This window comes from Archangium sp. (assembly GCF_045802675.1).
Lineage (GTDB): Bacteria > Myxococcota > Myxococcia > Myxococcales > Myxococcaceae > Archangium.
Genome location: NZ_JBJMQO010000006.1, coordinates 1 through 57,671 on the forward strand (window position 1 = coordinate 1; position 57,671 = coordinate 57,671).

The 57,671-nt window shown below is 70.7% G+C and carries 32 protein-coding genes (1 of these 32 running past the window's edge); 15 read left to right on the top strand and 17 right to left on the bottom strand.

The features are described from left to right. The 14 genes from ACJ8AN_RS01505 to ACJ8AN_RS01570 all read right to left on the bottom strand — a co-directional run. On the bottom strand, positions 1-9,284 hold a 9,284-nt coding region (locus tag ACJ8AN_RS01505), incomplete at its 3' end, for an amino acid adenylation domain-containing protein (protein ID WP_407753384.1). Between the two features lie 143 nt (positions 9,285-9,427). After that, positions 9,428-11,869 (bottom strand): penicillin acylase family protein, encoded by a 2,442-nt coding sequence (locus tag ACJ8AN_RS01510; protein ID WP_407753385.1) that lies wholly within the window; start codon positions 11,867-11,869, stop codon positions 9,428-9,430. Next, complete coding sequence (locus ACJ8AN_RS01515; protein WP_407753386.1) at positions 11,866-13,293, bottom strand: MFS transporter; 1,428 nt, start codon at positions 13,291-13,293, stop codon at positions 11,866-11,868. Before ACJ8AN_RS01515 ends, ACJ8AN_RS01510 begins: the two co-directional genes overlap by 4 nt. After that, positions 13,290-14,681: an acyltransferase domain-containing protein gene (locus tag ACJ8AN_RS01520; protein WP_407753387.1), complete on the bottom strand. Its 1,392-nt coding sequence runs from the start codon at positions 14,679-14,681 to the stop codon at positions 13,290-13,292. Before ACJ8AN_RS01520 ends, ACJ8AN_RS01515 begins: the two co-directional genes overlap by 4 nt. Before the next feature lie 3 nt (positions 14,682-14,684). After that, a complete protein-coding gene (locus tag ACJ8AN_RS01525; protein WP_407753388.1) occupies positions 14,685-20,252 on the bottom strand; it encodes an SDR family NAD(P)-dependent oxidoreductase in 5,568 nt (1,855 codons plus the stop codon). A 39-nt stretch (positions 20,253-20,291) separates the two neighbouring features. After that, on the bottom strand, positions 20,292-24,953 hold the full coding sequence (locus tag ACJ8AN_RS01530) for an SDR family oxidoreductase (RefSeq protein ID WP_407753389.1): 4,662 nt from the start codon (positions 24,951-24,953) through the stop codon (positions 20,292-20,294). 45 nt (positions 24,954-24,998) lie between these two features. After that, a complete protein-coding gene (locus tag ACJ8AN_RS01535) occupies positions 24,999-30,443 on the bottom strand; it encodes an amino acid adenylation domain-containing protein (RefSeq protein WP_407753390.1) in 5,445 nt (1,814 codons plus the stop codon). A gap of 76 nt (positions 30,444-30,519) precedes the next feature. After that, positions 30,520-31,071 (bottom strand): hypothetical protein, encoded by a 552-nt coding sequence (locus ACJ8AN_RS01540; protein WP_407753391.1) that lies wholly within the window; start codon positions 31,069-31,071, stop codon positions 30,520-30,522. After that, positions 31,068-32,108 carry a M28 family peptidase gene (locus ACJ8AN_RS01545; protein WP_407753392.1) on the bottom strand — a complete coding sequence of 347 codons (1,041 nt, stop codon included), beginning with the start codon at positions 32,106-32,108 and terminating at the stop codon, positions 31,068-31,070. The genes ACJ8AN_RS01540 and ACJ8AN_RS01545 overlap by 4 nt, the downstream gene beginning before the upstream one ends. Beyond that, the gene (locus tag ACJ8AN_RS01550; RefSeq protein WP_407753393.1) at positions 32,105-32,680 is read right to left on the bottom strand and encodes a hypothetical protein; all 576 of its coding nucleotides are present in this window, start codon (positions 32,678-32,680) and stop codon (positions 32,105-32,107) included. Before ACJ8AN_RS01550 ends, ACJ8AN_RS01545 begins: the two co-directional genes overlap by 4 nt. A 60-nt stretch (positions 32,681-32,740) precedes the next feature. Continuing rightward, positions 32,741-33,301, bottom strand: coding sequence for an adenylyl-sulfate kinase (gene cysC, locus ACJ8AN_RS01555; protein WP_407753413.1), 561 nt, complete (start codon positions 33,299-33,301; stop codon positions 32,741-32,743). Positions 33,302-33,398: 97 nt separating this feature from the next. Continuing rightward, complete coding sequence (gene cysN / locus ACJ8AN_RS01560) at positions 33,399-34,664, bottom strand: sulfate adenylyltransferase subunit CysN (protein ID WP_407753394.1); 1,266 nt, start codon at positions 34,662-34,664, stop codon at positions 33,399-33,401. After that, complete coding sequence (cysD, locus tag ACJ8AN_RS01565; protein WP_407753395.1) at positions 34,664-35,569, bottom strand: sulfate adenylyltransferase subunit CysD; 906 nt, start codon at positions 35,567-35,569, stop codon at positions 34,664-34,666. Before cysD ends, cysN begins: the two co-directional genes overlap by 1 nt. A gap of 91 nt (positions 35,570-35,660) precedes the next feature. After that, positions 35,661-35,873: a hypothetical protein gene (locus tag ACJ8AN_RS01570; protein ID WP_407753396.1), complete on the bottom strand. Its 213-nt coding sequence runs from the start codon at positions 35,871-35,873 to the stop codon at positions 35,661-35,663. Positions 35,874-35,993: 120 nt separating this feature from the next. Here ACJ8AN_RS01570 and ACJ8AN_RS01575 point away from each other — a divergent pair, with 120 nt between their 5' ends. From ACJ8AN_RS01575 to ACJ8AN_RS01590, 4 genes are all read left to right on the top strand, one after another. After that, positions 35,994-36,632 (top strand): hypothetical protein, encoded by a 639-nt coding sequence (locus ACJ8AN_RS01575; RefSeq protein ID WP_407753397.1) that lies wholly within the window; start codon positions 35,994-35,996, stop codon positions 36,630-36,632. A 48-nt stretch (positions 36,633-36,680) separates the two neighbouring features. Next, a complete protein-coding gene (locus ACJ8AN_RS01580; RefSeq protein WP_407753398.1) occupies positions 36,681-37,211 on the top strand; it encodes an FHA domain-containing protein in 531 nt (176 codons plus the stop codon). Between the two features lie 79 nt (positions 37,212-37,290). After that, positions 37,291-38,553 carry a Stp1/IreP family PP2C-type Ser/Thr phosphatase gene (locus ACJ8AN_RS01585; RefSeq protein WP_407753399.1) on the top strand — a complete coding sequence of 421 codons (1,263 nt, stop codon included), beginning with the start codon at positions 37,291-37,293 and terminating at the stop codon, positions 38,551-38,553. 104 nt (positions 38,554-38,657) lie between these two features. After that, positions 38,658-41,624: a carboxypeptidase regulatory-like domain-containing protein gene (locus ACJ8AN_RS01590; RefSeq protein WP_407753400.1), complete on the top strand. Its 2,967-nt coding sequence runs from the start codon at positions 38,658-38,660 to the stop codon at positions 41,622-41,624. A gap of 21 nt (positions 41,625-41,645) precedes the next feature. On the opposite strand, the gene ACJ8AN_RS01595 is transcribed toward ACJ8AN_RS01590, so the two are convergent. From ACJ8AN_RS01595 to ACJ8AN_RS01605, 3 genes are all read right to left on the bottom strand, one after another. Next, on the bottom strand, positions 41,646-42,320 hold the full coding sequence (locus ACJ8AN_RS01595) for a hypothetical protein (protein WP_407753401.1): 675 nt from the start codon (positions 42,318-42,320) through the stop codon (positions 41,646-41,648). Positions 42,321-42,613: 293 nt separating this feature from the next. Then, positions 42,614-43,897: an MgtC/SapB family protein gene (locus ACJ8AN_RS01600; RefSeq protein ID WP_407753402.1), complete on the bottom strand. Its 1,284-nt coding sequence runs from the start codon at positions 43,895-43,897 to the stop codon at positions 42,614-42,616. Positions 43,898-43,934: 37 nt separating this feature from the next. Next, positions 43,935-44,927 (bottom strand): aquaporin, encoded by a 993-nt coding sequence (locus ACJ8AN_RS01605; RefSeq protein ID WP_407753403.1) that lies wholly within the window; start codon positions 44,925-44,927, stop codon positions 43,935-43,937. Positions 44,928-45,149: 222 nt separating this feature from the next. Here ACJ8AN_RS01605 and coaBC point away from each other — a divergent pair, with 222 nt between their 5' ends. From coaBC to ACJ8AN_RS01660, 11 genes are all read left to right on the top strand, one after another. Then, positions 45,150-46,382 (top strand): bifunctional phosphopantothenoylcysteine decarboxylase/phosphopantothenate--cysteine ligase CoaBC, encoded by a 1,233-nt coding sequence (coaBC, locus tag ACJ8AN_RS01610; protein ID WP_407753404.1) that lies wholly within the window; start codon positions 45,150-45,152, stop codon positions 46,380-46,382. Positions 46,383-46,506: 124 nt separating this feature from the next. Next, positions 46,507-47,481 (top strand): uracil-DNA glycosylase, encoded by a 975-nt coding sequence (locus tag ACJ8AN_RS01615; RefSeq protein ID WP_407753405.1) that lies wholly within the window; start codon positions 46,507-46,509, stop codon positions 47,479-47,481. A 28-nt stretch (positions 47,482-47,509) separates the two neighbouring features. Next, positions 47,510-48,517: an alpha/beta hydrolase gene (locus ACJ8AN_RS01620; RefSeq protein WP_407753406.1), complete on the top strand. Its 1,008-nt coding sequence runs from the start codon at positions 47,510-47,512 to the stop codon at positions 48,515-48,517. Positions 48,518-48,733: 216 nt separating this feature from the next. Next, positions 48,734-49,765 carry an L-erythro-3,5-diaminohexanoate dehydrogenase gene (locus ACJ8AN_RS01625; protein WP_407753407.1) on the top strand — a complete coding sequence of 344 codons (1,032 nt, stop codon included), beginning with the start codon at positions 48,734-48,736 and terminating at the stop codon, positions 49,763-49,765. Between the two features lie 17 nt (positions 49,766-49,782). Further along, the gene (locus ACJ8AN_RS01630) at positions 49,783-51,333 is read left to right on the top strand and encodes a lysine 5,6-aminomutase subunit alpha (protein ID WP_407753408.1); all 1,551 of its coding nucleotides are present in this window, start codon (positions 49,783-49,785) and stop codon (positions 51,331-51,333) included. After that, positions 51,333-51,815 (top strand): hypothetical protein, encoded by a 483-nt coding sequence (locus ACJ8AN_RS01635; RefSeq protein ID WP_407753414.1) that lies wholly within the window; start codon positions 51,333-51,335, stop codon positions 51,813-51,815. The genes ACJ8AN_RS01630 and ACJ8AN_RS01635 overlap by 1 nt, the downstream gene beginning before the upstream one ends. 5 nt (positions 51,816-51,820) lie before the next feature. Then, on the top strand, positions 51,821-52,609 hold the full coding sequence (locus ACJ8AN_RS01640) for an OAM dimerization domain-containing protein (RefSeq protein WP_407753409.1): 789 nt from the start codon (positions 51,821-51,823) through the stop codon (positions 52,607-52,609). Positions 52,610-52,614: 5 nt separating this feature from the next. Further along, on the top strand, positions 52,615-53,001 hold the full coding sequence (locus tag ACJ8AN_RS01645) for a hotdog fold domain-containing protein (RefSeq protein WP_407753415.1): 387 nt from the start codon (positions 52,615-52,617) through the stop codon (positions 52,999-53,001). Beyond that, positions 52,998-53,831, top strand: coding sequence for a 3-keto-5-aminohexanoate cleavage protein (locus tag ACJ8AN_RS01650; protein WP_407753410.1), 834 nt, complete (start codon positions 52,998-53,000; stop codon positions 53,829-53,831). Before ACJ8AN_RS01645 ends, ACJ8AN_RS01650 begins: the two co-directional genes overlap by 4 nt. A gap of 75 nt (positions 53,832-53,906) precedes the next feature. After that, the gene (locus ACJ8AN_RS01655) at positions 53,907-55,016 is read left to right on the top strand and encodes a hypothetical protein (RefSeq protein WP_407753411.1); all 1,110 of its coding nucleotides are present in this window, start codon (positions 53,907-53,909) and stop codon (positions 55,014-55,016) included. Positions 55,017-55,085: 69 nt separating this feature from the next. Next, positions 55,086-57,671, top strand: part of the annotated coding region (locus tag ACJ8AN_RS01660; RefSeq protein ID WP_407753412.1) for a hypothetical protein (this coding region is incomplete at its 3' end). 1,143 nt of the annotated region lie beyond the right edge of the window; 2,586 of its 3,729 annotated nt are in view.

Consider the following 57,671-nt stretch of genomic DNA (forward strand, 5'->3'; position numbering starts at 1 on the left):
ACCGGCAGGGCGCGGCGGTTGACCTTGCCGCTGGGCATGCGCGGCAGGTGGTCCAGCAGCAGGTACGCCGCCGGCACCATGTACTCGGGCAGGTGCTCCTTGAGGAAGGAGCGCAGCTCGGCCGAGGTGGGGGCCTGCGGGGCCGAGGGCACGACATAGGCCACCAGGCGCTTGTCGCCGGGCCTGTCCTCGCGAGCGAGGACGGCGGACTGGCGCACGCCGGGGCACTTGTCGAGCGCGGACTCCACCTCGCCCAGCTCGATGCGGAAGCCGCGCAGCTTCACCTGGGAGTCGAGGCGGCCGAGGAACTCGAGGGTGCCGTCGGCCAGCCAGCGCACCTTGTCACCGGTGCGGTAGAGGCGCTCGCCCGGGACGAGGGCGAAGGGGTTGGGGACGAAGCGCTCGGCGGTGAGCTCCGGGCGGTGGAGGTAGCCCCAGGCCAGGCCGTCGCCGCCGATGTACAGCTCGCCGGGCACGCCGGTGGGCGCGGGACGCAGGTGCGCGTCGAGCACGTACACCTGGGTGTTGGAGATGGGGCGGCCGATGGAGACGTTGTGGCCCACCTGCTCCGGGCGCGTGAGGATGTTGCAGGTGGCGAAGGTGGTGCTCTCGGTGGGGCCGTAAACGTTGGCGAACAGGCCGCCGTGAGCAAGCCGCGCCTTCACGCGCTCGGGGGGGAGCGTGTCGCCTCCCGCGAGCACCAGACGCACGTGCGAGAGGGCCTCCAACTGCGTGGACACCACCTGGTCGAAGAGGGCGGTGGTGATGAACTGCGTGGTGATGCGGTGCTGCTTGAAGGCCTGACCCAGCTCCTCGAGGGAGGGGGGGTGGGGGGGGAGGACGACGAGCTTGCCGCCGTGCAGCAGGCAGCCCCACAGCTCGAAGGTGGAGGCGTCGAAGGAGATGGGTGCCAGCTGCAGCATGACCTCGCTGGGGCCGAGGTCGGCGTAGCGCGCGCCGATGACGAGGCGGACCACGCCCCGGTGCGGAATGCACACGCCCTTGGGTCGGCCGGTGGAGCCCGACGTGTACATGACGTACGCGAGCGCCTCGGGAGGAACGTGGACGTCCGGAGACGTCTCGGCCTCCTGGGAGAAGTCGGAGTCGAGCAGCACCACCCGGGCCTCACCCGAGGGCAGGCGCTCGGCGAGGTGGCGCTGGGCCAGCAGCAGCGGGGCGCCCACGTCCCGGAGCATGAAGTCCAGGCGCTCACGCGGGTAGGCCGGGTCCAGCGGCACGTAGGCGCCGCCGGCCTTGAGGATGGCGAGGGTGGAGACCACCATCTCCAGGGAGCGCTCGGCGCACAACGCGACGCAGAGGCCGGGCCGCATGCCCAGGCGGAGCAGGGCGTGGGCGAGCTGGTTGGAGCGCGCGTCGAGCTGGCGGTAGGTGAGCGACTGGCCCTCGAACTCGACGGCGATGGCGTCGGGCGTGCGAGCGGCCTGGGCCTCGAAGAGCGCGTGGATGGAGGAGTCACGCGGGTAGTCCACGCGCGTGTCGTTCCACTCCACCAACACCTTGCGCCGCTCGGCCTCGGAGAGCAGCGGCAGCTCGGAGAGCCGGGCCTCGGGGTTGGCGACAGCGCCCTCGAGCAGGATGCGCAGGTGCTCCATGGCCCGGGCCACGGTGCCCGGCTCGAAGAGGTCGGTGTTGTACTCGAGGCTTCCCGTGAAGCCGCCCGGCATGTCGGTGAGCGAGAGCGTCCACTCGAACTTGGCCGTGGTGCTCGACTGCTGCAGCGGGCGCAGGGTGAGGTCCGGCAGGCGCAGCGCTTCGACCGGAGCGTTCTGCAGGACGAACGCCACCTGGAAGAAGGGCGAGCGGCTGAGGTCGCGCTGGGGCTGGAGCTGCTCGACGAGCTTCTCGAAGGGGACGTCCTGGTGCTCGTAGGCGGCCAGGGTGGTGTCGCGCACCTGCTCGAGCAGGCCCCGGAAGGACGTGTCGGGCGAGAAGCGCGAGCGCAGGACGAGCGTGTTGACGAAGAAGCCGATGAGGCTTTCGAGCTCGGTGCCACGGCGGCCGGCGATGGGCGAGCCCACCGAGATGTCATCCTGTCCGGAGTAGCGGTGCAGCAGCACCTGCAGGCCGGCCAACAACGTCATGAAGGGCGTGACGCCCAGACGCGTGGAGAGGGCCTTGAGGGACTCGGAGAGCTCCTTGGGGAGGACGACGGGCAGACTGTCACCCCGGAATGTCTGCACGGGAGGACGAGGCTTGTCGGTGGCCAGCTCCAGGTGCGCCGCGCCGGAGAGCTGCTGTTTCCAGTAGCCCAGCTGCGAATCGAGCACCTCGCCCTGGAGCCACTCGCGCTGCCAGACGGCGAAGTCCGCGTACTGGATGGGCAGGGGCGGCAGGGACGGCTGCTGACCCGCGGCGAAGGCGGCATAGAGCGAAGCCACCTCGCGCACGAGCACACCCATGGACCAACCGTCGGAGACGATGTGGTGCAGGGTGACGAGCAGCACATGGTCCTCCGCGCCCAGGCGCAGCAGGGCGGCACGCAGGAGCGGACCCCGCGCCAGGTCGAAGGGGCGCTGCGCCTCCTGACGGGCCAGCTCCTGGGCCCGGGCCTCACGCTCGGCGGCGGGCACGTCCTGGAGGTCCACCACCTCGAGCGGAAGGGTGAGCGAGGGCAGGATGAGCTGCGCGGGCTCGCCGTTGCGGGAGGTGAAGAGGGTGCGCAGGGACTCGTGACGGCGCACGAGCTCATCGAGGGCTCGCCGCAGTGCCTCGGGGTCCGCCTTGCCCGAGAACCGCAAGGCCACGGGCATGTTGTAGACGGAGCTGCCGGGCTCGAGCTGATCGAGGAACCACAGCCGTTGCTGGGAGAAGGACAGCGGCAGGTCCCCCGTGCGCGGCACGGGCCTGAGCGCGGGCGTCTGGGGTCCGTTCCGGGCCTGCCGCGCGAGGGCCTCGTCGACCTTGCGCGCGAGCGCGGAGAGGGTGGTGGCCTCGAAGAAGGCGCGCACGGGCAGCTCCACCTGGAAGGTGGAGCGCAGGCGGGAGATGACCTGGGTGGCCAGCAGCGAGTGGCCGCCCAGCTCGAAGAAGTGGTCCTCGGCGCCGACGCGGGGCACCGAGAGCACCTTGGCCCAGATGGCGGCGAGCTTCTCCTCGGTGGGGGTGCGCGGGGCGATGTACCCGGCGGCGGAGGTGGTGGCCTCGGGCGCTGGGAGGGCGCGGCGCTCGAGCTTGCCGTTGGGGCTGAGGGGCAACTGCTCCAGGCACACGAAGGCCGAGGGCACCATGTGCTCGGGCAGACGCGGCTGGAGGAAGGAGCGCAGCTCGGCGGCGGAGGCCTGCTCGGGCGGGGCCACGACGTAGGCGACCAGGCGCTTGTCGCCGGGCCGGTCCTCGCGAGCCACCACCACCACCTGGCGCACCGCGGGGTGCTGGGCCAGGTGCGCTTCGATTTCACCCAGCTCGATGCGCAGGCCGCGAATCTTCACCTGGAAGTCGGCGCGGCCCATGTATTCGATGTTGCCGTCGGGCAGCCAGCGGGCCACGTCGCCGGTGCGGTACATGCGCGCGCCCGGGGTGGAGCTGAACGGGTCGGGGATGAAGCGCTCGGCGGTGAGGTGGGGACGGGCCCGGTAGCCGCGGCCTACCTGCACGCCACCGATGTAGAGCTCGCCGTGCACGCCCACGGGCACGGGCTGGAGGCGCGCGTCCAAGATGTGAATCTGGGTGTTGGCGACCGGGCGGCCAATGGGGACGGAGCGAAGGGACTGGCCGGGCTTGCACGCGTAGTAGGTGACGTCGACGGCGGCCTCGGTGGGGCCGTAGAGGTTGTGCAGCTCGGCGTGGGGTAGCCGTTGCAGGCACTGGTCCTGGAACTCCACGGGCAGGGCCTCGCCGCTGCACACCACGCGCCGCAGGGAGACGCACCGCTGCTCGAGGTTCGGCTCCTCCAGGAAGACCTTCAACATGGAGGGGACGAAGTGCAGGGTGGTGACGCGCTCCTGGGCGATGAGATTGGCCAGGTAGTTGGGGTCCTGGTGTCCGCCGGGCTTCGCGAGCACCAGCCGCGCGCCCTGCATGAGAGGCCAGAAGAACTCCCAGACGGAGACGTCGAAGCTGAAGGGCGTCTTCTGCAGGACGACGTCCCGCGCCTCCAGCTTGTACTCCTCCTGCATCCACAGCAGACGATTCACCACGGGGTGGTGCTCGTTCATGGCGCCCTTGGGGCGGCCGGTGCTGCCGGAGGTGAAGATGATGTAGGCGAGGCCGTTGGCCGTGGACTGGAGCGGCGGCGTGTGGCTCGGCCGCGAGGCAATCTCATCCCAGCCGGAATCCAGACACACGACGTGGGCGCCTTGAGCGGGCAGACGCGAGAGGAGCCGCTCCTGCACCAGGAGCACGGTGGGGCTGGCGTCCTCGAGCATCCAGCCCAGGCGCTCCTGGGGGTAGGCGGGGTCGAGCGGCACGTAGGCACCACCGGCCTTGAGGGTGGCCAGCAGGGCGACGACCATCTCCGGGGAGCGCTCCAGGCACAGTCCGACGCGGGACTCGGGGCCAACGCCCAGCGAGCGCAGGTGCCAGGCGAGCTGGTTGGCGCGCGAGTCGAGCTCCCGGTAGGTGAGCGACTGGCCCTCGAAGGTGAGGGCCAGGGCGTCGGGGGTGCGTTCCACCTGAGCCTGGATGAGCTGGTGGAGGCACACGTCGCGCGGGTAGTCCGCTCTGGGGCCGTTGAAGCCGGTGAGGAGCTGGTGCTTCTCGGCCCGCGTGAGCAGGGGCAACTCGGAGAGCGGGGTCTCCGGCTGGGCGACAGCGGCCTCGAGCACCACCCGCAGGTGCTCCATGGCCCGCGCCATGGTGTCGCGCTCGAAGAGATCGGTGCTGTACTCCAGGCCTCCCGTGAAGCCGCCAGACGTGTCGCCGAGCGACAGCATCCAGTCGAACTTGGAGACGCTGTTCGTCAGCTCCAGCGGGCGCAGGGTGAGGCCGCCCGGCAGCGTCATCGTCTCGGTCGGCGCGTTGTGCAGGATGAACATCACCTGGAACAAGGGCGTGCGGCTGAGGTCGCGCTGGGGCTGGAGGTGCTCGACGAGCTTCTCGAAGGGGACGTCCTGGTGCTCGTGGGCGGCGAGCGTGGTGTCGCGCACCTGGAGCAGCAGCTCGCGGAAGGAGGCCTTGGAGGAGAGGCGTGAGCGCAGGACGAGCGTGTTGATGAGGAAGCCGACGAGGCCTTCCAGCTCCGTGCCACGGCGGCCGGCGATGGACGTGCCCACCGAGATGTCGTCCTGTCCGGTGTAGCGGTGCAGCACCACCTGGAGGCCCGCCAGCAGCGTCATGAAGGGCGTGACGCCCAGGCGCTTGGAGAGCGTCTTGATGGACTCGGAGAGCTCCCGGGGAATGGCCACGGGCAGGGTGTCACCCCGGAAGGACTGCACGGCGGGGCGCGGCTTGTCGGTGGGCAGCTCCAGGTGCGCGGGCGCTCCGGAGAGCTGCTGCTTCCAGTAACGCAGTTGCGAGTCGAGCACCTCGCCCTGCAGCCACTTGTGCTGCCAGAGGGCGAAGTCGGCGTACTGGATGGGCAGGGGCGGCAGGGACGGCTGCTGGCCAGCGGCGATGGCGGAGTAGAGCGCGGCCATGTCGCGCACGAGCACGCCCATGGACCAGCCATCGGAAATGATGTGGTGGATGACCAGCAGCAGCACGTGGTCATTGGAGTCCAGACGCAGCAGCGTGGCCCTCAGGAGCGGACCACGGGCCAGCTCGAAGGGACGGAGGATCTCCTGGCGTATCAGCTCCTTGGCCCGGGCCTCGCGCGCGGAAGCGGGAGTGTCCCGCACATCCAGCAACTCGAGCGGGAGGGAGAGCGAGGGCGAGATGACCTGGAGGGGCTGGCCATCCCGAGAGGAGTAGGTGGTGCGCAGGGACTCGTGACGGCGCACGAGCTCCTCGAAGGCGCGTCGCAGCGCCTCGGGGTCCACCGGGCCCGAGAGCCTCAGCGCGACGGGGGTGTTGTAGACGGGGTTACCGGGCTCGAGCTGGTCGAGGAACCACAGCCGCTGCTGGGCGAAGGCCAGCGGGATGTCGCCCGTGCGCGGCATGGGCCGCACCGGCGGAGGCCGCGATCCCTCCCGGGCCTGCTTGAGGCTCTCGTCGACCTTGAGTGCGAACGCGGAGAGGGTGGGAGCCTCGAAGAGGGCGCGGACGGACAGCTCCACCTGGAGGGTGGCGCGCAGGCGCGACAGGGCGCGCATGGCCAGCAGCGAGTGGCCGCCCAGCTCGAAGAAATTGTCCTCGGCGCCGACGCGCGGCACCGACAACACCTCGGCCCAGAGGGCGGCGAGCTTCTCCTCGGTGGGGGTGCGCGGGGCGATGTATGCGGCGGAGTCGGTGGGGGCCTCGGGGGCGGGGAGGGCCTTGCGGTTGACCTTGCCGTTGGGCGTGAGCGGCAGCTGCTCGAGCACCATGAAGGCGGAGGGCACCATGTACTCGGGCAGGTGCTGCTTGAGGAATGTACGCAGCTCGGCCGGGGTGGGCGCCTGCTGTCCCGAGGACGTGAGGTAGGCCACCAGCCGCGGGTCGCCGGACTTGCTCTCGCGGGCGAGGACGACGGACTGACGCACGCCCGGGTGCTTGTCGAGTGCGCTCTCGATTTCACCCAGCTCGATGCGGAAGCCGCGCACCTTCACCTGGAAGTCGATGCGGCCCAGGAAGTCCAGGGCACCATCGGAGCGGCGGCGCACCCGGTCTCCCGTGCGGTAGAGCCGGGCACCGGGCGTGGTGCTGAAGGGGTCGGGCACGAAGCGCTCGGCGGTGAGCTCGGGGCGGCCGAGGTAGCCACGCACCACGCCGTCGCCGCCGATGTAGAGCTCGCCAGCGACGCCCAGGAGCACCGGCTGCATCTGCTCATCCAGCACGTGCAGCTGCGTGTTGACGATGGGCGTGCCCAGGGGGACGGGGCCCTCGTGCCCGGCGGGCACGGGGTGGGTGGAGGACCAGACGGTGGTCTCGGTGGGCCCGTACATGTTGAGCAGCGAGGGCACGCGCTGACGCAGCTCGCGCGCCAGCTCGGTGGACATGGCTTCGCCGCCCACGAGCATCTGCTTCAGGGAGCGCAGGGCCTCGCTGGAGGGGGCGTCGAGCAGCAGGGCCCGGGCCATGGAGGGCGTGCACTGCAGGTGGGTGACGGCGTGCTGGCGTACGGCTTCGGGTAGCCAGTTGGTGCCCAGGGTGTCGGACTGCACCACCACGGTGAAGCCGCGCGAGAGTGTCCAGAGCAGCTCCAGCACGGAGATGTCGAAGGAGATGCTGGTGACGGCCAGCCACACGCCGCGCTCGGGCCTCTCCAGGGCCGCGTCCATGGCGGTGAAGAAGTTGGCCACGGTGCGGTGGGGCACCTGCACGCCCTTGGGCCGGCCGGTGCTGCCCGAGGTGTAGATGACGTATGCCACGTTGTCGGACGCGGCCCGGGCGGAGGGGTTGCTCGCCCCCTCGGGCGCCGGGGCCAGCGTGTCCACGTCCAGGCGCGTGACGGAGTCGCCGGGCTGGAGCGGAGCGTCCACGTGGGACTGGGTGACGAGCACGCGTGCGCCCGAGTCGCGCAGCATGTACTCCAGGCGCTCGCGCGGGTAGGCGGGGTCGAGCGGCACGTAGGCGCCGCCGGCCTTGTGGATGCCGAGCAGGGCCACCACCATGTCCAGCGAGCGCGTGGTGCAGACGCCCACGGGGCTGTCGGGCCCCACGCCGCGCTCGCGCAAGGCGTGGGCGAGCTGGTTGGCGCGGGTATTCAGCTCCGCGTAGGTGAGCGAGTGGGTGCCGTTGACGAGCGCGACGGCCTCGGGCGTGCGCTCCACCTGGGCCTGGATGAGCTCGTGAACGCAGGCCTCGCGCGGGTACTGGACCGCGGGCCCGTTGCCCTCGGCGAGCACGGTGCGCCGCTCCGGCTCGGGGAGCAGCGGCAGGTGGGCGATGGGCGACTCGGGGTTCGCCACGATGCCGGCCAGCAGCGTCTGGTAGTGCTCCAGCAGCCGGGACATGGTCGCGGCATCGAAGAGGTCCGTGCTGTACTCGACCACGAGCCGCAGGCCCTCCGGCAGCTCGGCGGCGATGAGCGTCAGGTCGATCTTCGCCGTCCCCGTCTCCGGCTGCTGGTACTCCATCACCAGGCCCGGCGCCTGCAGCGGGGGCATGGGGGCGTTCTGCAGGATGAACATCACCTGGAACAGCGGGCTGTGGCTCAGCCGGCGCTCGGGCTTGAGCGCGTCCACCAGCCGCTCGAAGGGCACCTCCTGGTGGGCGAAGGCCTCCACCGTCGTCTGGTGCACCTGGCCCATCAGCTCGCGGAACCGGAGCGCGCCCGACAGCGGCGTGCGCAGCGCCAGCGTGTTGATGAACAGGCCGATCATCCCCTCGAGCTCCGAGCGGGTGCGGCCGGCGATGGGCGTGCCCACCACGATGTCCTCCTGCCCGCTGTAGCGGTGGAGGAGAACGTTGAAGGCGGACAGGAGGGTGACGAAGAGCGTCTTGCCCTCGTGCTGGCTCAGCGCCTTGAGCGCCTGGGAGAGCGCGGGCGGCAGCACCACCTTCTGGCGCGCGCCGGAGGGGCTGAGCGCCGCGGGACGGGGCCGATCCGTCGGCAGCTCCAGGACGGCGTTGGCATCCAACTGCTCGCGCCACCAGGAGAGTTGCGTCTCGAACCTGTCACCCTGGAGCCACTCGCGCTGCCAGGAGGAGAACTCCGCGTACTGCAGGGGCAGGGGCTTCAGCGGCGAGGGCTCTCCCCGCACGAAGGCCGCGTAGAGCGTCGCCATCTCGTGGATGAACACGCCCTGGGACCAGCCATCCCCGATGATGTGATGCAGGCACAGCACCAGCACGTGCTCGCGCTCGGCCAGCCGCAGCAGCCCGGCGCGCAGCAGGGGGCCCCGGGTCAGGTCGAAGGGCCGCGTCGCCTCGGCGGTGATGTGCTCGCGGACCCGCTGCTCGCGCTGCGCCTCCGGCACGTCCCGCAGGTCCACCAGGGCCAGGGGCAGCTCCAGCGTGGGCGCGACGGTCTGGATCAGGCGCCCGTCCTGCTCCGAGAAGGTGGTGCGCAGCGTCTCGTGGCGGCGCGCGAGCTCCTGCAGGGCCTTCCGCAGCGCCTCCGTGTCGACCTCACCCGACATCCGGACGGCGCCCGGCATGTTGAAGGCCGCGCTGGTGGGGTTCCACTGGTAGAGGAACCACATGCGCTCCTGCGCGAAGGACATGGGCGCCTGCTTCGCCTTCTGGGTCTTGTCGCGAAGCAGTTGTGCCAGCAGGGCGCGCTTGTCGTTGGACGGGGGGGCCATGATTCAGACGTTCTCCTTCTCGGAGGGGAGGGTCGCGCGTGGCGCGGGGGCTTGCTCCTCCGAGAGTGGCTTCGAATTCACGAATAGCTTCTCAGCCCCCTCCGACGAGGGGGCCTTGGAGCGGCGGCGGCTCGAGGTCGGTCCTACTTCGCGAGCGCGCTGGTGGGCTGGAGCGTCAGGGTGTCCTTGGCGTGGGCCTCCACCTGCTGCCGCGTGAACAGCAGCGGGTGGAACTCCACCTTCCGGCTCAGCTCCATCAAATCCAACCGGTGCGGGTGGTACAGGTGCTCGCTCTGGCCCGGGGTGTGGACGCCCATCGACTTCGAGAAGTCGCTCAGGTCGATGATCATCCGCAGCGCCGTGCCGTGCACCACGTCGTACGGCTTGTTCCAGAGGAAGGAAGCGCCGTCCACCGTGTAGTTGTCACCGCGCGCGGGCAGCGTCGGGCTGTTGAAGACGCGCCGGACGAACGCCGGGCCGAGCCTCCCCAGCGGGCCGTTGATGAAGGTCAGCGTGTGCACCCGGCCCCACTGCCAGCCGGCCACGTCCGGCCCGTACTTCGCGCTCAGCCACTTCACGGCCTCGCCGAAGCTGCGGCGCAGGAGGTCGTCCCGCGTCTCCTTCTGGGGCTTCTTCGCGTCGGAGAACCACTCGTGCTCGGGCGTCTCCATCAGGCCGATCACCCAGGGCATGTGCATGCTGCCGTGGCGCTCGTACTCGCTCGCCAGGTAGCGCTCCACCATCTCCTTGCTCAGCTTGTTGCTCAGCAGGTTGCGCAGCACGGTGATGTACCAGGTCTGGAACACCGTCGCGCCGATGCGGTCCGTCTCGTAGCGCAGGTCCCACGACTTCAGCTCCTCGAGCGCCTTCGTCTCCAGCGCATCCGCCGGCTTCGCCGCCGCCAGCAGGTGGGGCCGCAGGGCCTCGGCGGGCAGCGAGTACGTCTCGGACTGGATGCGGCGCATGTCCTCGACGGTGTGCTTCGTGCCCGCCGCCAGCAGATCCGTGATGCGCCGGGCCCGGTAGCCCGGGAACCAGTTGGTCGCGAGCACGTAGGGGTAGTCGTCCGCGGTGACCTTGTTGTTGGCCGTGGCCACGAAGCCCGCGGGCGGGTTGAGCGTGGCCGGGAGATCCTGGAAGGGAATCCAGCCCTGCCACTCGTACTCCCCGGTCCAGCCCGGCACCGGCACCGTTCCCTGGTGCGCCGCGGCGCGAATGGGAATCTTCCCCGTGGCCTGGTAGCCGATGTTCCCCTCGGCGTCCGCGAACACGAAGTTCTGGCCCGGGCTCTCCCACTGCTCGAGCGCCGCGCGGAACTCCTTGCACGAGCCCGCCAGGTTCATCCCCACCAGCGTCTGCATCAGCGGCGCGCTGTCGTGCAGCGCCCAGCGCATCGACAGGGGCGCGGAGTCGGGCTTCACCTGGTTGCCCAGCACCCCATTCATGAGGGGGCCGTGCCGGGTGAGGCGCACCTCGAACGGCACCGGCGCGCTGTCCCGGACGGTGATCTCCTCGCGGATGACTTCCAGGTCGTGCCACTCGCCCTTGAACTCGTAGCGCTTGGGGGCCTTCGGATCGTCCAGCTTCTCGAGGTAGAAGTCCTGGGTGTCGGGGCCCAGGTTGCTCATGCCCCAGGCCACGCGCCCGTTGTGGCCGATGAGCACCATGGGCACGCCCGGCAGCGTGAAGCCCACCACGTCGAACCGGCCGCCGTGCAGGCCGGTCTCGTACCACGTGGAGGGGAGCGTCAGGCCGATGTGCACGTCATTGCACAGCAGCGGCTTGCCGCTCGCCGTGCGCTGGCCGTGCACCACCCAGTTGTTGCTGCCCGAGACGATGTTCGGGTCGCCCATCACCCCGTCCACCGCGTCCAGGCCCTCCAGCTTCGTCACGCCGGCCAGGCCCCGGAGGTTCATGGACTCGGGCGGCACGATGAGCGGCGACTGCGGACCGTGCGAGGGGAGGATCATCGCGGTGAGCTCCTCGCCCACCTCCGCCAGCAGCTGGGCCCGGAACAGCTCCAGCCGGTGGTTGCCGCCCAGCGCGTACGCCAGCATGTTGCCGCGCGTCAGCGTGTCCACGGGCGTCCAGGGCTCCGGGGTGACGCCGAAGATGGAGCACTCGAGCGGCAGCGGCTCGGCCTTCATGCGCGCGTTCACGCCCGCGCAGAAGGCTTCCGCGAAGGCGCGCGCCTCGCCCGTCACCTGGCTCCAGCCGCGCTCGGCGGCCCGGCGCAGGCCCAGGGTGCGCAGGAAGCGATCCACCGGCACCCCGTTGGGACCCAGCATGGTCGCCAGCGTGCCATTGGAGATCTGGCGGCTCAGCTCCATCTGCCAGAGCCGGTCCTGAGCCTGCACGTAGCCCTGGGCGAAGAACAGGTCGCGCTCGTTCTTGGCGAAGATGTGGGGCACGCCCCACGTGTCGCGGATGAGCTCCACGGGCCCCTCGAGGCCCGGAGCCGAGAGCTTCCCCTGGGTGCGCGGCCAGCGGCCACGGGCCAGCCGGGGGCCCACGCCAGGAGTCGCGGCGGCCAGCAGCGGGGGCAGGAGCCTCATCAACTGCTTGAACCGTTGCAGCTTCTTCATGACTTCGAGCCTCCAGAAACAGGGGCGAGCGCCGGCGCGTCCCCGGTGTTGGCGGGGGTCGCGGGCAGCTGGGTGACGTTGTTGGGCGCGGCGTCCGGGAGGGCGTCTGGCAGCTCCTCCTCCGCGTGGCGCACGCGCGGGGACAGCCAGGTGATGAACGTGTTGAGCATCACGACCACCCCCATCACGACGAACAGGAAGCCGATGCCCCGGCCGCGGCCGGTTCCCACCACGAGCCCGACACTCCCGGCGAGCGCGCCGTCCGGCGCCAGCCAGGGCTCGAAGACGCGGTCCGCCAGCGGGCCCGCCAGCAGGGAGGCCACCGGTGTCGAGGCCCGGGCGAGCATCCGCCGCACGGCGAAGACCCGCCCCTGCACGCCCAGGGGCGTCTTGCGCTGCCAGAGACTCTGGCTGGTGCCCATGGAGAGCGGCATGGTGAAGAGGTACATCCCCGCGCACAGCGTGATGACCAGCATGGTGGCGGGCAGGGCTCCTCCGAACAGCGTGAGGCCTCCCAGGATCTGGATGAGGAACATTCCCCGCACCAGGCGCTTGGGGCCGCCCCAGATGCTCATCACCACGCCACCCACCACCATGCCCAGCCCGGAGAGCGACAGGACCAACCCCAGGGTGGCCTCGTCTCCGAAGCTCAGGACCAGCGGGGTGATCAGCACCACCACCAGGCCGAGCACCAGGTTGGGGAGGATGGAGTACAGCAGCAGCCTCATCAACGCCGGCCGCGTCTGGATGAAGCTCCAGCCCAGGGCCATGTCCTGCATCAGCGAGTTGCGGCGCGCGGTCTGCTCGGAGAGGGGCAGGGGAGGGAAGCGGACGAGCAGCAGGCTCCCCACGGCGAAGGCGAAGGTCGCCAGGTCGATCAGCACGATGCCCTGCAGCCCGATATGCAGCACCAGCGCTCCGGCCAGCACGGGGGCGACGAGCTGGCTGGCCCCGTTGGCCAGCTCGATCATTCCATTGGCCCGGCCCAGATGCTGCTTGGGGACGAGCTGCGCCGTGGCCGCCGACAGGGCCGGCGCGCGGAGCGCCGTGAAGAACGAGCTCACCGCGAACGGCAGGTAGAAGTGCCACGTCTCCAGGGGCCAGAGGCCCGCCTGTCCCGCGGCGATCAGCGCCCAGATGAGCAGCGTGCAGACGCCCGCGCCCAGATCGCTCAGCAGGATGGCCGTGCGGCGGTTCCACCGGTCCACCAGCACGCCCGCGACGGGCGTCAGCAGCAGGGCCGGCACGGTGGAGAAGAAGGTCACCAGCGACAGCTTGGTGATGGAGCCGGTGCGCCGGAACACCTCGATGCCGAGCGCGAAGCTCGTCAGCCCCGAGCCGATCAGCGACAGGAGTTGTCCGGCCAGGGTGACGCCGAAGGCGCGCAAAGGATTGCCGGCGGCGTTGGACTGGGGCGCGCTCATGAGGCCTCCTGCCCCGGGGAGAGGGAGTCCGGGAGCTGCACGCGGCGGCGCGGCTCCTGGCCGTACAGCTTCGACAGCTCCACCTTCGCGCCGGCCAGCCACAGGCGCGCGGCGGTCTCCAGGGCGTGCCAGGCGGCGTCCCGGGGCTCCTTGGGCCGGGGCAGCGACGTGAGCACCGTGGGGGGGACACCGGCCGGTGCGTTGCCGCGCATCAGCGTCCCCAGGGCGTTGCCCGGGCCCACCTCCAGGAAGACGCGCTCCGGGTCGCGCAGCAGCACCGTGGCGCCCTCGGCGAAGCGCACCGGCTGGCGCAGGTGCCTCGTCCAGGCCTTGGGGTCCGTGGCCTGCTCGGCCGTCACCCAGGTGCCCGTCAGCGTGGACACGTAGGACAGCTTCGGCGGGGACAGGCGCAGGCGCGACACCTCCTGGGTGAACGTCTCCAGCACCGGATCCATCATCGCCGAGTGCGAGGCGTGCGAGACGAACAGCCGGCGCGTCTCCACTCCGCGCCCGGCGAGCAGCTCCTCCAGGGCCGCCACCGCCTCGCGCGTCCCGGACACCATCTGCAGGGCCGGGCCGTTCATCGCGCCAATGTTGGCCCCGGGCGGCAGCAGCGGCGTGAGCTCCGCCTCCGGCAGGTTCACCGACAGCATCGCCCCCGGCGGCAGCGACTGCATCAGCCTGCCGCGCACCGACACCAGCCTCAGCGCGTCCTCCAGCGGGAACACCCCCGCCAGGCACGCGGCCACGTACTCGCCCAGGCTGTGGCCGATCATCGCCTCGGGCTCCACGCCCAGCGCCATCCACCACTTCGCCAGCGCGTACTCCACCGCGAACTGCGCGGGCTGCGCCCACTCGATCTGGTTGATCAGCGCCTCGGCCTCTTCCTCGCGGCCCGGGGCGGGGTAGATGATCTCGCGCAGGTCCCGGCCGAGGTGCGGCTCGAGCGTGTCCGCGCACGCATCCATGGCCTCGCGGAAGACGGGCGCGGACTCGTACAGGGTCCGGCCCATGCCCACGTGCTGCGTGCCCTGTCCCGAGCACAGGAACACCACCGGCCGCCGCGTGTTCGTCCCCGAGCCGTCGAGCACGCGCGTCTCATCCTTCAGCGCGGCCCGGGCGTCGGCGACATCCCGGCAGATCACGGCGCGGCGGTACTCGTCCGTGCGCCGGTCCGTCCGCAGCGTGTACGCCACGTCCGCGACGTCCACCTCGGGGTGGTGCTCCAGGTACGTGGCCAACCGCGCGGTGGCCTCGTCGAGCTCGGCCTCGCCGCGCGCCGACAGCGTCAGCACGTGCAGGGACGGGGAGGCCGGCTTCGCCTTCTGGGCCTTCTCACGCAGCAGCTGCGCGAGCAGGGCACGCTTGTCATTCGCGGACGACGCCATGGGTCAGGCATTCTCCTTGTCGGCTTCCAGCACGGCCAGCAGCTCCGCGACCTGCTCGTCCGACAGCTGATCGAGGTTCGCCAGCAACCGCTCGGCCTCCTCCTTGGTGGGAGCGGGCTTCGCGGCGGGGGCGGCGGCGGGCTTCACGGCGGCGGCCGACTGCTCCACCTCGTAGCCGAGCCGGGCGACGATCTCCAGCGTGGTGGGATCGAGCGGACGCGGCCACTTGATCTTCTTCCAGCTCTCTCCGAGCCCCTTGTCGATCCCCTTGTGCTGCATGATGTTGGGGTCACCCAGGCCACCCATCATGCGCTCGCGCTTGCCGTCGTACGGCTGGACCACGCGCTCGTCGAAGGGCAGGCCGAGGAAGTCGCACACCCGGGTCATCACCGCGGTGGGATCCTTCACGAGCTGCTCGTACTGCACCCAGTGCACGCGCTCCTTGTCCACGCGGGAGGTGAAGTCGAGCAGGTTGCGGTTGCACAGCGCCCAGACGGTCTCGGCCATCACGTGGGGATCCACGTTGCCGTCACCGAAGAGGCTGGGGCCGAAGAGCCGGTTGAAGCGCAGGCGCACCAGCGACTCCATCACCGTGTACGGGTGGCGGTAGAGGAAGATGTACTTCGGCTGATCGAACATCTCCTCCGAGCGCCAGAGCGTCTCCGGATCCAGCGCGTACGAGGGCGTCTTGTCCACCAGCAGCCGCGGGCCGGACAGCTCCTGGAGCTTCGCGAAGATGTCCTGGGCGGGGGTGTTCTCCGCCACGAAGCGATCGATGAGCGCCTGGCCCGCCGCCGAGTCCAGCCCCAGCAGCTCCATGAAGGCCCACTGCAGGCCGCCCGTGGTCCACTCCATCTCGTTGCCGAAGCCGATGTTCTCGCGCCACTCCTTCATGTTCTCGAAGAAGAGGAGGTTGACCTCGGGCGGGCAGAAGAGCTTCGGGTGCCCGGCGAGCATGACGCGGAAGAGCGTGGAGCCGGCGCGGGGGCTCGAGTGCACGAACACCATGGGCGGGTTCTTGCGCCGACCCTTCGCCGGAGCCGTCCCCTCCACGCGCTGGGGGCGGTAGGGCTTGAGCGGCCAGGCCGACAGCGGCTTGTCGGAGGCCTGCTTCACCGGGTTGGCCAGGCGCTCCATCTCCGACAGCAGGTAGCGGGCCAGCTCGGGGATGGTGGGGAACTCCTGGACCTCGTGCACGTAGAACTGGAACTTGAAGTCCTGCAGCAGGTTGTACGACAGCTCCGCGCCCAGCATCTTCGAATCATGCCCCGCGAGCGAGCCGCCCAGGGGCAGCTGCTCCACCGTGAGGCGCAGCCCCGCGGCGATCTTCCGCCGCAGGTAGTCCTCCATGAGGGACTGGCGCTCGGTGGGGAAGGCGGAGCGCAGCCGCTCGGCGATGGGCTGCTCCGAGGCCTGCGCGCTCTTGCGCAGCTCCTGCTCGATCTTCGCGGCGGTGGCCGCCACGGTGGGCGTCTCGAAGAGGCCGCGCAGCGGCAGGTCCACCTTCAGCTCGGCGTGGATCTGATTGCGCAGCTGCGTGGCCAGCAGCGAGTGGCCGCCCAGCTCGAAGAAGTCGTCGTTGACGCCGATCTTCCCGATGCCCAGCACCTGCTGCCACACCGCGGCGACGCTGCGCTCGAGCTCCGTGCGCGGCTCCACGTACCGGGTGGCCAGCGCGGGCCGGGCGTGGCCCGCCGCGGCCTTCTTCTTCGCGTCACCCGGGGACGTGGAGGACTCGCGCGGGCCCTGGTTGCGGCGGGCCTCCAGGTCGCCCGTGGACAGGACGAGCTGCCCGCCCGGGGCCTGGGTGAGCACGCGGCGGATGACCTCGAGCCCCTCCTGCGGCTGCAGGGCGTAGCGCGCGATCGCCGGGCTCAGCGCCGACAGGTTGGCGCTCTCCTCGAAGCGCATCGCGTCCCAGTCCACGCTGATCCACGGGAAGGAGCCCGCCTCGCTCTGGCGCTCGGCGAAGGTGTCCATGAACTGCGCCGCCGCCGCGTGCGCCACCTGCCCGAAGCCGCCGAGGATGGACGACAGCGACGAGACGATCAGACAGAAAGCGGGGCCCTCCGCCGGGAGCACCTGGCGCAGGACGCACAGCCCCTGCACCTGCGGCGCGAAGTGCGAGGCGCACGCGCTCGCGTCCGTCTCCTGGATGGTGCCCAGCGTGGAGCCCTGGCCCAGCGCTCCCGCGGCGTGGATGACGCCGTCGAGCCGGCCGAAGTGCTCCACCGTCCGGGCCACCACCTGGCGCATGCGCGCCTCGTCCGTCAGGTCCGCGCCGAGCACCAGCACCGAGGCGCCCGCGGCCTCCAGCGCCTGGGCGGCCTTGATCTTCCGGCTCGTGGCGTCCTGCTCGCCCTTGGAGGACAGCCACTGCGTCCACTGCTCGCGGGCGGGGAGCTCCTGGCCCTCCACGAGCACCAGCCGCGCGCGCGACGCACGCGCCAGCTCACCGGCCAGCGCGTGGCCGAGCCCCGTGAGTCCCCCGGTGACGAGGTACACGCCCTGCTCCTTCAGCGTGCGCACGGGGGCGGCCTGGGCCTCCAAGCGCACCGGCTCGAAGGTCTGCACCCAGCGCTGACGGCCGCGCCAGGCGACGACGGCGTCGGACGCACCGGCCTGGAGCTCCGTGAGCAGCCAGGCCGCCACGGCCTCGGCGCCACCCTGGCCCCTCGCCGCCACGTCCACGAAGCGGCAGGTGATGTGCGGGTACTCCTGGGGCACGACGCGGCACGGGCCGAGCAGCATCGCCTTCTCGGGCGAGGGCACGTCCGCGCTCTCCACCTTGCAGGCGCCGTTGGCCGCCACCCACCACGCGAGCGGCTCCGTGCGCCCCTGGGTCCCCAGCGCCCGCGCGAGGAAGAGCTGGCTGTAGAAGCCGGTGTCCAGCGCGCGCTCGAGCGACACGGGCTCGGCCGTCACGCCCCACAGGTGCACCACGCCGTCGAAGGGCTGGCCCTGCGTCTGGAGCGCCTGGAGCAGCGCGGTGTAGTCCTCGCCCCTGCGGGGGTTGAGCGTATAGGTGCCATCGGCGCGGCGGCCGAACGCGTCACCGGCGATGACGCGGATGACGGGCGCGCCCGTCTGGGCGAGCTTCGGCGCGAGCGCCTCGGCCACACCGCCCGCGTCCGCGAAGAGCAGCCAGCCCCGGCCGGGAGCCTTCGCCCCCTGGGCGGCGCGCGGCGGCGTGCGCTTCCACGAGGGCACGTAGAACCAATCGGCGATGTCGCTCTTCTTCTCGGCGGAGGCGGCCGGGCGCGGCGCCGTGCCCGCGGGGCGGGCGTCGAGCCAGTAGCGCTTGCGCTCGAAGGGGTAGGTGGGCAGCGGGACGCGCAGGCGCTTCTCGCGGGCGTAGAAGCCGGACCAGTCGGGGGAGACGCCGTCGAGCCACAGCCGGCCCAACGTGGAGAGCGTGTCACCCGAGCCCACCTCGAGCTGCACCTGCTGCGGCTTCTGCGCGAGCGTCTTCCGCCCGTCTTCGAAGCGCGCGGACTGGCGCGGGAGCGTGGTCCAGTACTCGGCGCGGGTGGCCTGGGAGTCCTCCATCCACGTGCCGGTGACGCTGGAGACGAGGGGAATCCTCGGCGCGTTCAGCTTCAGGCCCGTGGGCTGCCCGCGGCCGGCCACGAGGGTCAGCGCATCGCGCGGCTCGAGCACTCCGGCGAGGCTCGCGGCCACGTACTCCCCGGCGCCGCCACCGAGCAGCGCCTTGGGCTTCACCCCCCAGGACATCCACAGCTGCGCCTGGGCGTACTCGAGGCAGAAGCGCACCGGCCCGGCGAGGGCCTCGCTCGGGGCCGTCCCGGCGTTGAGCAGCTGGCGCACGTCCACCCCGAGCAGCGGCTGCAGCTGCGTGGCGCACGCGTCCAGATGCTCGCGGAAGACGGGCTCGGAGGCGTACAGCGCGCGCGCCAGGTCCAGGGACGGCGCGCCCTGGCCGGAGAACACGAAGGCCACCGGCCGGTCCTGCGCGCCGGGCGAGCCCGTCCACACGCGCTGCGCATCCCGCGTCTTCAGCGCGCGCACGGCCTCGTCGCGCTCACGGCACAGCACCACGCGGCGCACGGCCATGGCCTGCCGTCCCACCTGGAGCGTGTGGGCCACGTCGGCCAGATTCAGCCCGGGGTTCTCCTCGAGGTGCCGCGCCAGGTTGTCCGTGGCCGCCTCGAGCGCCGCCTCGGACTTCGCCGACAGCACGAGCAGCTGCACGGGCCGCGACACGCTCGAGGCCGCCCGGGCGGGCGCCTCCTGGAGCACCACGTGGGCGTTCGTCCCGCCCACGCCGAACGAGCTCACCCCCGCGCGGCGCGGCGCACCCCCGGACGCCTTCCAGTCCTCCAGCGCGGTGTTCACGTAGAAGGGGCTGTTGGCGAAGTCGATCTCCGGGCTCGGCTTCTCGAAGTGCAGGCTGGGCGGCAGCTTCTGGTACTCCAGGGCCATCACGGCCTTGATGAGGCTGGCGACGCCCGAGGCGCCGGACAGGTGGCCGATGTTGCTCTTGAGCGCGCCCACGGCGCAGCGCATCTTCGCCGCGCGCGGGGAGCCGGGCTTGTAGCGGAACGCCTTGGTGAGGGCGCGGATCTCGATCGGGTCTCCCAGGCTCGTGCCGGTGCCATGGGCCTCGATGTAGCCGATGGACTCGGGCTCCACGCCGGCGGCGGCGAGCGCCTCCTCGATGACGGCGGCCTGGCCCTCCACGCTGGGGGCGGTGAAGCCCACCTTGTGCGAGCCGTCGTTGTTGATGGCCGAGCCCTTGATGACGGCATGGATGAAGTCGCCGTCCTTCAGCGCATCCGCGAGCCGCTTGAGCACCACCACGCCCACGCCGCTACCGAAGACGGTGCCCTCCGCCTTCGCGTCGAAGGCGCGGCAGTGGCCGTCGGGAGAGCCGACGCCGCCGGGGACGTAGGTGTAGCCCTCGGGGTGCTTGACCTGGATGGAGATGCCACCGGCCAACGCCATGTCGCACTCCTGGTTGAGGAGGCTCTGGCAGGCCACGTGGGTGGCCACCAGCGACGTGGAGCAGCCGCTGAGCATCGAGTAGCTCGGGCCGCGCAGGTCGAGCTTGTAGGCCACGCGGGTGCTCAGGAAGTCCGTGCCGTTGTTCACGTCCAACTGCATCAGGTCCACCGCGCCGAGCCGGTCCGCGTTGGGCACGATGTTGTAGATGAGGTACGTGTTCGTGGACGCGCCCGCGTACACGCTGATGGCCCCGGGGTAGCGGTCCGGCGCGTAGCCAGCGTGCTCGAGCGCCTCCCAGGCGCACTCCAGGAAGACGCGGTGCTGAGGATCCATCAGCTCCGCCTCGCGGGGCGTGTAGCCGAAGAAGCCCGCGTCGAACAGGTCCGTGCCGTCCATCACCGCGGCGGCCTTCACGTGGCGCGCATCCTCGCGCCGCGCCTTGTCCACCCCGAGCTTCTCCAGCTCGGCGTCACTCACGGGGCGGATGGACTCGACGCCGTTGCACACGTTCTTCCACAGCGCGTCGACGTCTTTCGCGCCGGGGAAGCGGCCGGTCATTCCGATGATGGCGATGTCCTGCTCGTCGATGAAGGTCTCGGGAGGCATGGGTAGGTGTTTCCTGGAACTGGAAAGGAAGGTGGGGGGCTATTCCTCGGAGGCGCCGTCGTCGCGGCGCTGTCTCCGGGCGCGGCGGCGCTCTCCGCGGCCGCGGTTGGCGGAGTCCTCGGACTCCTGCTCCTCGGTGGCACCGGTGGCGGCCTTGAGCAGCTTCGCCAGGGCCTCCACCGTGGGGCCCTCGTAGAGGGTGACGGCGGGCACCGGCACGCCGAACTGCTCACGCACGCGGACGATCAGCTTGATGCCCACGAGCGAGTTGCCACCCAGCTCGAAGAAGTTGTCGTGGACGCCCACCTGGGAGATGCCCAGCATGGACTCCCAGAGCTTCGCGACGGACTCCTCCAGCTCGTCGCGCGGGGCCACGTAGGCGTTCTGCAGCGCCGGGCGGGCCGCGGCCTGCTGGCTCTGCGCGTCGGGCACCACGTGCTCGGCCCGGGCCTGCCCGGCCTGATTCGGGGACTCGGGCCGGGCGGTGCGCTCGAGGCGCGCGGGCAGGGGCGTGGTGGACACGGCCACGTGGGCCACGGGGCCCAGCGCGAGCACGTGCTCGAAGGCCTCGGCGCCCTCGGTGGCGGAGATGGACAGCGCACCGAAGGGCTGGGGCCCCGCGTCGCTCGCCCAGGCGTCCCAGCCCACGCTCAGCCATGGGGTGGGGGACTGCTGCGTCTGACGCAGGGCGAAGGCGTCCATGAAGCTCATGGCGGCGGCGTAGGAAGCGCGTCCGACGCCACCGAGCACCGAGGCCACCGACGAGGCCAGCAGGCAGAAGTCCAGCGGCCGGCCGCGCAGCACCGCCTCGAGCGCGTAGAGCCCGAGCACCCGGCTCTGGAAGAGCAGGTGCGCGTCGGCGGTCGTCACGTCCGCGAGGCTCCGGAAGAGCGAGGCGTCCACGCTACCCGCGGAGAACACCACGCCGTGCAGCGCGCCGAAGCGCGAGAGCGTCTGCTCGACGACGGCCTGGAGCTGCGCCCGGTCGGCCACGTCCGCGTTGGCCACGAGCACCTCGGCGCCGAGCGCCTCGAGCGCCCGCACCTTGCGGATGCGCTGGCCAATGGGCTCCTTCTCCTCGTGGCTCGCGAGCCAGGTGTCCCAGGTGGAGCGCTCGGGCAGGGTGGAGCGGCCCACGAGCACGAGCCGGGCCTTCACGCGCCTGGCGAGCGTCTCGGCGTGGCTGTAGCCGATGGTGCCGAAGCCGCCGAGGACGAGGTAGACGCCCTGCTCACGCAGCGGCGGCCGGCCCGTCGCGTCGGCGGAGACGTCGACGGACTCGAAGACCTGCGCGTGGCGCTGCTGGCCGCGGTACGCGATGACATTCTGGCCGCGCGAGCCGTCGGCGCCCTCGGCGAGGAGCCGCTCGATGAGCTGTGCCTCCTGCCAGCTACCCGGCGCGGGCAGGCTCACGTCCACCGAGCGCGCGGAGAGGTGCGGGTACTCCTGCGGAATGACGCGCACGGGGCCGAGCACGGTGGCCGTCTCGGGGCGGGGGCTCTCCTCGCCGAGCGCCTGCATCCGGTGGGTGACCACGGTGAGCGACACGGGCTTCGCCTCGTGGCGGCCGAGCACCTGGGCGAGGAACAGCAGGCCGTGGAAGCCGTGCTCCTGGGCCGTGTCGAACGAGGCCCCCTGCGCCCCGAAGGTGCTCTCGGGCACCGCGCTCCACAGGTGGAGGATGCGGTCGGGCGCGAGCCCCTGGGCCGTGAGCTGCTCATACAGGGACGCGAAGTCCGCCACCCCGCGGGGGTTGAGGGACCAGTGGCGCTCACCGAGCTGCGCCAGGTGCGAGCCCGGCGAGACGGTGACGACCCGCTGGCCGGCCTCGGCGAGGCGCCGCGCCAGCCGGGCCCCCAGCCCGTCCTGCCCGTGCGCCTCGGGGACGAACAGCCACCAGCACGCCTTCTGCTCGGCCCACGCGCTGGAGGGCGGAAGCGCGCGCTGCCACGAGGGCAGGTAGAACCACCGCGACACGTCCTGCTTCGTGTCCGCGGACGCGCCGTGGGACTTCTTGCCGTGGCCGCCGTCCGCGGGCGGATCCACCCAGTGGCGCTGGCGCTCGAAGGGCGAGGTGGGCAGCGGGATGCGGCGGCGCTTGTCTCCGCCGTGCAGGGCCTCCCAGTCCGGCTCGATACCGGCGAGCCACACGCGGCCGAGCGCGCTGAGCAGGAAGTCGACGTCGTTCCTCTGCTCGCGGGGGTGGCGCACGGAGTTGATGACCGCGTGCCGCGCGCCCTTGGCCGGGTGCTGCCGGGCGAGCGTCGTGAGCGTCTGGCCCGGGCCCACCTCGAGCAGGAGCGCGTCGGCGTCCTCGAGCAGCACGCCCAGCCCCTCGGCGAAGCGCACGGCCTGGCGCAGGTGCTTCGCCCAGTAGTCGGGGCTGGTGGCCTCCTCGGAGGTAATCCACTTGCCCGTCACGTTGGACAGGTAGGGCAGCTGGGGCACCTGCCGCGCCACGCGCCGTACCTGCTCGCGGAAGGCGTCCAGGATGGGGTCCATCATGGACGAGTGGAACGCGTGCGAGGTGTGCAGGCGGGTGGTGGTGACGCCCTCGGCCGTGAGCTTCTGCGCGAGCGCGTCGATGGCGGGAATGGGGCCGGCGACCACGCACGTGCCGGGGTTGTTGACGGCCGCGAGCGACAGCTCCGCGCCGAGCAGCGGCAGCACCTGTGCCTCCGTCCAGGGCACGGCGAGCATGGCGCCCGCGGGCATCTGCTGCATGAGCCGGCCGCGCGCGGCCACGAGCGCCAGCGCGTCCTCCAGCGAGAACACCCCCGCGAGGCACGCGGCCACGTACTCGCCGATGCTGTGGCCAATCATCGCCCGGGGCTTCACACCCCAGGACATCCACAGCCTGGCGAGCGCGTACTCGAGGACGAAGAGCGCGGGCTGGGTGAGCGACGTCTGCTTGAGGCGCTCGGTGGCGGCCTCGCGCTGGGCCTCGGGCGGGTAGAGCACGGTGCGCAGGTCGACGCCCAGGTGCTTCTCGAGCTTCTTCGCGCAGGCGTCCACCTCGTCGCGGAAGACGGGCTCGGACTCGTAGAGGTGCCGGCCCATGTCCACGTACTGGGCGCCCTGGCCGGAGAACATGAACAGGACGGGGCGGCCCCCGGACTCCTGGCCGTCGGTGAAGACGCGGGCGGGATCTCTCGAGGCCAGGGCCTCGGCGGCCTCGGCCACGGTGCGGGCCACCACGATGCGGCGGTGGCTGAAGCGCTTGCGGCCCACCTGGAGCGTGTGGGCCACGTCCGCGAGGTTCAGCCCGGGGTTGTCCCGCAGGTGGCCGGCGAGCCGGTCCGTGGCGGCCTCGAGCGACGCCTTGGAGCGCGCCGAGAGCACCAGCACCTGGGCCGGGCGGCGGGGCTTGTCCGAGGCGGGCAGGACGGGGGTCTCCTCGAGGATGGCGTGCGCGTTGGTGCCGCCCATGCCCAGCGACGTGACGCCCGCGCGGCGCGGCGTCTGGCCCTCGGGCCAGTCGGACAGCTTCGCGTTCACGTAGAAGGGGCTGTTGGCGAAGTCGATGGCGGGGTTGGGCGTCTGGAAGTGGAGCGTGGCCGGAATCTGCTTGTGGTGCAGCACCAGCGCGGCCTTGATGAGGCCCACCGCGCCCGCGGCCGAGTCCAGGTGGCCGATGTTGCTCTTCACCGAGCCGATCGCGCAGAAGCCCTTGCGGTCCGTGCCGGTGCGGAAGGCCTGCGTGAGGCCGGCGATCTCGATGGGATCTCCCATGTGGGTCGCGGTGCCATGGCACTCGATGTAGCCGATGCTGTCCGGCTCCACGCCCGCGAGCGCCTGCGCCAGGGAGACCACTTCGGCCTGGCCCTCGACGCTGGGGGCCATGTAGCTGACCTTCTGCGAGCCGTCGTTGTTGACGGCCGTGGCCTTCACCACGGCGTAGATGGTGTCCCCGTCGGCCACGGCATCCGCGAGCCGCCGCAGCGCCACCACGCCCGCGCCGTGTCCGGAGACGAAGCCCTCTCCCTTGGCGTCGAAGGGGCGGCAGTGGCCGTCGGACGCGGTGGTTCCGCCCTCGTAGTACAGGTAGCCCTGCATCTCCGGGAAGTGGATGGACACGCCGCCGGCCAGGGCCATGTCGCACTCGTAGCCGAGCAGGCTCTGGCAGGCGAAGTGGATGGCGGTGAGCGACGTGGAGGAGGAGGACTGGATGGTGACGGCCGGGCCCTTGAGGTTGAGCCGGTAGGCCACCTCCGTGGTGAGCGCGTCCTTGTCGTTGCCGATGGCGGCCTGGAGGCTCTCCACCGAGGCCACGTGCGACAGGTGCGGGTATACGTTGGTGAGCAGGTACGTGTTCATGCTCATGCCGCCGAACACGCCCGTGCGGCCCGGCTGCCGGTCCGGGCTGTAGCCCGCCGTCTCCATCGCCTCCCAGGCGCACTGCAGGAAGACGCGGTGCTGCGGATCCATCAACGCCGCCTCGCGCGGGTTGAGCCCGAAGAAGGCCGCGTCGAACTGGTCCGTGTCCCCCAGCACCCCGCACGCCTTCACGTAGTTGGGCGCGCGCACCAGCGCCGGGTCGATGCCGCTGGAGATCAGCTCCTCGTCGGTGAAGAACGAGATGGACTCGACGCCCTCGCGCAGCTTCTTCCAGAACTCGGCGATGGTGCGCGAGCCGGGGAGGTGGGCGGCCAGGCCGACGATGGCGATCCCTTCCAGCTCGGGCGTGTTCTCGGTGGTCATGGGGCGTTCCGTGGTGTCAGTGGAAATGGGGTGGGGGGTCGTCGGCTACTTGGAACCGGGCTTGCGCAAACGGGCCTGGGCCTGCTGCTGGCGCTTGCCCATGGCGCTCTTGCGCTTGTCGGCCTCGTCCTTGAGCTTCTGGGCGGAGGCGGTGGCGGTGGCGTCGTCCGGCGTGCGCGTGAGGAACTGCGCCAGCGCGCTGACGGTCGAGTACTTGAACATGTCCACGAGGGCGAGCTCGAGCTTCAGCTCCTCGCGCAGGCGGCGGTGCACCCGGGCGAGCAGCATGGAGTTGCCACCCAGCTCGAAGAAGTTGTCGTGCAGGCCCACGCGGTCGAGCTTGAGGATGTCCTGCAACACGGCGGCGATGTCGCGCTCGAGCGAGCTGGTGGGCGCGGCGTAGGCGGCGGCCAGGGCGGGGCGCTCGCCCTCGGGGACGGGCAGGGCGCGGGTGTCCACCTTGCCGTTGGGCGAGAGCGGCAGCGCCGGCAGCGGCATGAAGAGGGAGGGCAGCATGTAGGGCGGCAGCCGCTCGGACAGCCACGCATGCAGCCCGGCCGTCGTCTGCTCGGCGTCGGAGAGCACCACGTACGCCACCAGCCGCTTGTCCCCCGGCGAGTCCTCGCGCGCCATGACGAGCGCATCGCGCACCGCCGCATGCTGCTTGAGGGCCGCCTCCACCTCGCCCAGCTCGATCCGGAAGCCGCGGATCTTCACCTGATCATCCACGCGCTGCAGGTACTCGAGCACGCCGTCGGGCAGCCAGCGGGCCAGGTCGCCGGTGCGGTACAGGCGCTCGCCGGGACGGAACGGGTGGGGGATGAAGCGCTCGGAGGACAGCTCCGGGCGGCGCCAGTAGCCGCGCGCCAGGCCCAGGCCTCCCACGTACAGCTCGCCCCGGCAGCCCACGGGCAGCGGGTTGTGCTGGGCATCGAGCACGTACACGGTGGTGTTGATGACGGGCCGGCCGATGGGCACCCAGGTGTGGGCCCGCAGGTCCTCGGCGCGGATGGGGTGGTACGTGGAGCAGACGGTGGTCTCGGTGAGGCCGTAGCCGTTGACCACCTGGGTGCTCTCCAGCAGGCGCTCCATGTCGCTGGCCACGAGCGCCTCGCCGCCACTGAGGACGAGGCGGATGGGGGGCAGCTCGTCCTTGCGCGCGTTGAGCCCGGTGAGCACGGCGGGCACGGTGCTGAGGATGGAGATGGCGTGGCGGGAAATCAGCCCGAAGAGCTTCTCCAGGTCGAGGATCTCCTCCTCGGTGGGCAGCACGAGCGTGCCCCCGGCGCACAGCAGCGGGAGGATCTCTCCCACGAAGCTGGCCGAGGCGAGCGAGGTGAGCGGGAGGATTCGGTCTTGCGCGCCGGGCTGGTACGAGTCGATGAACGAGCGCACCAGGTTGGTGATGCCGCCGTGCTCCAACATGACGCCCTTGGGCTGGCCGGTGGAGCCGGAGGTGTAGATGAGGCACGCCAGGGCACCGGGAGCGACGGGCGCCACACGGGCCGGGGCCTCCTCGCCGCTGGAGCCCCAGTCCAGGTCCGTGTCCAGGCAGAGGATGCGCAGCGCGCCGTCCTTCTGCGTGAGCTGGCCGAGCTGCGCGCGCAGCCAGGACTGGGTGAGGAGCAGGGGGGCCTGGGCATCGGAGAGGACGTAGGCCAGACGCTCGCCGGGGTAGGCCGGGTCGAGCGGCACGTAGGCGGCGCCCGTCTGCAGCACACCGAGCACGGAAACGAGGGTCTCCAGCGAGCGCTCCAGGCACAGGCCGACGATGGAGCCGGGGCCCACGCCCTCGGAGCGCAGCCACGCGGCGAGCCGGCCCGCGCGCTGCTTCAGCTCGCGGTAGGACAGCCGCTCGTCCTTGAAGAGCACGGCGGTGGCGTCGGGGGTGCGCTCGGCCTGGGCGGAGAACAGCGCGGGCACGTTCATGTCCGCGGTGAGGGGCACGTGCGCGCCCTGCCAGTCCACGAGGAGCTGCTGGCGCTCGGCGTCGGTGAGCAGGGGCAGCGCGGCGAGCGGCTGGCGCGGGTTGGCGGCGATGCCCGAGAGCAGCGTGCGCAGGTGCCCCGCCATGCGGGCGATGGAGTCCGCCTCGAAGAGGTCGGTGTTGTACTCGAAGGAGGCCACCATGCCGCCGTCCGCCTCGCCCAGGGTGAGCGAGAGGTCGAACTGGGCGACGGAGTGCTCCAGCGCGAGCGACTCGAGCTTCAGCCCGGCCAGCTCGGCCCGTGCGCCGGGGATGTCGAGGGCGAAGGGCGTGAGGCCGCGCTCATCCAGCTTGTAGGCGCGCTGGTAGGAGAACATCACCTGGAAGAGCGGCGAGCGGCTGGGGTCGCGCACCGGCTGCAGCCGCTCGACGAGCGTGTTGAAGGGGTAGTCCTGGTGCTCGAAGGCCTCCAGCGTCGTCTGGCGCGTGCGGGCGAGGAAGGCCTCGAAGCTCTGCTCCGGAGAGGGCCGGGTGCGCAGGACGAGCGGGTTGACGAAGTAGCCGGCCACGCGCGACAGCTCGGCCCTGCCGCGGCCGGCGCTCACCACGCCGAGGGTGAAGTCCTGCTGGCCGGTGTAGCGGTGCAGCAGCACCTGGAAGGCCGTCTGCAGCACCATGGCGAGCGTGGAGCCCCGGGCCTGGGCGAGCGCCTTGAGCTGCTCCACCAGCTTCGCGTCCAGCCGCGAGGTGTGGACGCGGCCCACGAAGGTCTGCACGGGCGGGCGCGGGTGGTCCGTGGGCAGGTCCAGCACGGGCAGCTCCCCGGACAGCTGCTGGCGCCAGTACGCCTCGAGCGCCTGGCCCCGGGGCCCGGCGAGCATCGTGGCCTGGGCGCGCGCGGCGTCGGCGGCGGTGGCCTCGAGCGGCGGCAGCTCGGCCTTCCGGCCCGCGCACTCGGCGGGGTAGAGCGCGTCGAGCTCCTCGGCGAGCACGGCGATGGACCAGAAGTCGGTGACGATGTGGTGCATCGTCATGAGGAGCACGTGCTCCTGGGGCGAGCGGGTGAAGACGCGCACGCGCAGCAGCGGGCCATGCTCCAGGTCGAAGGGCTGCTTCGCCTCGTCATTCAGGCGCGCGTCAAGCCCCGCGTCGGCGAGCGCGGCGGCCTCCACGGCCTGGAAGTCGAGCGCCAGGTGCTCGTGCACGTGCTGCACGGGGCCCGAGGCCGTCATGGTGAAGGTGGTGCGCAGCGCGGGGTGGCGGGCGACGAGCGTGTCGAAGCAGCGGCGCAGCGCGGCCACGTCCAGGGCGGAGCGGATGCGCACGGCGATGGGCACGTGGTACGCGGAGCTGGTGGGCGCGAGCTGGTGCAGGAACCACAGGGCCTGCTGGCCGCCGGACAGCGGCGCGTCTCCCCCGGCGCTCGGCGCCTTCTCCTGCTTCACGGGCGCGGGCGCGGCGAGGTAGCCGAGCACCAGCTCGGCGAACTTCGTGAGCGTGGGGCCCTGCATGACGTCCTGGAGCGGCACCTCGAGGCCGAGGCTCGACTCGACGGTGCTCTTCAGGTCCACCGCCATCAGCGAGTCCATGCCGAAGGCGTAGAGCGACTTGTTCGGATCCAACTGGTGGGAGGGGATGCGCAGCACGCGCGCGGCCTGCTCCTGCAGGTGCAGCAGCAGCAGCGAGTGGCGCGCCTGGGGATCCTGCACGGCGGCGAGCGCCTTCTGGATGAAGCTCGGCTCGCGCTGGGGGGCGGCGGCCTGCTCCTTGGGCGCGGGCGGCGCGTCCAGCACGCTCTTGTGGACGATCTCCAGGCTGTCGGAGAGGAAGTCCTTCCTGGTCGCGTGGCGCTGGATCTTCCCGCTCGACGTCTTGGGGATGCTGCCCGCCTGGAGCAGGAGCACGCCGTGGGCCTGCACCTCGTGCTGGTCCGCGATGGCCTGGCGGATGCCCTGCGCGAGTGCGTCCAGGTCCACGCTGCCGGACTCGACGGCGCGGCGGTCGATTTCATGCGCCACCACCAGGCGCTCCTCGCCGTGGAGCTCCACGGCGAACGCGGCGCCGCAGCCGGGACGCAGGGCCGGGTGGGTCTTCTCCACCGTCAGCTCCAGGTCCTGCGGGTAGTGGTTGCGGCCGCGGATGATGATGAGATCCTTGAGGCGCCCGGAGACGAACAGCTCGCCGTCGAGCAGGAAGCCGAGGTCCCCGGTGCGCAGGTAGCGCAGGCCGTCCTTCGCGCCCTGGGGCACGCCGTGGAAGGCGCGGGCGGAGGCCTCGGGGTTGCCCCAGTAGCCCTGGGCCACGCTGGGGCCGGACACCCAGATTTCACCCACCTCGCCCGGGGCGCAGGGGGCGCCCGTCTCGGGGTGGACGATGAGCAGCTTCTGGTCCGTGAGGCAGCGGCCCGAGCCCACCTGCGTCTGCGCGGTGGGGTGCGAGGTGGGCACCTGCTCCGCCTTGCTCTTCTGCAGCGCCACGGTGTCGAAGGTGCGCAGGATGGGCGGCTCGGCCTTGGCGCCACCGGTGGCGATGAGCGTGGCCTCGGCGAGGCCGTAGCACGGGTAGTAGGCCTCCCGGCGGAAGCCGCGCGGCCCGAAGGTCTCCACGAAGCGGTCGAGCGTCTCGGGGCGGATGGGCTCGGCGCCGTTGAAGGCCAGGTCCCAGTGGCTCAGGTCGAGCGCGGCGAGCTCCTCGGGCGTCACCTTCCGGGTGCACAGGTCATACGCGAAGTTGGGGCCGCCGCTGGTGGTGGCCTTGTACTTGGAGATGGCCTGGAGCCAGCGCAGGGGCTTCTTGAGGAAGTCCACGGGCGACAGGAGCACCACGGGGAAGCCGCCGTAGAGCGGCTGGAGGATGCCGCCGATGAGGCCCATGTCGTGGTAGGGCGGCAGCCAGATGACGCCCTGGCTCTTGCGCGAGTGCCCGAAGCACGCGTGGATGAGGGCCAGGTTGTGCAGCAGGTTGGCGTGCGTGAGCATCACGCCCTTGGGCGTGCTGGTGGAGCCCGAGGTGTACTGGAGGAAGGACAGCGTGTCGGGGCGGCTGCCCGGATCCTTCCAGCCCTCGGCGGCCGAGGGCTCCAGCGTGTCGGTGGCCATCCACTGGAGCTCCTTCAGCTCGGGGGCCTGCTCGAAGAGCATCTCGGCCATGCCGAGGATGAAGTCGGTGGTGAGGGCCACCGTGGCCTGGGCGTCGTTGCTGATGGCGAGCAGCCGGGGCAGGGTGCGTCCCAGCCGCATCGGGTCCGGCGGGTAGATGGGGACGGCGGTGACGCCGGCGTAGAGACAACCGAAGAAGCCCGCGATGTAGTCGAGCCCCGGCGGGTAGAGCAGCAGGGCGCGCTGGCCCTGGGCGCCCATGCGCTGCAGCGAGGCGGCGATGGCGCGGGCCTTCGCATCCAGCTCCGCGTAGGTGAGGTGGGCCTCCTCGCTCTCGCCGTCGACGAGGAACGTGTAGCCACGAGTGTCGGGCTCCTGCCGGGCGCGCGTGCGCAGCAGCTCGACGAGCGTGTCACAGCGCACATCGGGGACGGCGGGGGAACCGGAGATGGTACCGGAGGTCATGGAGGGGCTCCTCGGCGCGTGGGCTTTCGCCCACGGCACGTGGGGTTCGACTCACACAGGGCGGTGAGGGTGGATTCTAGAAAGTGGCTCCGACTTCCATCAGGCCGACCGAGTAGTACAGGCCGAGGCCTGGCAGGTCCGAGCCGGCGCCCACTCCGAGCTGGAGCAGGGAGAGCTGCACCGAGGGCAGGGAGAAGCGCACGGGGGCGAGCGAGACGCCCAGGGCCATGCCCGGGCCCGTGAGGCGGCTGGGGTGCCCGGGCGTGAGGAAGCTCAGGCGATCACCGAACAGGGTGGACACCGTGAGGAGGGCCGCGGGAGCCCACGTGCCCTGGCGCTGGATGCCGGCACCCACGCGCAGCGACGCCGCGTTGCCGAGCATCGACAGGTAGCTGAGGTCCGCCTGGAGGATGAAGCGCTCGTCGAGGGTGTCCCGGAGGCCGATGCCACCGCCGATGCCGCCCATCGTCCGGGCGCTGGACAGGTACACCTGCGCTCCCGCCGTGGCATAGACGCTGAGCTGGTGACGCGAGGCCGGCGCCTCCTCGGCGCGAGCGTTCGTGGGGACGGCCAGGAGCCCCAGCGCGAGCGCGCCGGTCTGGAGGAACGGGTGCTGTGCGAGCTTCATTGCTGCGGTCCTCCCGCCCAGTAGGCGATGGCGGCGGCGGCCACGCGGGCGGCCTGCCCGAGCCGCACGGGATCCAGCTTGTCCGGCGTGTCGGTCTCCTTGTGGTAGTGCTGGTTGCGGAAGCTGGCGGTGTCGGTGAGGAACACGGCCTTCTGGTGGGCGTACCAGAAGGGCACGTGATCGCTGCGCGTGAGCGGCTCACCCACGGTGGGCATCCCATGGCCCGGGGAGATGAGCGGCACGGTGCTCATCAGCTTCAGCGAGTCGTTGAGCGCGTAGAGCTCGGCCGCCTCGTGACTGGACTCGTCGTTGGCGATGACGGCCAGGAAGTCGCCCCGGGTGGGCGAGGGCAGGCCGGGCAGCGACTGCTGCGAGCCCTCCTCGTCGGAGTAGTACCCGATGCAGTCGAAGATGAGCGCGTTGAGGACCTTCTCGCTCTTGCCTTCCGCGACGTAGTGGTGGCTGCCCTTGATCCCGTACTCCTCGAGATCGAAGCCGACGAAGCGGATGGTGCGCTCGAAGCGGTAGTGGGAGAGCACCCGGGCGATCTCCAGCATCGCCGCCACGCCGCTGCTGTTGTCATCGGCGCCCTGCCAGAAGGCATCGAAGTGGGCGCCCACCAGGATGACCTCGTCGGGCTTCGTGGTGCCCTTGAGCTCCGCGACGATGTTGTTGGTGCGCAGCAGTCCCTCGCCCGACACGTCGTCGGTGACCGGCACATCCAGCGCCTGCAGTTGAGAGCGGACCCAGTTGCCCGACGCGCTGTTGGAGAGGTGGCACAGCTCGGGGAAGATCTTGACCAGGGCCGGATCCCCGGAGAAGAGCGGCTCGCAGTCGATCGACATGTCCGCGCCGTGCTTCTCCGTGAGCGTGAGGAGGTTGCTCCAGACGCGCTGCGGATCCACCTCCTCGGTGATCGTCTTGAGGGCGGGGAGGTCTGCTCCTTCGAGGACCTGGGTGGGGGCGCACGAGGCGCCGCCGGCGAGTCCGAGGCCCGCGGTGAGCAGGAGGACGGAGGAACGAACCGGGAGTCTCATAGTTGCATCTCCACACGGGCCAGGCCGATCTGCAGCCGCTGCACCGAGCCGAAGGGGGGGCCCACGGGACCCCACTGCACCTCGGGGCCTCCCACGATGAAGCGGCCGAAGTGGAACCGCAGGGGCGCGGCGTGGATGGCGGCGTAGAACGGACCCGTCAGCGCGTCATCGTTCCCGAACCACTCGGTGGCGAAGGGGAGCCGCACCCGCTGCCAGGGCAGGGCGACGCGGCTGTAGCCCACCTCGAAGCCCATACCGGGCTCCCACAGGCCCAGGCGCGCGCGCAGCTCCGTGCGGGCGAAGGCCTCGAGCGGAAACGTCGTCTTGCTGGTGGGCAGGGCGAAGCGCAGGCCGCCGCCCACGTACAGGTGGCGCCGCAAGCCGCTGGTGCCCAGCGCGCGCAGGTATGCGGCCTCCAGGCTCGTCACTTCCTCGGAGGGGCGCTGCATGCCGAGGTGGCGGAAGTCCGAGACACCGACGGAGACGCCTTGGGCCACGGGCTCGCCGGGAGCGGGGGAGTCCACCGGCTGTGCCAGGGCCACCGAGGCCATGAGCCATGCGCCCAGGACCATCCATCTTGAGAGATGAGTGTGCATGATGAGGGGATATGTGGGGGGGGGCGGGGGCTGGGGTTACCTGGAGGCTTCGAGCAGGAGTCCGCGCTCGCGCAGGACGGAGAGGATGCGCTCCATGCTCTGTTCGATCGTCTCGGAGTCCGTGTGCACCGTGACCTCGGGGGCCTCGGGTGGTTCGTACGGATCGGAGATGCCGGTGAAGTGGGCGATCTCCCCCGCCAGGGCCTTCTTGTAGAGCCCCTTCACGTCCCGGTGGACGAGCGAGTCCAGACTGGCCTTCGCGTACACCTCGATGAAGGCAATGCCGGCCTGGGTGGCCAGGTGGCGCACCTCGTCGCGCGACTCGCGGTAGGGCGAGATGGCCGCGGAGATGACGGCCACGCGGTGCTTGGCGAGCATCCGCGCCACGTAGCCGATGCGGCGGATGTTCTCCTCGCGATCGGGCCGGGTGAAGCCCAGGCCCTTGGAGAGGAACGTGCGGATCTCATCCCCGTCGAGCACCTCCACCGGATGGGTGGACTCCAGCTGACGGCGGATCGCCGACGAGAGCGTGCTCTTGCCCGCACCGGACATGCCGGTGAACCAGACGATGAAACCCCTGGACGGGGCGGTGTTCACCTCGGGCGGACGTACCGCTGCTGCTGTAGCACTCTGATTCACGAACTGCCCCCTGTGACCCCCAATGACCGCGATTCGCTGCGAGCTACTTCCTTCCTCATTTCGCTTCACCCGTTACCGGGCCGTTGATCATCCCGGCGCCCACGGTGGCGTTCGTCCCCTCGTCGATGAGGATGAAGCTGCCCGTGTGGCGGTTGCGCCGGTATTCATCGAAGAAGAGCGGGACGGTGGTGCGCAGCCGCACGCGGCCCACCTCGTTGAGCGCGAGGGCGCCGCACGACTCATCCCGGTGAAGCGTATTCACGTCGATGCGGTACTGGATGTCCTTCACCAGCGCGCGCGCCGAGCGCGTGGTGTGCTTGAGGGCGAGCTTCGCCCCGGGCCGCAGCGGCTGCTCCACCATCCAGCACACCATGGCGTCGATGTCCTGGGACACGGTGGGCGGGTTGCCCGGCCGGCAGAGCATGTCGCCGCGGCTGATGTCGAGCTCGTCCGTCAGGCAGAGGTTGACGGACATGGGCGGAAAGGCCTCGTCCACGGGCTTGCCCGCGAACTCGATGGAGCGGATGCGCGAGGTGAAGCCCGAGGGCAGCACCACCACCTCGTCCCCGGGCTTCACCACGCCGCCCAGGAGCTGCCCCGAGTAGGCCCGGTAGTCATGCAGCTTCTTGGAGATGGGCCGGGACACGTACTGCACGGGGAAGCGCACCTGGATGAGGTTGCGATCCGAGGCGATGTGCACGTGCTCCAGGTGGTGCAGGAGCACGGGCCCCTGGTACCAGGGCATCTTCTCCGAGCGCGTCACCACGTTGTCGCCGTTGAGGGCGGAGATGGGGATGAAGGAGAGGTCCGTGAGCTCCAGCTTCGTGGAGAACTTGCGGAACTCGTCCTTGATGGATTCGAAGACGGACTCGCTGTAGTCCACCAGGTCCATCTTGTTGATGCAGAGCACCACGTGGGGCACGCGCAGCAGCGAGGCGATGAAGGCATGGCGCCGCGTCTGCTCGAGAAGGCCCTTGCGCGCGTCCACGAGGATGAGGGCGAGGTCCGCGGTGGAGGCGCCCGTCACCATGTTGCGCGTGTATTGGGTGTGGCCCGGGGTGTCCGCGATGATGAACTTGCGCCTCGGCGTGGCGAAGTAGCGGTAGGCCACGTCGATGGTGATGCCCTGCTCGCGCTCGGCGCGCAGGCCGTCCATGAGCAGCGCCAGGTTGACGTACTCGTCCCCGCGCGCCTTGCTGGTGCGCTCCACCGAGGAGAGCTGGTCCTCGAAGATGGACTTGGTGTCGTAGAGCAGCCGCCCGATGAGGGTGCTCTTGCCGTCGTCGACCGAGCCCGCGGTGGCGAATCGGAGCAGTTCCATTAGAAGTATCCCTCGCGCTTGCGGTCTTCCATGGCCGTCTCGCTGAACTTGTCATCCGCGCGGCTGGCGCCGCGCTCGGTGACGCGCGAGGCGGAGACCTCGGCGATGACGTCCTCCACCGTGGTGGCGGTGGACTCGACGCAGGCGGTGCACGTCATGTCGCCCACGGTGCGGAAGCGCACCTGGGCCGTCGTGGCCCGCTCGCCCGGAAGCAGCGGCAGGTAGGGCGAGCACGCCATCAGCATGCCGTCGCGGCGGAACACCTCGCGCCGGTGGCTGAAGTAGATGGAGGGCAGCGGAATGCGCTCCTGGGCGATGTATTGCCAGATGTCCATCTCGGTCCAGTTGGACAGGGGGAAGACGCGGATGTGCTCCCCGCGCCGGTGGCGGCCGTTGTAGAGGCTCCACAGCTCGGGGCGCTGGTTCTTGGGGTCCCACTGGCCGAACTCGTCGCGGAAGGAGAAGACGCGCTCCTTGGCGCGGGCCTTCTCCTCGTCGCGGCGGGCGCCACCGAAGACGGAGTCGAACTGGTGCTTCTCGATGGCGTCCAGCAGCGGCGCCGTCTGCAGCCGGTTGCGCGAGGCGCGCGGGCCCTTCTCCTCCACCAGGCGGCCCGAGTCGATGAAGGCCTGCACCGAGGCCACTTCCAGCCGGGCCCCCAGCGCGGTCGCGCGGGCATCCCGGTACTCGAGCACCTCGGGGAAGTTGTGCCCGGTGTCCACGTGCATGAGAGGAAACGGCAGCGGCGCCGGGGCGAAGGCCTTCTCCGCCAACCACAGCATCACCGCCGAGTCCTTGCCTCCGGAGAACAGGAGCACGGGCCGGGAGAACTCGGCCACCACTTCCCGAATGATGAAGAGGGACTCCGCTTCTAGGGCCTGCAGGTGTGAAAGCTCGTAGCTCATCCCGACATAGCATGGCCCGGTCGCTTCCCGGATGTCCAGGGCTACACAGACACCCGGGTAGATGTCGCAAAGACGGCAAACCCAGAAGCTTTCAGCTGGCGCGCGGCAGTTTGCGGCGGCCTATTCCATCCTCCGCGTCGTCCGACTCGTAGTAGAGGGTGGCCCCTCCCTCGTCGTAGACGACCAGCACGCGCTCGCTCTGGTCCAACAGGCCCGTGGCGGCTGCTTCCGCCTTGCGGACGAGGTTGTCGGTCCTCGCGGGGCGCTTCTTGGTGTTGCCTGTACGTGTTGACGCACTGGGCATGTGGGGAACGACTCCTTGGAGCCCTCACATACAGCGAGGGAGTAACGTGTCATAGCCAACGGAAGACTTCGTTGACAAGCGCTTGACACGGGCCGCCTGGAAGAGAGGTAAGGAAGCGTCATGAATCGTCGCTTCCTCCCTTGGATCCTGTTCACTCTGTGTCTGAGCGGTGTCGCCGGGGCCCAGTCCGCCTCGCCGGCGCCGTCCGCCCGGCCGGGCCGGCCTGCCCTCCTGTCGGAGTCGATGACGCCGCCCTGGCTGCCCCGGGGGGCCTTCGTGGGCACCTTCATCCGGGACGGGGCCATCGTCCCCGAGGTGCGCCTGCACTGGCAGCTCCTCTTCTACCAGGGCCGCCGGGACACGCTGGGGCTGTTCATCGAGCCCATGGCCGCCTTCGCCGCCGTCAAGCCGGACACCGTCGTCGAGGGCGCCACCGTCCCCCTGACGCAGCTCCAGCTCTACTCGCTCCAGTTCGCCGTGGGGTACACCGCCCGGCGCGAGGGGGGCCTCGAGTGGGGCTTCCAGTTGGGCACCGGCCCCGCCTGGTTCCGGGCGCGCTTCGAGGGCGGCTCCAAGGACGCGGAGTCCTACTGGGTGGGCCTGCTGGACGGGCGCCTGCGGCTCGGCTACCGACTGGGCGGTAAGGTGGGCGTGGGCGTGGCGGTGGGGTATGGTGACCCCTACAACTACAAGCGGGCCAGCCTGGCCCGTCCCTATGTAGGCGGACTGCAACTGGGATTGTATGCGGACTGGCGCTAGGCGCCTCTGGACCCTGACCCCCCGGGTGGGGTGAAGTGCGTACTCGTAATGGTCGAGCTTCTCAGCCTCCATATCGGCCGCTTCCAGCGAGAGCGGGCGGAGTACGAGCGGAAACTGCCGCCGGCGGTGCTCGTCTTCACGCCCGCGTCCGCGGCTTCGCCGTCGCTGGATGAGGACGACGAGACGCATCATCACTTCCGCACCCTCACCAACGTGTCCACGCCGATGCTGGGGGTGGGCGAGCCCATCGTCTTCCCCGTGGTGAAGAACCAGGAGAACGCGTTCGGCCGCGGCATCACCGTGGGGCGCACGGGGAACAACGACGTGGTGCTGGATGATGGCACCGTGTCGCGCTTCCACGCCTGGTTCCAGCGGGAGACGGATGGCCGCTACACGCTGACGGACGCGGGCTCCAAGAATGGTTCTTTCGTGGCCGGGGTGCGCTTGACGCCCCGGCGCCCGTCGCCCATCGCGGACGGCACCCGCCTGCGCTTCGGCCAGGTGGAGCTGACCTTCTATCTGGCGAGCGGTTTCACCAAGGTGCTCGCGCGCCGGTTGGGGACGGGGACGGGGACGTAGGCTTGCCAGCCCTTCCACGGGCTTCGTAACGTGTGATTCACCCCTCTTCAGGGAACAGGGAGCGTTCGCGGTGCCATTGATGACAGAGGCGTTCGGCCTGACCGACGTGGGCCGGAAGCGGCAGCACAATGAAGATGCGATGCTCGTGGACGCCTCGCTCGGCCTGTTCATCGTGGCCGACGGCATGGGGGGTCATGCGGCCGGTGAGGTGGCCAGCAACCGCGCCACCGAGGTGGTGCGCCAGCACATGGTGTCCAACCGGCACCTGCTCAAGGACCTGAGCACCAACACGAGCCAGGATGCGCGCAACGCGGCCCAGGCCCTGATGGAGGTGGCCATCCAGCGCGCGTGCGCGGACATCTTCCGCATGGCCCTGGCCGACCCCACCAAGCGCGGCATGGGCACCACCTTCGTGTGCCTCGCGGTGAGCGGGAACAAGGGCGTCATCGGCCATGTGGGTGACTCGCGCATCTACCTGGTGCGCCACGGCCAGTGCCACCGGCTCACCGAGGACCACACCCTCGTCGCCGCGCAGCTCAAGGCCGGCACCATCACCAAGGAGCAGGCCGCCACCTCGCAGTACCGCAACGTGATTACGCGCGCGGTGGGCATCCAGGAGTCCGTCCAGGTCGACACGCTGATTGTCGACCTCTTCCCGGGCGACCTCTTCCTGCTGTGCTCGGACGGTCTGCACGGCTACCTGGACGACGACGAGGTGCTGCCGCTGGTGCAGGGCACGCAGCCGGGGGAGCTGCCCAAGCGCTTCGTGGACCTGGCCAACGAGCGCGGCGGCAAGGACAACATCACCGCCGTGGTGGTGAAGGTCTCCGGCGAGGGCACCATGGAGGCGGAGACCTCCGAGGCCCAGAGCCGCATGGAGGCCCTGCGCAAGATTCCGCTCTTCCGTCACCTCACCTACAAGGAGCAGACGGCGGTGCTGTCCATCGCCACCACGCGCACCTTCCCGGCCGGGAGGGAAATCGTGGTGGAGGGCCAGCCGGGCGAGGAGCTCTTCGTGGTCATCCGCGGCCGGGTGGTCATCGAGAAGAGCGGGGTGGAGATCGCCGAGCTGCGGCCCGGCGGACACTTCGGCGAGATGGGCCTCATCGACAACGCCCCCCGCTCGGCCACCGTGCGAGCGGTCGAGCCCACGCGCACCATGGTCATCTCCCGCTCGGACCTGATGGGCCTCATGAAGCGCGAGTCCATCCTCGCGGTGAAGATGCTCTGGAGCTTCGTGCAGGTGCTGTCGGACCGGCTGAGGGCCACGAACTCGGAGCTGAGCGAGGCCCGGCAGGAGCTGGCGGTGGCGCAGGCCATCCAGCCGTTCGCCGAGGAGTGAGCACAGGGCGGCGAGCAGACGTCGGGCGGAGGACTCGGCCGGAATGAACGGCCGAGAATGTCGGTTGGCAGGCCGGTCGCGGGGGTAACGTCCCGCGCCGTCCGATGCGCAAATGGCTCGTCATAGGGGCGGCAGCCGCCCTGGTCGCGGTGGCGGTGGCGGTGTTGTGGCCTCGGAACGAGCCACCTCCGGCACCGGTGGCGGGCGCGCTCGTGGCGCGGGCGCTCCCCGATTTCGAGTCCGTGGAGGTGTCCTCCGGAGCCTCCGAGGGCCTCGCCCTCACCGGGCGGGTGCTGGACGCGGCGGGCAAGCCCGTGGCGGGGGCGGACGTCTTCCTGTCCGCCAGCGCGCAGAAGACACTCACCTCGGTGCGCTGTGACGAGTGCGGGCAGGCGCTGCTGGCCTGTCCGGCGCGGGAGAGTGGCCTGCACGCGCTGGCCTTCTTCGAGCAGGCGCGCGGCTTCCTCCAACCCAAGGCCACGGCGCGCACGGACGCGCAGGGGCGCTTCCGCTTCGAGCACCTGGCCGGGGTGTCCTTCTCCGTCTGGGCCCGGGCCCCGGGTTTCGGCGCGGCCATGCGCGAGCGCGCGGCCCCGGGCGAGCCGGTGGATTTGTTCCTGCCCCCGCTGCGCGGCATTGGCGGGCAGGTGGTGGATGACGCGGGCCGGGGGCTCCCGGGGGCGCACGTGTACGCGGTGTCCCGCAAGGTGCCCCTGCCGTCCGAGGCGGTGGCGGGGCCGGATGGCTCCTTCACGCTGTCCGGGCTGGGCGAGGGTCCCTTCTACGTGCTGGCCACCGCGAGCGGTTTCCTCCCGTCGGCGGAGCCCCTGGTGGAGGCGGGCCCGCAGCCGCTGCGGCTGAGGCTGGAGCCCTCGCGGACGCTGGAGGTTCACGTCACCCGCAACGGCGCGCCGGTGACGGCCACGGTACGGCTGTCGGCGGACCACCTCGCGCGCGAGGCGCGGGCCGAGGGCGGGGTGGCACGTTTCGAGGACCTGTACCCGGACGAGCTGGTGGTGTCGGCCGAGGCCGGAAAGCTGGGCGCCACGCCGCGCACCCTCACGCTGAGCGAGCGCCTCACGCAGGTGACGCTCGAGCTGGAGGACGCGGGCACGCTGCTCGTCACGGTGGTGGACGAGGCCGGGCAGCCGGTGCCCTCGCCGGAGCTGGTGCTGCGCACCGTGCGCGGCAAGCCCGTCCAGACGCAGAAGCCCTCCACGGGAGCGCTGGTTCAGTTCGGCCCGCTGGGCGTGGGGGACTACGTGCTGGAGGGGCACGCGCAGGGCTACCGGGACGCGCAGCTGCCGGCGCGGGTGAAGCCGGGCGAGACGACGCTGGAGCTGGAGCTGGCCCGCGCCACGCTCATCTCCGGGCAGGTGTTGGATCAGTACGGGAGGCCCGCGCCCAACGTGTCGGTGCTGGTGCAGCCCACGGGCGACGCGGTGGCGTCGGACGCCGAGGGCCACTTCACGGCCGCGGTGCCCACGCCGGGCCTGTACACGCTGCATGCGCACCACTCCGAATGGGGCGGCGGGCAGGTGAAGGTGACGGCCCCGGCCGAAGGGGTGAAGCTGGAGCTGGAGCCCCGGGCCGCGCTGGAGGTGACGGTGATGGGGGAGGGGCGGCGCCTGGAGGGCGCGGACGTGGTGCTGTGGGTGGACAACGAGAACATCTTCCGCAGCGACAGCTCCTCCGGGCCGGACGGCGTGGTGCCCATGCGCGGGCTGCCGCCGGGCACCTACTCCCTGGTGGCCACGCACCGCGACTACCTCGCCTCGGAGCGGCAGAAGGTGGTGGTGGAGGACGGGCAGACGCAGCGGGTGACGGTGACGCTCGAGCCGGGGGCGGCGCTCCGGGGTGACGTGGTGGACGCGCGGGGCGCGCCGGTGGCCGGGGCTTCCGTGGTGGTGCTGCCCAACATGACCGAGCCGGCGACGACGGACGCGCAGGGCCATTTCGAGATGCGCGCACTCAAGCCCGGCCGGCCCTACCTGGTGGAGGCGCGGCACCCGGGGTACGACCAGCGCGAGCGCGTCCAGGGCTCTCCCGGCGGCGAGCCGGTGCGGGTGGTGATGGAGGCGCGCACGACGTTCCGCGGCCGGGTGGTGGCCGACGACGGCGAGCCGGTGCGGCGCTTCCGGTTGGACGAGCACGACGTGACGAGCCCGGACGGACGTTTCGAGGTGGCGCTGCCCACGGCGGGAGAGCGGGTCATCGTGTCGGTGGAGGCGCCGGGCTTCGAGCCGCTGATGGTGGACAAGCCGGCGCAGCCGAGCGAGCTGGGGGACCTGGTGCTCGAGCGGGCGCCCTCGGTGGCGGGGCTGGTGCGGGACGAGAGCGGCACGCCGGTGGCGGACGCGGTGGTGGGGTGCGATGCGTGCGAGGACTCGGTGATGACGGGGCCGGACGGACGCTTCACCCTGCCGAGCCCGCCCTTCGTGGCGAAGTTCTCCGTGTCGGCGCGCAAGGGGCGGTTGAGCGCGTCGGCGCAGGCCTCGCGCGAGGGGCCGAAGACGGTGGAGCTGGTGCTGAAGCCGGCCACGCACCTGTCCGGCACGGTGTACCGGCCCGACGGCACCCCGTCGGCGGGTTTCCAGCTGGAGGGCATCAACTCGGACCGCGCCGAGCCCATCAGCATCGTGACGGGCCCGGATGGCCAGTACAGCGTGGACGTGTCCCCGGGCCACTACCGTTTCTCGCTGGGCTCGGCGCGCGAGTTCTCCGGCGAGCCGGCGCTGCTGGTGCAGGTGGAAGGCAGCGAGAAGCGGTTGGACTTCGGGCCCGCCCCCGGAACGGCCTCGCTCTCGGTGCAGCTCAAGTCCGAGCGGGGCAAGGCGCTGTGGGTGATCGCCGGTGACGCGGGGGTGGTGGGCAATCCGCCCAAGGAGCTGATGCAGGCGCGCTACGGGCAGTTGCTCTACCAGCCCCGAGGCGATCGCGTCACCCTGCAGGGCTTCCCTCCGGGGCGCTACACGCTGGTGTGGTCGCACTTCCACACGGACACGGAAGACGGGCCGGTGGTGCGCTCGGTGGAACTGCCGGCCTCGGGCGACGTGGTGCTCGGCCCGTGAGCCCGAGGCCGTAAGTGCGCGCTACACCGCCGCGCGCACGAGCTGCGGCTGGAGGCCGTCCATGAGCGCCTCCACGAGCCGCTCCACGTCCTCCACCGGGACGCCCTGGATGGTGAGCAGCGTCTTTCCGTCTTTGACGCTCGCCTTGAGCTCCACGCGGGCGCCCTTGGCGAAGTGCCGGGAGAAGCTCTCCTGCATGAAGTTGACGCGGGCCGTGTCCGTCGCGGACATGGGCTTCTGCGGCTTGCGCTTGTGCTTCAGGGCCTGGAGCAGGTCGTCCAGGTTGCACTCGTCGAAGGACTTCTGGATCACGGCGCCACCGTCCTGCGGGACGTCGATGGACAGACTGCCCAGGTCGTTGTGCGGGAGCACGAGCTCCGTCAACTTCGCGTAGGCGCTCAGCGACGCCAGCTTGGCCACGCCGTACGTCTTGCACGCCTCCTCGGTGAACTGCCTCGCCACGGCGCCGTACCGGCTCAGCGTGGACTGCGCCAGCTCCTTGAAGTTCTGGCTGAAGAACGCCTGGGCGCTCCCGTAGCCGTTCTTCTCCGCCAGTTGGGTGGTCACCGTGTAGTTGTAGAGTCGGCCGATGCCGTAGTTCCCGGCATTGCCCTGGGTCAGGTAGGTGCGGATGGAGCTGCGAACCTGCTCGAGCGTCAGATCGGGCAGGGTGTTGCTTGCGTTCGTTTCACTCATGATTGCCCCCTCAATCGGAGCTGGCCGCGGGAATCGCGGCACTGGGCCGGCCAGGAGCAACGTCCGGACCATGCGCGGCGACCTGCGAATTCGCGCACTTGCGCGGCGGGGGTGGGCCGAATGGGTCTCCCCTCAGGACAGGCCATCCGCGCTTCGGGACAGCAGCCCTCTTCGAGCCCATCCACTTCTACGCACGTAGAAGTGAAACGGAGGGGGTCGGATCCGGTTCTACGCACGTAGAAGTGAAACCGAGGGGGTCGGATCCGGTTCTACGCACGTAGAAGTGAAACCGCTCAGTGCATGAGGCCCTCGAGCCGCGTCTGGACGATGGCGCCCACCACGCCCATGGTGAACACCACGCCCAGGGCCCAGCCCAGCCGCAGCGTCAGGGCCCGCTGCTTGGACACGCGCGCCACCAGCACGAAGTTGACGGCCGCGCTCGCCAGCGACGCGATGATGGCGCCCACTCCGGCGGTGGTCGGCGACAGCATTCCGTGGGCGCACAGCGAGGCCGCCGAGGCCACCGCGGACGCGCTGGACACCAGGCCCCCCAGGGCGCTCACCGCGTAGAAGCCCACATGTCCCAGCAGGCTCTGGCCCACCGTGCCCACGACCTGGAAGAGCAGCAGGAAGGCGCCGAACTTGAGCGCCGACGACAGTGAGAAGGGGCTCTTGAGGGGCAGGGTGGGCGTGGAGGCCTCGGGCGCCGGGGGCCCCGCCAGCGTGCGCACCAGCGCCAGGCCGATGCTCGACAGCAGGATGAGCGCGAGCGGCACGGCGGAATTCACCAGCGCCTTGTACGACAGCAGCCCGAGCAGCACCGCGTTGCGCAGCGCCATCGCGGCCGTGGCCAACAGCACGCCCCGGTAGGCCACCTCCTGCAGCCGCCCCTCCGTCTCGCGGACGCGGTTGGATAGCTCCGTCACGGTGACGGTGCTGTTGACGAGCCCGCCCAGGAAACCCGTCACCTCCACGCCCCGGGTGCCGAAGAGCTTGAGCAGCAGGTAGTTCACGAAGCCCATCGCCGCGATGAGGATGACCGTCACCCAGGCCGCGCGCGGGGCGATGAGGCCCCACGGGTCCACGGGGTCCGCAGGCAGCACCGGGTAGATGGCGAACGCGAGGATGGCCAGCAGGATGGCCGAGCGGAGCTCCTCGGCGGTGATTTGATGGCTGAAGCCCGCGAGCCGCTCCTTCCACGTGAGCAGCCCGGCGCTGGTGACGGCCACGGCCGCCGGCGTCACCACGTGCCCGAGCCCGCACAGCACGCCCGTGAAGCCCATCACCAGCAGCGCCGCGGACGTGGTGAGCTCCGCGCCCTGGTTGGCGCGCAGCGACTGCCAGTTGAGGAAGCAGACCAGGACGCCCAGCAGCGCGATGGCCACGATCGCGAACGGTGGGCCCAGCAGTCCTCCCAGCCCTCCGAGCAGCGAGGCGAAGCCGAAGGTGCGCAGGCCCGCCTCCTTCCCACGCCACTCCCGCTCCAGGCCGACGAACAGCCCCACCGCCAGCGCGAGCATCAACCGCATCAACGTCTGCAACGGCGGCCAGGCGACGGCCGGAGGAATCCCTTCCATGTGCATGCTCTCCATCCCAAAAGGCGCGGTGGAGCCCTCAGGTGGTCTCCGGGGCTTCCTCGTGGACCGTGTCTCCCACGGCGTACAGGCGCAGCCAGCCATGGGCGCGCAGCAACCGCTGCAGGGGCGCCCGCAGCGCCGCGCGCAACCGGCGCTCCCCATCCGGCGTGGCGCTCTCGTGCAGGGGCAGGCTCCAGCACTCCCCCTGGGAGCCCAGGTCGCCCGGGGCTTCACCCGCCGCCACCAGCCGCACCACGAGCGGGGGCGGCTCATGCGGGGCCGGCAGCTCCCGCGCGTTCCCCGTGGACAGGGGACTGGGGATCGCCCGTGCGCGCTCGGCGGAGGCCAGGCCGTTGAAGAGATGGGCCGCCAGCCCGGCGACGCCCGCCTGCGTGCAGTGGAAGACGACCAGCCGGGGCCGCGAGGGCTTCACGTCCTTCACCAGCAGCCAGCGGAAGAGGCACACCGCGAGCGCGGCCCCGAGCAGCTGGGCGGCGACGAACGACTCGACGTCGAGCGGGTGCACGGCCCCGGCGCGGGTGCTGACCGCGCGCGCGAGCACCAGTGCCGGGTTGGCCAGGGAGCGCGAGTCGGTGAACCACACGGTGGCGGCCACGTAGCCCGCCACGGCGAGCGGCGTGGCGGACGGGCGGAGCCGCACGCAGCCCCGCACCACCACCAGCAGGCCGAAGGTGGACACCAGCTCCGTGAGGAACTGCGCCGAGTTGGCCGCCGGCGTGCGCGTGGCGATGAGCAGGGGCTCGCCGCACATGAGGTGTGCCACCAGCCTGCCCGCAAGACCGCCGAGCAGCTGGGCGAGCACGTAGCGGGGTACGTCGCGCCAGGGCGTGCCGTCCTCCAGCGCGTCGGCGAACGTGAGTGCCGGGTTGAAGTGCGCACCCGAGAGCGGTTGGAGCACCAGCGTGAGGCAGGCGAGGACGGCACCGGCCGCCAGCGACATGAAGAGCCGTCCGTCGGTGGCGCTCACGCCCAGGTGCTCGGCCCCATGGTGCGCTCCCTCGAGTGCCACCACCAGCAGCCCGCAGCCGAGGGCCTCGACGGCGAGGCGCCGGGGCCTGTTCAGGCGTCCTTCGGCAGGTGCCGCCGGGCCGGCATCGCAGCAGTCATCGCATGGCCCTCCGCCCGCGCTCGTGGATCGCCGACGGTACGCCCCGCTCCGACATTCGTCAAAGGCGGCGGGAAGGGCCCACGGTGGTTGCGAGCCCGCCCTCGCGCGCATAAGGAAGCCCGCATGGTGGCTTCGGCTCTTCAGGGTCGCCGGGTGATCGTCGGAGTAGGCGGCGGCATCGCGGCATACAAGGCGTGCGAGCTGGTGCGCGAGCTGGGGCGCGCCGGGGCTCAGGTCCGGGTGGCGATGACGGCGGCGGCCAAGGAGTTCGTCACGCCGCTCACCTTCCAGGCCCTCAGCGGGCACCCGGTGCTGACGGACTACTTCGACCCCTCGCAGGAGGGGAACTTCGGGCACCTGGACCTGGCGCGCTGGGCGGACCTGTACGTGGTGGCGCCGGTAACGGCGGACCTGCTGGCGCGCCTCCGGGCGGGCATGGGCAATGACGCGGTGACGACGTCGCTGCTGGCCTTCCGGGGGCCGGTGCTGCTCGCGCCCGCGATGAACGTGGCCATGTGGGACAACGAGCGGACCCAGGAGAACCTCGCGGCACTGCGCTCGTCGCCGCGCTTCCACTTCGTGGGGCCCGGGGCGGGAATGCTCGCGTGCGGCGACGTGGGCGCGGGGCGGCTCGCGGAGGTGGGGGCCATTGTCGAGGCGGCGGCGCGCCTCTTCGCCGAGGGGCCGCTGGCGGGCCGGCGGGTGCTCATCACCGCGGGGCCCACGCGCGAGTACCTGGATCCGGTGCGCTTCATCTCCAATCCCTCGACGGGGAAGATGGGGATGGCGCTGGCGGAGGCGGCGCGGGCGATGGGGGCGCGGGTGACGGTGGTGCTCGGCCCGGTGGGGGAGGTGGAGCGCGGCGGCCTGGAGGTGGTGGACGTGGTGAGCGCCGAGGACATGGCGCGCGAGGTGCTAGCGCGGGTGGAGGAGGTGGACTGCTTCATCGCCTCGGCGGCGGTGAGCGACTGGAAGCCGCCGACGCGCGAGGCGCAGAAGGTGAAGAAGTCGGACGGGCCGGAGACGTTGACGCTGGTGCGCACGCCGGACGTGCTGGCCGAGGCCTCGCGGCGGGTGTCGGGACGGGCGAGGCGGCCGGCGCTGGTGGGGTTCGCGGCGGAGACGCAGCGCGTGGTGGAGTACGCGCGCGGGAAGTTGGAGCGCAAGGGGCTGGACGCCATCGTCGCCAACGACGTGTCGGCGCCGGGGGCGGGCTTCGGGGTGGACACCAATCAGGTGACGGTGCTGACGAAGGACGGTCAGCAGCGGGACCTGGCCGGCACCAAGCGCGAGGTGGCCCGCTCCATCCTGGAACTCGTCAAGGACTACCTGCCGCCCCTTCCTCCCTCTCCGTAGGGGCCCCTCCGTCCTTCGTGGATTTCCTGAATGGCGCTGTACCCGTCCCTGGGGTAAGCGTACGGGCGGCCTACCCGCCAGGCGGTTGAACCGGGTCCCCGGGACCCATAAACCCAGAGTCATCGTGAGCGAAGCCCCCGAAACCTCGCAGGAGTTGAGCGAAGTGCTGGAGGATCTGCGCCGCCACCTTCTCTGGCAGGAGGAGGACGGTGGGCGGGTGCTCCAGGTGGACGCACGTCTGGCCGCCGAGCTGAGAGGCTCGGCCCTGCGTGCCCAGATGGCGCGAGCCCCGGCCGCCAAGGCCGCCCCAGCCCCGGCCGCGTCCCCTCCCGCGGCAGCCCCGGCCGCGGCAGCCCCGGCCGCGCGCCCGATGGCCTCGAGTGCCCCGGCTCCGGCACCCGAGCGTCCCCTGGCCGCACGCGCGCCGCAGCAGATGCCCGCCCGCCGCGAGGCTCCGCCGGAGTCCCTCATCGAGGTGCCTCCGCGGGTGCGTCCCTCCGCGGGCCCGCTGCCCGGGGTGGTGGACGGTGAGCGGCCGATGCTGGACGACATCCGCCGCGAGCTGGGGGACTGCCGCCGCTGCAAGCTGTGCGACGGGCGGAAGAACATCGTCTTCGGTTCGGGCAACCCGCGCGCCGAGCTCGTCTTCGTGGGCGAGGGCCCCGGAGCGGACGAGGACGCGCAGGGCGTGCCCTTCGTGGGCGCGGCGGGCCAGCTGCTGACGAAGATGATCGAAGCGATGGGGTTCCGCCGCGACGACGTCTACATCTGCAACGTGGTGAAGTGCCGGCCGCCCAACAACCGCAACCCCGAGCCCGACGAGGTGGCGGCGTGCGAGCCGTTCCTGCGCGCGCAGCTCCAGGCGCTGCAGCCCAAGGCCATCGTCGCGCTGGGCAAGTTCGCGGCGCAGACGCTGCTGCGCGACAGCACGCCCATCACGAAGATGCGGGGCAACTGGCGCGAGTACGAGGGCGTCAAGCTGATGCCCACCTTCCACCCGGCCTACCTGCTGCGCCAACCGGCGGAGAAGAAGAAGGCGTGGGAGGACCTGCAGCAGGTGATGAAGTTCTTCGGTAGGCAACCCGGACAGCGCGGCTGACCGGGCTCCCCTGGGAGGGGGATACGCGATGAAGGGAGTCCTCGAGACGCAGGAGATGCACTCGCCGGCGCTGGAGTCCAACCCGCTGGGAGACCCCGCGCGGCGGCAGCTGCTGGTGTACCTGCCCCCCGGCTACACGGAGGGAGCCCGCCGCTACCCGGCGGTGTACTTCCTCAACGCGTTCTCCAACAGCGGCAAGTCCTGGACGAACTTCTCCGCCTTCTCGGTGAGCGTGCCCGAGCGGCTGGACGCGCTCATCGCCTCGGGCGCCATTCCTCCCGTCATCGGCGTGTTCCCGGACGGCTGGACGTCGCTGGGTGGCAGCCAGTGGGTGAACAGCGACGCCATCGGCCGCTACCGCGACTTCCTGGCCAAGGACGTGGTGGGCTTCGTGGACCGCACCTACCGCACGCTGCCCAAGCCGGCGGCGCGCGCGGTGGTGGGGCACAGCTCCGGCGGCTACGGCGCGCTGGTGATGGGCCGCTACCACCCGGAAATCTTCTCGCACCTGAGCGCCCAGTCCCCGGACGCCTACTTCGAGTACTGCTACCTGCCGGACCTGCCCAAGGCGGCCACGGCGCTGCTCAAGGCGGGTGGGGTGGAGGCCTGGTACCAGGACTTCATCCAGCGCGCCCGCGAGACCAAGGCCCGCGGCGATGACTTCACCGTCATCAACGTGCTCGCCATGGCGGCGGCCTACTCGCCGAAGAAGGGTGAGCCGCTCAACCTGGAGCTCCCCTTCGACGCGCAGACGGGCCGCTTGCGGCTCGACGTGTGGAACCGCTGGCTGGTGCACGACCCGGTCCGTTTCGCGCCCAAGTTCGTGGACGCCTTCCGCAAGCAGAAGACCGTCTTCATCGACTGCGGCACCCGCGACGAGTTCAACCTGCGCTGGGGCGCCCGGATGATCGCCGAGGACCTCAAGACCGGCGGCGTCGAGGTCCTCCACGAGGAGTTCGAGGACGGCCACACCGGCGTCAACTACCGCTTCGAGCGCTCGCTGGCGGTGATTGGTCCCCGGCTCGTGCTCGAGTAGCCGGTGGGCTCCGGGGCGCTCGGCCCCGGCCTTCCGGAACATCCCCGCCGCGCGCTCTCATTCTCGGAAAGAGAGAGGGGCCGGCGGGTGCCGCTCTCGATGACGCGGAGCGTTGGCACGAACCCGCTAGCGCCTCCACGTTTGCCCGGGTTAGAGGCTACCCGTGCATTCGCGTGGGGGGCGGGCCCTGTGCCCCCGCTGATTGGAGAGCGTGCCATGAGCCATGACCGCTACGGACTGTCCCGCGTCGTCGGGGAGAAGGGCGTGCTGCCCCAGCGGGCGCGCCAGTTGGATCCGGCGCTGCCCTGCCGGGAGGCCGAGCTCCTCATCGACGTGGAGAGCCTCAATATCGACGCCGCCTCCTTCAAGCAGATCAAGGACGACGTGGGCGCCGAGCCCGCGCGCATCGCCGCCCGCGTGCAGGAGATCGTCCGCGAGCGCGGCAAGATGCAGAACCCGGTGACGGGCTCGGGCGGCATGCTGATTGGCCGGGTGAAGGAGATTGGCCCCCAGCACCCGGCGCGCGGCGTGCTCCAGCCGGGCGACCGCATCGCCACCCTGGTGAGCCTCAGCCTCACGCCGCTCGTCATCGACGAGGTGAAGGCCGTGCACCCCTCCATCGACCGGGTGGACATCCGCGGCCACGCCCTCCTCTTCGCCACCGGCCTCTACGCGAAGCTGCCCACGGACATGCCGGACACGCTGGCCCTGGCGGCCCTGGACGTGTGCGGCGCTCCGGCCCTCGTGGCCCGCTACGTGCGCCCCGGCATGACGGTGGCCGTGCTCGGCGCCGGCAAGAGCGGCGCGCTGTGCCTCGCCCAGGCCCGCAGGGACTTGAAGGGCCAGGGCCGGCTGCTCGCCATGGACATCTCCGAGCAGGCGCTCGCCACCCTGAAGGGCCTGGAGCTGTGCGACGTCTCGCTCAAGGTGGACGCCACCCAGGCCGTGGACGTGATGGAGGCCGTGTCCCGTGCCACCGGCGGGGCGCTGTGTGATCTGGTGATCAATTGCGCCTCGGTGGGCAACACGGAGATGGCCTCCATCCTGAGCGTGAAGGAGGGGGGAGCGGTCATCTTCTTCTCCATGGCCACGAGCTTCACCGCGGCGGCGCTCGGCGCCGAGGGCGTGGGCAAGGACGTCACCATGCTCGTGGGCAATGGGTACGTGCCCGGCCACGCCGAGCTCACGCTGGAATTGTTGCGCGCCGAACCGGCGCTGCGCCGCCTCTTCGAAACGCGTTACGTGTAGTCAGGTAAGGTGCCCACATGCCAGGTCCGTTCATCGAAGACGCGCGACTCACCCAGGCGCGCAAGCTGGCGGAAGACATCACCGAGCCCATCTTCGAGCTCATCCGCCGTCACACCACCGTCTCCGTGGAGCGCACCGTGCTGCGCTTCTTCGGCATCGCCGATGCCGGCCCTGGAGGCGTGCCACTCGCCAACCTGATGGTCGACCGGCTCAAGGCCGCCGGTGTGCTCAACAGGGGAGCGGCGTACTGGTACGGCCGCGCCCTGCAGATGGGCGCCCGCAGCCCCCTGGAAGCCGTGGAGCGCCTGACCGCGCTGCCGGTGGAGAAGCTGGGGCCCCTCTCTGCGGAGATGGAGCAGAACCTGCGCGAGGCCGTCCAGGACGAGGCCCGCGCCGCCATGGACGACTTCACGTCCCGTATCGCCCAGCGTGACGCGCTGCGCAAGGAGCTGGGGAACTCTCCGGCGCCGCACAAGTACGTCATCGTCGCCACGGGCAACATCTACGACGACGTGGACCAGGCCCGGGCCGCGGCCCAGGCGGGTGCGGACATCATCGCCGTCATCCGCTCCACGGCCCAGTCGCTGCTGGACTACGTGCCCCACGGCGCCACCACCGAGGGCTACGGCGGCACCTACGCCACCCAGGAGAACTTCCGCATCATGCGCGAGGCCCTGGATGACGAGAGCCGCAAGCTCAAGCGCTACATCCAGCTCACCAACTACTCGTCGGGCCTGTGCATGGCGGAGATCGCCTTCGCCGCCGCCTACGAGCGGCTGGACATGCTGCTCAACGACGCGATGTACGGAATCCTCTTCCGCGACATCAACATGCGGCGCACGTTCATCGACCAGTACTTCAGCCGCCGCATCTGCGCCCGCGCCGGCATCATCATCAACACCGGCGAGGACAACTACATCACCACCGCGGACGCCTACGAGGCCGCGCACACCGTCATCGCCAGCCAGTTCATCAACGAGAGCTTCGCCAGGCGCGCGGGCCTCGAGGACTGGCAGCTGGGCCTGGGGCACTCGTACGAGATCGATCCGTACCGCCCCGAGACGCTCCTGCTCGAGCTGTCGCAGGCCATGCTCATCCGCCGGTGCTTCCCCAACGCGCCGCTGAAGTACATGCCGCCCACCAAGCACAAGGAGACGGACATCTTCTTCAGCCACGCGTACGACGTGATGGCGGACCTGGTGGCCATCTGGACGCGGCAGGGGATTCAACTGCTCGGCATGATGACGGAAGCCATGCACACGCCGCTGCTCGCGGACCGGTACGTGGCGCTCAAGGCGGCCAGCTACATCTACCGGGCCGCGGCCGGCATCGACGAGGAGTTCACCGTGCGCGAGGACGGGAAGATCGCCAAGCGCGCGCGCGAGGTGTTCGGCCAGGCCATGGAGCTGCTGCAGGAGTGCCAGAAGGACGGCATGGTGGCGGCCATCGGCCGGGGCCGCTTCGGCGACGTGAAGCGCACGGAGACGGGCGGCAAGGGCCTGGACGGCGTGCTGGAGAAGGCGCCGGATTACTTCAACCCGTTCCAGGACATGCTGGAGGCTCCGTGATGCTCGGCTCCTTGTTGGTGATGGTGCTCGCGGCCGGAGAGCCCTCGGCGGCGCTGGCGAAGTACGAGGTGAAGACGCTCGCGCTCCAGGTGCCCTCCGACTGGCGCCAGTCCGAGGCGGATGGCACCCAGCGCTTCGAGGATCCGTCCGGCGATGCGTACCTGCTGCTGGACGTGGGCGCCGTGCAGACGGCGGGCATGAAGCCCCAGGTGTGCCTGAACAAGATTCTCGGCGCCATGGGCGGCGCCCAGGGCTGGAAGCAGCTCAAGCTGGGCAAGGCTCCGGCCGCGCGGCGCGTGGACTCGGACACCACGCCCGACCGCGCCGAGTCCGTGCAGACGGTGACGTACGTGGGCTGTGACGGGAAGACCACCTGGTCGCTCGTCTTCCACATGGATGCCAAGAGGAAGGACCGTTTCGAGGCGCTCGCGGATGTGGTGGCCGGCAGCGTCGCGTACGTGAAGCCCAAGAAGGGGAAGTGACCGCCATGGCGACCAAGCCAACCAAGCAGCTCATCCGCCCCTATGGCGACCGCCGGGATGACGGCGTGGTGCAGCTGTCGTTCACGCTGCCGGTGCCCCTGTCGGAGAAGGCCAAGGAAGCCGCCGCCGTGATGGCGCGCAAAATGGGCTTCACCGACGTGAAGGTCGCCGCCGCCGAGCGCGCCGCCGACACGTACACCTTCTTCATCGTCTACGCGCGTACCCCGCACTCGCTCGACTACTCGGAAATCGACGTGCCCGAGGTCGTCGTCAAGAAGCAGGGCTTCGACGAGCTCAATGCCCTCATCAAGGACAAGGTGGGCCGGCGCATCGTCGTGTTCGGCGCCTGCACGGGCACGGACACGCACACGGTGGGCATCGACGCCATCCTCAACATGAAGGGCTACGCGGGCGACTACGGCCTGGAGCGCTACCCCGGGTTCGAGGCCTTCAACCTCGGCAGCCAGGTGCCCAACGAGGAGCTGATCAAAAAGGCCCTGGCGCGCAGCGCGGACGCCATCCTCGTGTCGCAAGTGGTCACCCAGCGCGACGTGCACAAGGACAACTCGCGCCAGTTCATCGACGCGGCCAAGGCCGCGGGCCTCCACGGCAAGATGCTGCTGCTGCTCGGCGGGCCGCGCGTGGACCACAAGCTGGCGCTGGAGCTGGGCTTCGACGCGGGCTTCGGCCCCGGCACCAAGCCCTCGGACGTGGCCAATTACATCGTGCACCAGGTCCTCCAGAAGGAAGGCAAGGAGGCGAAGGACGTGCACTGGGAGGGGGAGCCCAAGTGAGCAACGTGAAGGCTGTCATCCGGCTGCGCATGAGCAGCCACGACGCGCACTACGGCGGCAACCTGGTGGACGGCGCGAGGATGCTCGGGCTGTTCGGCGACGTGGCCACCGAGCTGTGCATCCGCCTGGATGGGGACGAGGGACTGTTCCGCGCCTATGACTCGGTGGAGTTCCTCGCGCCGGTGTACGCCGGGGACTTCATCGAGGCCGAGGGTGAAATCACCCAGGTGGGCAACAGCTCCCGGAAGATGCGCTTCGAGGCGCGCAAGGTCATCCGGCCCCGGCCGGACGTGAACGACTCGGCGGCGGACGTGTTGCCGGAGCCGGTGGTGGTGTGCCGGGCGACGGGCACGTGCGTGGTGCCGAAGGACAAACAGCGAGGTCAGCGATGAGCACGCCCATGGTGATTACCGCGGCGATGGTCGGCGCGGAGACGACGCGCGAGCAGACGCCCTACCTGCCCATCTCCGCCGAGGAGATCGCCGAGGACGCGGCGAAGTGCCGCGAGGCCGGCGCGGCCATGGTGCACCTGCACGTGCGCACGGCGGACGGCAAGCCCTCGCAGGACACGGAGCTGTTCCGGGCGGCCATCCGGGCCATCCGCAAGCGCACGGACATCCTCGTCCAGGTGTCCACGGGCGGCGCGGTGGGCATGAACGTGGACGAGCGGTGCGGCGGGCTGCGGCTGACGGGCGAGGACCGCCCGGACATGGCCACGCTGACGACGGGCACGGTGAACTTCGGCGACGAGGTCTTCTGGAATCCGCGTCCGCTGGTGCGCGACATCGCGCGGCGGATCAAGGCGCTGGGCCTGCGGCCGGAGTTCGAGTGCTTCGACGTGGGCATGGTCGACGAGGCGCGGGCGCTGGCGAAGGAGGGGGTGGCGGACCTGCCGGGCCACTTCGACTTCGTGCTCGGGGTGCCGGGGGCGCTGACGGCACGCGAGGACGCGCTGGACTTCATGATCAAGTCCCTGCCGGAGAACAGCACGTGGACGGTGGCGGGGGTGGGGCGGCACCAGCTGCCCTTCGTGGAGCTGGCGGCGGAGCGGGGCGGTAACGCGCGCGTGGGGCTCGAGGACAACATCTACGTGTCCAAGGGCGTGCTGGCCAAGGGCAACTGGGAGCTGGTGGCCGAGGCGGCGAAGCGGGCGAAGGCCAAGGGCCGCACGCTGGCCACGCCCCAGCAGGCCCGCGAGCTGCTGCGCCTGGGCACCGCGTAATCCCCTCGGGTTGCCCGGAAAAAGGGGTCACGGGTCCAAGGGGCAACCGCCCTTTCTCCGACCCGGATCCCCACCATGCCCTTCGTTCCCAAGAATCTGACGCTGGCGCAGTACAACATCACCGCAGCCGACGACGACGACGACGACGACGACGCCTTCGCCAACCTCGACGACTTCCTCAACAGCCTCTTCGATCCCTGGCCCGGTCCCTTCGCCTACAACGCGGCAGGGCTCTTCCGGGCCAATCTGGTGGCGGAGATCAAGGCGAAGGAGACCAACAACCAGGCCGTCTCGCCGCTCTGCTGGCTGATCAACGCCAACACCGTCACCCTCCTGCTGGATGTGCTCGAGGGCTATTGGATGGGCCGCGACATCCGCACCAATCCCCGCCCTCGGACCCTCGCGAAGGACGAGGCGTTCATCCACTGCATCCGGGACTACATCAACACCAACGACCTGCGGATGCGGGTCCCCTCCTTCCAATGCGAGACCAGGCGCGACGACGAGCCCTCCACCTACGAGTGGACGGCGGACACCGTCTCCTCGTTCAAGAACAATGACGGCACGTGGAACTCGGCCACGGTGCGCCGTTTCCTCGAGCTGCTCCTGGCCGGTGCCCATTTCGTGGCCGTGCACAGCGCCACCGACGTGGGCAACAACCTGAACATCCCCAGCTTCTTCAAGGAGTTCTCGAACCTGGGCACGAAGTACACGGGGCACAGCCACTACACCGACGGCATCGCCCTCACGGGCGTCAACTACCCCACGTTGGAGCTGGTCGAGGAGGAGGGCAACACGCTCGACGAGTTCACGGACGGGGAGCAGGCCGTCCTGTTGCCCGTGGTGCTCAGCGACACGACCACCGGCGTGAAGGACCACAACTCCTTCTTCCAGATGGAGGGCTGGCGCCCCGGCAAGAACATGTTCGGGTTGGGGAAGTACGAGTACCGGCACAAGGTCCTCGCCGCGGGCTACCGGCATGGCGCCGACTTCGCCACGCACCAGAAGACCCTCTGGAACATCTCCACCTACGGGGCCTCCCTCTTCAGCGAGAAGCGCGGCGCTCCCGTCTTCCTGGCCCCCAGTGGGTGGATGGACAAGGAGACGCATCTCTACACGGGGTTCAAGGGCGCCAATGCCGGCCACAAGTGGTTCAAGGGCGCTCTGGTGACGGGCCTTCCCTGAGCGCGGCTCGCGAGAAATCCGGGCCGCGTTGCCCGGATTTCCGCGCCACGGGTCCAATGGGTTGCCACCATGCCCATTGCCCACCTCCTCCAGCAATTCGATGCCCTCGGTCCGATGGGGCCCCGCGCTTCCATCCTGATCGACCAGGCCTTCACGGGCTCCACCGAGCTCATCACCCAGTTCCGCACGGTGCTCGGCACCGCGTCTGTGAGCATCAACGCCGTCACCGGCGCGACCGTGCGGAGCGACACGTCGCTCGAGCTCGTGGGGACGGCCTCCCTGTTGGGGCTGACGGATGCCCAGGTCCGGTTCCTGGCCCGGGAGCGGGAGGGCCAGCTGCTCGTCACGCTGGAGGTGACGCTCCCGCCGGGGTGGTCCTTCGGCACGCTCTACCCCCAGGCGCCCGCCTTCCTGGCCCGGCTCGGCCTGGGCGCGTGCAGGCTCGTGTTCTCGAGCGCGGCGTACGCCGACGAGACGCTCGGCGCCGAGCTGCTGCCCGGGCTCAACTTCGTCGGTGAGCTCTACCTCACGGGCGATCTCCTCCCCATCGGCTCCCTGCTCGAGCAGTACACGCCCATCCGCGTCACCGGCCCCGTCCACGAGTACCGGTTCGACAGCGATCCCCTGGCCTTCACCGGCATCCGGCTCACGGGCGCCCTGGCCTCGAGCATCTCGAGCCTGGGGCCCGTGAAGGTCCAGGGCACGCGCCTCTTCATCAAGTCCGGGCGCACCGCGTCCCAGTACGACAAGGTCCCCAGCGCCACCCAGCAGCCGGGTGTCTACCTCCTCGTGTCCGCGGAGCTCGGGGGGCGCCCGCTCCAGCTCATCGGCACCTATGCCGCCGACGGCACGCGGGAGGCGCTGCGCCTCTACGGCCGCTTCGAGGACTTCGGGCTCTCGGGCTTCTCCAGCCTCCAGCAGACCCTGGGCGTGGACGGCCTGGACGCGCAGTTGCCCGAGGACATGCCGCCCCCCACGGGCCTGGCCCTCACGGAGCTCGGACTCGCGCTCGACTTCACCCGTCACGAGGTGACGCACCTGATGGTGGGCGTGGCGCTCCAGACGCACTGGGAGCTGTTCCCGGGCGTGGCGACGCTCCAGCAGGTGGGCCTCTCGCTCTCCGTGACGGAGCCGTTCGGCAAGGGCCGAGCCCTCTCGACGACCTTCAGCGGACTGCTGGCGTTCCAGAAGTTCGACGCGGTGGCGTTCGTCGAGCTGCCCTCGCTCGACTTCGGCGCCGGCCTTCCCGGGGGGCGCACGCTTCCGCTCGGGGATGTCTTCGAGTCGCTCATTCCGGGCGCCACCGGGCTGCCGGAGCTCACCGTCACGCGGCTCTTCATGCAGGCGTCGCCCCGGGCGGGGACCTTCGCGCTGAACGCGGCCATGGAGGACCTGCTCTCCATTCCCGTGGGCGCGACGGCCTTCGAGGTGAGCGAGTTCGCCCTGCTCGCCAGTGGGAGCAAGGCGGGCGGCGCCAGGGGCACCGTCTCGGCCCGGCTGCGCATGGGGGAGGCCAGCGTCCTGCTGTCCGGAGACGCCGGGGATGGCCTCACCCTCTCCGGTGCCCTCGAGCACTTCGAGCTCAGGAAGTTCTGGTCCCTCGTCACGAATGGCGAGTCCCTGCCGGACGAGGTCCCCGACATCCTCTTCCAGACGCTCAATGTCCTGGTCGATACCAGGACAGGCGCCTTCTCGGTGATGGGCAATGCGAGCGTCGCGTGGGACCACCTGGGCGCAGACGGGGCGCTTCAGACGAACGCGCAGTTCACCCTGACGCGCAACGTCTCCGGTTCCGGAGGCGCCCGGAGCTCCGCGTTCAGCGCGAGCCTGAGTCTCCAGGGCCAGGGGCCGGTGGAGGTCGCCGAGGGCTTCTCCCTGGGGGCATTCAACCTCCTCTTCGACTACCAGACGGGCGGCAGCTGGAAGCTCTCGGGCGGCGTGACCGTCGAGCTCCTCGACACGAAGCTCTCCCTCACCGCCGGCTACGAGACGAGCCCGGCCGGCAAGAAGATCAAGCTCCAGACCATGGCCAGGCCGGCGGCGAAGCTCATCGACCTGGGGGATGCCGGCGCCTATTCCTTCTCGCAGTTCGACCTCCTGCTGGATCGCCGCCCCACCGCGGACGGCAAGAAGCAGACGTTCTTCGACCTCCGTCTGGCCTCGACCCTGGAGATCGCGGAGGTCTTCTCGCTGGGTGGCTACCTGGGCCTCGGCAACACCGCCGAGGGGAAGAAGGGCCTCACCTTCAAGCCCAACCCGGGTTCCACCGCCTTCCACGTGGACTTCCCGACGGGGGAGGGGATGGGCTTCAAGGGCGAGCTCTTCGAGGTGGGCCTGGTCAAGGAGTCCGCCAGCGCCGGGTGGACCTTCACGGGTACCACGGTGCTCGGCTTCACCGGCTTCCCGGGCGGCCTCGGGGACATGCTCCCCTCCAAGGTCACCGCGAAGCTCGTCGCGGGGAAGACGGACGTGCGCCTCTCGGCGCTCAACGTCAGCGATCCCCTCGAGCTCGCGCTGCCCACCGTCAAGGGGAAGAGCCTCGGCAAGGCCACCGTGCAGCTCACCGAGGTCGGCATCTCCATCAAGCCCCAGCTCGGGCTGGTGCTGGAGGCGGGCCTCGGCCTGCCCGCGGAGCTCAACACGTACCTGGGCGCG

What these genes read in the sequence shown, in the direction of transcription:
- ACJ8AN_RS01580 (WP_407753398.1), top strand. Translation starts at nt 36,681, where the DNA reads ATGGTCGAGCTTCTCAGCCTCCATATCGGCCGCTTCCAGCGAGAGCGG.
- ACJ8AN_RS01620 (WP_407753406.1), top strand. Translation starts at nt 47,510, where the DNA reads ATGAAGGGAGTCCTCGAGACGCAGGAGATGCACTCGCCGGCGCTGGAG.
- ACJ8AN_RS01510 (WP_407753385.1), bottom strand. Translation starts at nt 11,869, where the DNA reads ATGAAGAAGCTGCAACGGTTCAAGCAGTTGATGAGGCTCCTGCCCCCG.
- ACJ8AN_RS01525 (WP_407753388.1), bottom strand. Translation starts at nt 20,252, where the DNA reads ATGCCTCCCGAGACCTTCATCGACGAGCAGGACATCGCCATCATCGGA.
- ACJ8AN_RS01585 (WP_407753399.1), top strand. Translation starts at nt 37,291, where the DNA reads ATGACAGAGGCGTTCGGCCTGACCGACGTGGGCCGGAAGCGGCAGCAC.
- ACJ8AN_RS01595 (WP_407753401.1), bottom strand. Translation starts at nt 42,320, where the DNA reads ATGAGTGAAACGAACGCAAGCAACACCCTGCCCGATCTGACGCTCGAG.
- ACJ8AN_RS01545 (WP_407753392.1), bottom strand. Translation starts at nt 32,108, where the DNA reads ATGAGACTCCCGGTTCGTTCCTCCGTCCTCCTGCTCACCGCGGGCCTC.
- ACJ8AN_RS01535 (WP_407753390.1), bottom strand. Translation starts at nt 30,443, where the DNA reads ATGACCTCCGGTACCATCTCCGGTTCCCCCGCCGTCCCCGATGTGCGC.
- ACJ8AN_RS01530 (WP_407753389.1), bottom strand. Translation starts at nt 24,953, where the DNA reads ATGACCACCGAGAACACGCCCGAGCTGGAAGGGATCGCCATCGTCGGC.
- ACJ8AN_RS01640 (WP_407753409.1), top strand. Translation starts at nt 51,821, where the DNA reads ATGGCGACCAAGCCAACCAAGCAGCTCATCCGCCCCTATGGCGACCGC.
- ACJ8AN_RS01520 (WP_407753387.1), bottom strand. Translation starts at nt 14,681, where the DNA reads ATGGCGTCGTCCGCGAATGACAAGCGTGCCCTGCTCGCGCAGCTGCTG.
- ACJ8AN_RS01540 (WP_407753391.1), bottom strand. Translation starts at nt 31,071, where the DNA reads ATGAAGCTCGCACAGCACCCGTTCCTCCAGACCGGCGCGCTCGCGCTG.
- ACJ8AN_RS01550 (WP_407753393.1), bottom strand. Translation starts at nt 32,680, where the DNA reads ATGGTCCTGGGCGCATGGCTCATGGCCTCGGTGGCCCTGGCACAGCCG.
- ACJ8AN_RS01575 (WP_407753397.1), top strand. Translation starts at nt 35,994, where the DNA reads ATGAATCGTCGCTTCCTCCCTTGGATCCTGTTCACTCTGTGTCTGAGC.
- ACJ8AN_RS01655 (WP_407753411.1), top strand. Translation starts at nt 53,907, where the DNA reads ATGCCCTTCGTTCCCAAGAATCTGACGCTGGCGCAGTACAACATCACC.
- ACJ8AN_RS01590 (WP_407753400.1), top strand. Translation starts at nt 38,658, where the DNA reads ATGCGCAAATGGCTCGTCATAGGGGCGGCAGCCGCCCTGGTCGCGGTG.
- ACJ8AN_RS01600 (WP_407753402.1), bottom strand. Translation starts at nt 43,897, where the DNA reads ATGGAAGGGATTCCTCCGGCCGTCGCCTGGCCGCCGTTGCAGACGTTG.
- ACJ8AN_RS01630 (WP_407753408.1), top strand. Translation starts at nt 49,783, where the DNA reads ATGCCAGGTCCGTTCATCGAAGACGCGCGACTCACCCAGGCGCGCAAG.
- cysN (WP_407753394.1), bottom strand. Translation starts at nt 34,664, where the DNA reads ATGGAACTGCTCCGATTCGCCACCGCGGGCTCGGTCGACGACGGCAAG.
- cysD (WP_407753395.1), bottom strand. Translation starts at nt 35,569, where the DNA reads ATGAGCTACGAGCTTTCACACCTGCAGGCCCTAGAAGCGGAGTCCCTC.
- coaBC (WP_407753404.1), top strand. Translation starts at nt 45,150, where the DNA reads ATGGTGGCTTCGGCTCTTCAGGGTCGCCGGGTGATCGTCGGAGTAGGC.
- ACJ8AN_RS01625 (WP_407753407.1), top strand. Translation starts at nt 48,734, where the DNA reads ATGAGCCATGACCGCTACGGACTGTCCCGCGTCGTCGGGGAGAAGGGC.
- ACJ8AN_RS01570 (WP_407753396.1), bottom strand. Translation starts at nt 35,873, where the DNA reads ATGCCCAGTGCGTCAACACGTACAGGCAACACCAAGAAGCGCCCCGCG.
- ACJ8AN_RS01650 (WP_407753410.1), top strand. Translation starts at nt 52,998, where the DNA reads ATGAGCACGCCCATGGTGATTACCGCGGCGATGGTCGGCGCGGAGACG.
- ACJ8AN_RS01515 (WP_407753386.1), bottom strand. Translation starts at nt 13,293, where the DNA reads ATGAGCGCGCCCCAGTCCAACGCCGCCGGCAATCCTTTGCGCGCCTTC.
- ACJ8AN_RS01635 (WP_407753414.1), top strand. Translation starts at nt 51,333, where the DNA reads ATGCTCGGCTCCTTGTTGGTGATGGTGCTCGCGGCCGGAGAGCCCTCG.